The sequence below is a fragment of the Chryseobacterium oranimense genome (assembly GCF_900129755.1).
GTDB classification, from domain to species: domain Bacteria; phylum Bacteroidota; class Bacteroidia; order Flavobacteriales; family Weeksellaceae; genus Chryseobacterium; species Chryseobacterium oranimense.
On sequence record NZ_FQWT01000004.1, the window covers coordinates 1 to 57,671 of the forward strand.

General features: G+C 37.4%; 51 protein-coding genes and 2 pseudogenes (1 of these 53 running past the window's edge). 27 read left to right on the forward strand and 26 right to left on the reverse strand.

Annotated features, from left to right (window positions below):
- Positions 1-47 precede the first annotated feature (47 nt).
- Positions 48-653, reverse strand: coding sequence for a serine acetyltransferase (locus tag BUB03_RS13055; protein WP_052003811.1), 606 nt, complete (start codon positions 651-653; stop codon positions 48-50).
- A gap of 9 nt (positions 654-662) precedes the next feature.
- Positions 663-1,219: pseudogene (locus tag BUB03_RS21580) on the reverse strand (glycosyltransferase).
- Between the two features lie 70 nt (positions 1,220-1,289).
- On the opposite strand from BUB03_RS21580, the gene BUB03_RS13070 reads away from it, so the two are divergent.
- Entirely contained in the window at positions 1,290-1,613 is a 324-nt protein-coding gene (locus BUB03_RS13070) for a DUF4298 domain-containing protein (protein ID WP_139229435.1), read from the forward strand.
- Here BUB03_RS13070 and BUB03_RS13075 read toward each other — a convergent pair.
- On the reverse strand, positions 1,597-1,857 hold the full coding sequence (locus BUB03_RS13075) for a hypothetical protein (protein WP_052003810.1): 261 nt from the start codon (positions 1,855-1,857) through the stop codon (positions 1,597-1,599). The two genes, BUB03_RS13070 and BUB03_RS13075, sit on opposite strands and share 17 nt — an antisense overlap.
- Before the next feature lie 215 nt (positions 1,858-2,072).
- On the opposite strand from BUB03_RS13075, the gene BUB03_RS13080 reads away from it, so the two are divergent.
- The 3 genes from BUB03_RS13080 to BUB03_RS22115 all read left to right on the forward strand — a co-directional run bounded on the left by BUB03_RS13080 (position 2,073) and on the right by BUB03_RS22115 (position 5,972).
- Entirely contained in the window at positions 2,073-2,912 is an 840-nt protein-coding gene (locus tag BUB03_RS13080; RefSeq protein ID WP_034737333.1) for an RteC domain-containing protein, read from the forward strand.
- A gap of 262 nt (positions 2,913-3,174) precedes the next feature.
- Positions 3,175-4,725 carry a type I restriction-modification system subunit M gene (locus tag BUB03_RS13085; RefSeq protein WP_034737331.1) on the forward strand — a complete coding sequence of 517 codons (1,551 nt, stop codon included), beginning with the start codon at positions 3,175-3,177 and terminating at the stop codon, positions 4,723-4,725.
- Between the two features lie 47 nt (positions 4,726-4,772).
- Entirely contained in the window at positions 4,773-5,972 is a 1,200-nt protein-coding gene (locus BUB03_RS22115; RefSeq protein ID WP_083538921.1) for a restriction endonuclease subunit S, read from the forward strand.
- On the opposite strand, the gene BUB03_RS13100 is transcribed toward BUB03_RS22115, so the two are convergent.
- Positions 5,965-6,597 (reverse strand): restriction endonuclease subunit S, encoded by a 633-nt coding sequence (locus BUB03_RS13100; RefSeq protein ID WP_228417886.1) that lies wholly within the window; start codon positions 6,595-6,597, stop codon positions 5,965-5,967. The genes BUB03_RS22115 and BUB03_RS13100 overlap by 8 nt on opposite strands.
- A gap of 121 nt (positions 6,598-6,718) precedes the next feature.
- Here BUB03_RS13100 and BUB03_RS13105 point away from each other — a divergent pair, with 121 nt between their 5' ends.
- Positions 6,719-7,153 carry a restriction endonuclease subunit S gene (locus tag BUB03_RS13105; protein ID WP_228417892.1) on the forward strand — a complete coding sequence of 145 codons (435 nt, stop codon included), beginning with the start codon at positions 6,719-6,721 and terminating at the stop codon, positions 7,151-7,153.
- Here BUB03_RS13105 and BUB03_RS13110 read toward each other — a convergent pair.
- Entirely contained in the window at positions 7,146-8,267 is a 1,122-nt protein-coding gene (locus BUB03_RS13110; RefSeq protein ID WP_073063833.1) for a restriction endonuclease subunit S, read from the reverse strand. The two genes, BUB03_RS13105 and BUB03_RS13110, sit on opposite strands and share 8 nt — an antisense overlap.
- An 84-nt stretch (positions 8,268-8,351) precedes the next feature.
- On the opposite strand from BUB03_RS13110, the gene BUB03_RS13115 reads away from it, so the two are divergent.
- Positions 8,352-9,278, forward strand: coding sequence for a tyrosine-type recombinase/integrase (locus BUB03_RS13115; protein ID WP_034737319.1), 927 nt, complete (start codon positions 8,352-8,354; stop codon positions 9,276-9,278).
- Between the two features lie 90 nt (positions 9,279-9,368).
- Positions 9,369-12,236: a type I restriction endonuclease subunit R gene (locus BUB03_RS13120; protein WP_034737317.1), complete on the forward strand. Its 2,868-nt coding sequence runs from the start codon at positions 9,369-9,371 to the stop codon at positions 12,234-12,236.
- A gap of 410 nt (positions 12,237-12,646) precedes the next feature.
- Here the strand turns inward: BUB03_RS13120 and BUB03_RS13125 are convergent, their stop codons facing one another.
- From BUB03_RS13125 to tsaE, 8 genes are all read right to left on the reverse strand, one after another.
- A complete protein-coding gene (locus BUB03_RS13125) occupies positions 12,647-13,129 on the reverse strand; it encodes a hypothetical protein (RefSeq protein WP_073063836.1) in 483 nt (160 codons plus the stop codon).
- A gap of 59 nt (positions 13,130-13,188) precedes the next feature.
- Positions 13,189-13,719 (reverse strand): hypothetical protein, encoded by a 531-nt coding sequence (locus BUB03_RS13130; protein ID WP_073063839.1) that lies wholly within the window; start codon positions 13,717-13,719, stop codon positions 13,189-13,191.
- 70 nt (positions 13,720-13,789) lie between these two features.
- Positions 13,790-16,078 carry a cation:proton antiporter gene (locus tag BUB03_RS13135; RefSeq protein ID WP_073063842.1) on the reverse strand — a complete coding sequence of 763 codons (2,289 nt, stop codon included), beginning with the start codon at positions 16,076-16,078 and terminating at the stop codon, positions 13,790-13,792.
- Positions 16,079-16,277: 199 nt separating this feature from the next.
- Complete coding sequence (locus BUB03_RS13140) at positions 16,278-16,985, reverse strand: LytR/AlgR family response regulator transcription factor (protein ID WP_073063845.1); 708 nt, start codon at positions 16,983-16,985, stop codon at positions 16,278-16,280.
- Positions 16,963-17,733: a histidine kinase gene (locus BUB03_RS13145; protein WP_083538923.1), complete on the reverse strand. Its 771-nt coding sequence runs from the start codon at positions 17,731-17,733 to the stop codon at positions 16,963-16,965. Before BUB03_RS13145 ends, BUB03_RS13140 begins: the two co-directional genes overlap by 23 nt.
- Before the next feature lie 48 nt (positions 17,734-17,781).
- On the reverse strand, positions 17,782-18,153 hold the full coding sequence (locus BUB03_RS13150) for a hypothetical protein (RefSeq protein WP_040995765.1): 372 nt from the start codon (positions 18,151-18,153) through the stop codon (positions 17,782-17,784).
- Positions 18,153-19,346, reverse strand: a complete 1,194-nt coding sequence (locus BUB03_RS13155; RefSeq protein ID WP_040995767.1) for an alanine dehydrogenase — start codon at positions 19,344-19,346, stop codon at positions 18,153-18,155. Before BUB03_RS13155 ends, BUB03_RS13150 begins: the two co-directional genes overlap by 1 nt.
- 68 nt (positions 19,347-19,414) lie before the next feature.
- Positions 19,415-19,822: a tRNA (adenosine(37)-N6)-threonylcarbamoyltransferase complex ATPase subunit type 1 TsaE gene (gene tsaE / locus BUB03_RS13160; RefSeq protein ID WP_073063847.1), complete on the reverse strand. Its 408-nt coding sequence runs from the start codon at positions 19,820-19,822 to the stop codon at positions 19,415-19,417.
- A 103-nt stretch (positions 19,823-19,925) separates the two neighbouring features.
- Here tsaE and dnaG point away from each other — a divergent pair, with 103 nt between their 5' ends.
- The 3 genes from dnaG (at position 19,926) to BUB03_RS13175 (ending at position 24,309) form a co-directional block, all read left to right on the forward strand.
- On the forward strand, positions 19,926-21,908 hold the full coding sequence (gene dnaG, locus BUB03_RS13165; RefSeq protein WP_073063850.1) for a DNA primase: 1,983 nt from the start codon (positions 19,926-19,928) through the stop codon (positions 21,906-21,908).
- 121 nt (positions 21,909-22,029) lie between these two features.
- Positions 22,030-22,716 carry an ATP-dependent Clp endopeptidase proteolytic subunit ClpP gene (gene clpP / locus BUB03_RS13170; RefSeq protein ID WP_040995771.1) on the forward strand — a complete coding sequence of 229 codons (687 nt, stop codon included), beginning with the start codon at positions 22,030-22,032 and terminating at the stop codon, positions 22,714-22,716.
- A gap of 330 nt (positions 22,717-23,046) precedes the next feature.
- Positions 23,047-24,309, forward strand: a complete 1,263-nt coding sequence (locus BUB03_RS13175; RefSeq protein WP_073063853.1) for an esterase-like activity of phytase family protein — start codon at positions 23,047-23,049, stop codon at positions 24,307-24,309.
- A 136-nt stretch (positions 24,310-24,445) separates the two neighbouring features.
- Here the strand turns inward: BUB03_RS13175 and tpiA are convergent, their stop codons facing one another.
- From tpiA to BUB03_RS13195, 4 genes are all read right to left on the reverse strand, one after another.
- Positions 24,446-25,207: a triose-phosphate isomerase gene (gene tpiA / locus BUB03_RS13180; protein ID WP_073063856.1), complete on the reverse strand. Its 762-nt coding sequence runs from the start codon at positions 25,205-25,207 to the stop codon at positions 24,446-24,448.
- Between the two features lie 129 nt (positions 25,208-25,336).
- Positions 25,337-25,687, reverse strand: a complete 351-nt coding sequence (locus BUB03_RS13185; protein ID WP_073063859.1) for a hypothetical protein — start codon at positions 25,685-25,687, stop codon at positions 25,337-25,339.
- A 165-nt stretch (positions 25,688-25,852) separates the two neighbouring features.
- Entirely contained in the window at positions 25,853-26,962 is a 1,110-nt protein-coding gene (locus BUB03_RS13190; protein ID WP_073063862.1) for a BT_3928 family protein, read from the reverse strand.
- A 1-nt stretch (position 26,963) separates the two neighbouring features.
- A complete protein-coding gene (locus tag BUB03_RS13195) occupies positions 26,964-27,530 on the reverse strand; it encodes a DUF1599 domain-containing protein (RefSeq protein WP_040995779.1) in 567 nt (188 codons plus the stop codon).
- A 364-nt stretch (positions 27,531-27,894) separates the two neighbouring features.
- On the opposite strand from BUB03_RS13195, the gene folP reads away from it, so the two are divergent.
- From folP to ilvA, 7 genes are all read left to right on the forward strand, one after another.
- Positions 27,895-28,776 (forward strand): dihydropteroate synthase, encoded by an 882-nt coding sequence (gene folP / locus BUB03_RS13200; RefSeq protein ID WP_073063865.1) that lies wholly within the window; start codon positions 27,895-27,897, stop codon positions 28,774-28,776.
- Between the two features lie 341 nt (positions 28,777-29,117).
- Entirely contained in the window at positions 29,118-29,990 is an 873-nt protein-coding gene (gene ilvE, locus BUB03_RS13205; RefSeq protein ID WP_073063868.1) for a branched-chain-amino-acid transaminase, read from the forward strand.
- Positions 29,991-30,203: 213 nt separating this feature from the next.
- Entirely contained in the window at positions 30,204-31,883 is a 1,680-nt protein-coding gene (gene ilvD, locus BUB03_RS13210; protein WP_175547505.1) for a dihydroxy-acid dehydratase, read from the forward strand.
- 9 nt (positions 31,884-31,892) lie between these two features.
- Positions 31,893-33,620 (forward strand): biosynthetic-type acetolactate synthase large subunit, encoded by a 1,728-nt coding sequence (gene ilvB / locus BUB03_RS13215; protein WP_073063874.1) that lies wholly within the window; start codon positions 31,893-31,895, stop codon positions 33,618-33,620.
- Between the two features lie 18 nt (positions 33,621-33,638).
- Positions 33,639-33,920 carry an ACT domain-containing protein gene (locus BUB03_RS13220; protein WP_073063877.1) on the forward strand — a complete coding sequence of 94 codons (282 nt, stop codon included), beginning with the start codon at positions 33,639-33,641 and terminating at the stop codon, positions 33,918-33,920.
- A 50-nt stretch (positions 33,921-33,970) separates the two neighbouring features.
- Positions 33,971-35,017: a ketol-acid reductoisomerase gene (gene ilvC / locus BUB03_RS13225; protein WP_040995785.1), complete on the forward strand. Its 1,047-nt coding sequence runs from the start codon at positions 33,971-33,973 to the stop codon at positions 35,015-35,017.
- A 12-nt stretch (positions 35,018-35,029) separates the two neighbouring features.
- On the forward strand, positions 35,030-36,292 hold the full coding sequence (ilvA, locus tag BUB03_RS13230; RefSeq protein WP_073063879.1) for a threonine ammonia-lyase IlvA: 1,263 nt from the start codon (positions 35,030-35,032) through the stop codon (positions 36,290-36,292).
- A 719-nt stretch (positions 36,293-37,011) separates the two neighbouring features.
- On the opposite strand, the gene BUB03_RS13235 is transcribed toward ilvA, so the two are convergent.
- The 4 genes from BUB03_RS13235 to alaS form a co-directional block, all read right to left on the reverse strand.
- Positions 37,012-38,481, reverse strand: coding sequence for a M20/M25/M40 family metallo-hydrolase (locus tag BUB03_RS13235; protein WP_073063881.1), 1,470 nt, complete (start codon positions 38,479-38,481; stop codon positions 37,012-37,014).
- Between the two features lie 9 nt (positions 38,482-38,490).
- Complete coding sequence (locus BUB03_RS13240; RefSeq protein ID WP_073063884.1) at positions 38,491-38,727, reverse strand: hypothetical protein; 237 nt, start codon at positions 38,725-38,727, stop codon at positions 38,491-38,493.
- 79 nt (positions 38,728-38,806) lie between these two features.
- Positions 38,807-41,188 carry a hypothetical protein gene (locus BUB03_RS13245; RefSeq protein ID WP_228374843.1) on the reverse strand — a complete coding sequence of 794 codons (2,382 nt, stop codon included), beginning with the start codon at positions 41,186-41,188 and terminating at the stop codon, positions 38,807-38,809.
- A 186-nt stretch (positions 41,189-41,374) separates the two neighbouring features.
- On the reverse strand, positions 41,375-43,978 hold the full coding sequence (alaS, locus tag BUB03_RS13250; RefSeq protein ID WP_073063887.1) for an alanine--tRNA ligase: 2,604 nt from the start codon (positions 43,976-43,978) through the stop codon (positions 41,375-41,377).
- Between the two features lie 283 nt (positions 43,979-44,261).
- On the opposite strand from alaS, the gene BUB03_RS13255 reads away from it, so the two are divergent.
- The 4 genes from BUB03_RS13255 to msrB all read left to right on the forward strand — a co-directional run bounded on the left by BUB03_RS13255 (position 44,262) and on the right by msrB (position 46,745).
- Positions 44,262-44,816, forward strand: a complete 555-nt coding sequence (locus BUB03_RS13255) for a sigma-70 family RNA polymerase sigma factor (RefSeq protein ID WP_073063889.1) — start codon at positions 44,262-44,264, stop codon at positions 44,814-44,816.
- 12 nt (positions 44,817-44,828) lie between these two features.
- Complete coding sequence (locus BUB03_RS13260) at positions 44,829-45,101, forward strand: hypothetical protein (protein ID WP_073063892.1); 273 nt, start codon at positions 44,829-44,831, stop codon at positions 45,099-45,101.
- Positions 45,102-45,180: 79 nt separating this feature from the next.
- A complete protein-coding gene (locus BUB03_RS13265; protein WP_040995799.1) occupies positions 45,181-45,630 on the forward strand; it encodes a DUF417 family protein in 450 nt (149 codons plus the stop codon).
- Positions 45,631-45,647: 17 nt separating this feature from the next.
- Complete coding sequence (gene msrB / locus BUB03_RS13270; protein ID WP_083538945.1) at positions 45,648-46,745, forward strand: peptide-methionine (R)-S-oxide reductase MsrB; 1,098 nt, start codon at positions 45,648-45,650, stop codon at positions 46,743-46,745.
- A 186-nt stretch (positions 46,746-46,931) separates the two neighbouring features.
- Here the strand turns inward: msrB and BUB03_RS13275 are convergent, their stop codons facing one another.
- The 3 genes from BUB03_RS13275 to BUB03_RS13285 form a co-directional block, all read right to left on the reverse strand.
- Positions 46,932-47,555: a hypothetical protein gene (locus BUB03_RS13275; protein ID WP_073063897.1), complete on the reverse strand. Its 624-nt coding sequence runs from the start codon at positions 47,553-47,555 to the stop codon at positions 46,932-46,934.
- Positions 47,556-47,712: 157 nt separating this feature from the next.
- Entirely contained in the window at positions 47,713-48,558 is an 846-nt protein-coding gene (locus BUB03_RS13280; RefSeq protein WP_073063901.1) for an ABC transporter permease, read from the reverse strand.
- A complete protein-coding gene (locus BUB03_RS13285) occupies positions 48,551-49,462 on the reverse strand; it encodes an ABC transporter ATP-binding protein (protein ID WP_040995805.1) in 912 nt (303 codons plus the stop codon). Before BUB03_RS13285 ends, BUB03_RS13280 begins: the two co-directional genes overlap by 8 nt.
- 178 nt (positions 49,463-49,640) lie before the next feature.
- Here BUB03_RS13285 and BUB03_RS13290 point away from each other — a divergent pair, with 178 nt between their 5' ends.
- The 6 genes and pseudogenes from BUB03_RS13290 to BUB03_RS13315 all read left to right on the forward strand — a co-directional run bounded on the left by BUB03_RS13290 (position 49,641) and on the right by BUB03_RS13315 (position 55,950).
- Positions 49,641-50,636 carry an alpha/beta hydrolase gene (locus BUB03_RS13290; RefSeq protein ID WP_083538924.1) on the forward strand — a complete coding sequence of 332 codons (996 nt, stop codon included), beginning with the start codon at positions 49,641-49,643 and terminating at the stop codon, positions 50,634-50,636.
- A gap of 124 nt (positions 50,637-50,760) precedes the next feature.
- A complete protein-coding gene (locus tag BUB03_RS13295; protein ID WP_073063907.1) occupies positions 50,761-52,122 on the forward strand; it encodes an AAA family ATPase in 1,362 nt (453 codons plus the stop codon).
- A gap of 233 nt (positions 52,123-52,355) precedes the next feature.
- Positions 52,356-53,474 (forward strand): annotated as a pseudogene (locus tag BUB03_RS22120) (NAD(P)/FAD-dependent oxidoreductase).
- 5 nt (positions 53,475-53,479) lie between these two features.
- On the forward strand, positions 53,480-53,965 hold the full coding sequence (locus BUB03_RS13305; protein ID WP_073063910.1) for a hypothetical protein: 486 nt from the start codon (positions 53,480-53,482) through the stop codon (positions 53,963-53,965).
- An 89-nt stretch (positions 53,966-54,054) separates the two neighbouring features.
- Entirely contained in the window at positions 54,055-55,167 is a 1,113-nt protein-coding gene (gene prfB / locus BUB03_RS13310; RefSeq protein ID WP_040995814.1) for a peptide chain release factor 2, read from the forward strand.
- An 87-nt stretch (positions 55,168-55,254) separates the two neighbouring features.
- On the forward strand, positions 55,255-55,950 hold the full coding sequence (locus BUB03_RS13315) for a DedA family protein (protein ID WP_073063913.1): 696 nt from the start codon (positions 55,255-55,257) through the stop codon (positions 55,948-55,950).
- A gap of 41 nt (positions 55,951-55,991) precedes the next feature.
- Here BUB03_RS13315 and BUB03_RS13320 read toward each other — a convergent pair whose 3' ends face one another.
- Together BUB03_RS13320 and BUB03_RS13325 are read right to left on the reverse strand one after the other, a co-directional pair.
- Positions 55,992-56,861, reverse strand: a complete 870-nt coding sequence (locus BUB03_RS13320) for an alpha/beta hydrolase (protein ID WP_073063916.1) — start codon at positions 56,859-56,861, stop codon at positions 55,992-55,994.
- 73 nt (positions 56,862-56,934) lie between these two features.
- Positions 56,935-57,671: the 3' portion of a serine hydrolase gene (locus tag BUB03_RS13325; protein WP_073063918.1), read on the reverse strand. The gene runs 652 nt beyond the window's last position; only the last 737 of its 1,389 coding nucleotides appear in the window; its start codon lies off the right edge, out of view; it ends in the stop codon at positions 56,935-56,937.

Consider the following 57,671-nt stretch of genomic DNA (forward strand, 5'->3'; position numbering starts at 1 on the left):
GGCTCATATTTTTAGTGTGTAGTAAAACTAAAATATGAAAAAAGGAGCTACCTGAACAGATGGCTCCTTATATTTTTTTTGTCGGTTAGTAGTGATTTAATTTTATTATTAATGTATCCCATTGTAGCATTGGTATTGCTACTGATGCTTGCGGGATTGCCGATAACCACAGAATGATCAGGAATATCGAAATTCACATAAGCGTTCGGTGCGATCAGAACATTGTTGCCAATTGATATTTTTCCCACCAACACCGCGTTTGGACCAATCCACACTTCGTCACCAATCACAGGAACGCCCTCATTTTTTCTACGGTTGGCTTGGGCAATCGATACGCCTTGTGCGATGTTGCAGTTTTTTCCAATTTTCGCTTTTGGGTTGATCACCACGTTTCCCCAATGTCCCAAATAAAAACCCTCTCCAATTTGTGTTTCCGGATAGATTTGGAAGCCGTATTTAATTTGATGATGCCTTAAAACTAATCGCCAAAACATTCCTAATACAGAGTTTTTCCTATAATGCTGGGTTTTCCGTAAGATATAGATAAAATGCAAGTTGGGATTGATGCATTTTGCCCAAATTTGCAAAGGAGACAGCCAATTTCCGCTTTCCCTATAAAAATCCTTCTGGATACTAGTGTGATTACTTTGCATAAGACAAAATTAAAGATTATCGATGATTTTTTGAATGTGTTGCACAGATTTTTCGAGGGTAAATGGCATTTGGTAACCTTTCATATTTTCCAGGTATTTGTCGAAAGATTCTGGATTTTCAAGTGCTTTTTTCATTCCATCATAAATTCCCTGTTCGGAATTTTCTACAATAAGTCCTAATTTTCCGTTTTCCAGCATTTCGCTAACTCCCGAAACTTCGGTGGCGATAATTTTCTTTTTTAAAGTAATTGCTTCAAATAAAACCGTCGGAAAACCTTCATATCTCGAGCTCAGAACAAAGAAATCCGCATTCCGAAAGTGCGGATAAGGATTGCTTTTACCGGAATATCCTGAAGCCGGTTGGTGGTAATCATCTCGCCTTTGTTCAGGTAAATAACATTAATCCAATCTGGGATTTCACTCAGATATTTTCCGGAATACAAATTCAGTAGAAGATCAATTTCGTATTTATCGTCCGGAAGTTTTTTAAGAAAAGTCGCCAAAACTTTTTCTGCGCCGCCATGACGCAGAGAACCGATTCGGACGAGGATTTTCTTTTTTTTCATGCTAAGGAAACCGTCTTTGCAAACTTAATTTTCATCAAATATACGTTTAGTCTTTTTTAAATTTTTATTTTTGAAGCAAATTTTAATGGAAATGGAAATTGATCTTGAAAGAATCACCGAGATGGAAAATGCCTTGAACCAAACCGACCAGTTGATCAAGGAAATGGAAAATCTATTGAAAAAATGGGAAGAGAACCTACCCAATTACCAAAAACTTTATAATTATTACTACAGCGAAGAATGGAGCAAAGATTTCGAAGCGGCGAACGAAAATAAATTTCCAGTCGGTTTCCCACACGGTGTTTTGAGTGAAGATGCGGCTTACAATACGTTGGGAGATTTCCGCGAACTGTCGCTAAGAATGTTGAAAATTGGCGTTAAGGGCGTGGAGTAGAATTTTTCACAGGTTTGTAGGTGTGCGGAAGATTTTTTTGGAGATAATCTTCGAGTGCTTTTCGGTTTTGTTCCAATTCTCGCGGATACATCACATTGTTCGTCAGCAATCGTTCGCCATATTCATCAATAGTACAAATGAATTTCGCGGGACTTCCAACATAATCCGAATTATCTGGAACAGAAGAACTTACTACGCTTAAAGAACCGATAATACAGTTGTTTCCTATGGAAACTCCCGGCATGATAACACTTCATATTTTTAGTGTGTAGTAAAACTAAAATATGAAAAAAGAAGCTACCTGAACAGATGGCTCCTTATATTTTTTTGTCGGTTAGTAGTGATTTTTTTTATGTAAATAGTTTGGCTTGTTTGAGGATAGCTTCTATAAATACTTTTTAACTATTTGTATTTCAAAATACTTCATATGAAAAAAACTAACAAATAGTAGTTTACTAAATGACATCTTCACTAAATCATATCATATCGGAGATACAGCGAAAAGAAAATGCTATTTCGCTGTCTGCACCTAATACTATTGATGAAGCATATCAAATGACTATATACCTAAAAGAATATTTATGGTCAATAAGAGAAGACATTACAAAGCAAGGTTTTAAAAACCATTGGGAGGAGATCAATTTCTTTCGCAATATCAAGCCATATATTCTCTCCAAGCTTATTTACCACAATAAGATATTTCGCATACAGACAGCTTGCCCTGTTGATGGAGGGAAAATGTATGCGAGTTATTTTTTGGAACAGTTGAAGGAATTAAAACAGGAATACAGGGAGCATATCTACAATTCAGATTTTTACAGATATTACCGTTCAGGAAGAACCGACCGTGATGAAACCTACTTTAGATTAGGTAATATTAATTTCCACGATGGTTTGAATAGTTTTGTATTTGAAATTGACCCCCTGTTTTCAACTTATTATGATAACAAAGTGGCTCGGATAATAGCCAATGAACTACTCTATACCTACATTCTCCAAAAAATCAATGATGATGAAATGGCAGATTTTTCTGCGAGGGATATATCTGATAGCATCCTTTGGACGGATACCAAAAATGCCTTGATAGAACTGATTTATGCTCTTTACGCAAATAGCTCTCTTTCTGATGGTAAAATAGGAATACGCAAAATCAGTTTGGCTTTAGAAAGAATGTTTCAGATTTCTTTAGGAGATTTGCATCATTCTTTCCATCGAATGAAATATCGTGCAGGTTCCCGAACCGCATTTTTAGACCAACTGAAATCTTCTTTAGAAGAATATATGGATAAAGATTTGTAAACGAATACTTCTAAGATAGCCTTGTCAAAAACAGATGAATAAAATGAAAGAAAAAAAAGTTCTTTAAATTATTATAGAAAGAAATAGATGACTTCTCCTAGTATTACTTGTAATAAACGAATTTTTAAAATTTTCTAGACCAAATTTATCTATTCAAACAACCACCTTTTTTACAGCCTACATAATGTTTAGTAGCTAAAAGTTTACTATTTTAGTGGATTCTTAAGGATTAAAAATCCCTAATCAAATAACGCTTATTTCAATGTCAGAAGAACAGAAGAAAATATTAGAGCAACAGCTCTGGAATATAGCCAATACGTTACGTGGAAAAATGAATGCAGATGAATTCCGAGATTATATTTTGGGATTTATTTTTTATAAGTATTTGGCTGAAAAAATGGAAATCTATGCGAATTCCATTTTGGAAGAAGATCAAATCCAATTCAGAGATATCAAAGAAGATACGCCTAAAGGTTTAGAATATATTGGAGCTATTCGAGAAGAAGCTCTGGAAACATTGGGTTATTTTTTAAAGCCTTCTGAACTATTTAGCGAAATTACCAAAAGAGGTGATAACAATTTCATCCTTGAAGATTTACAAAAAATCCTGACCAATATCCAGCTCAGTACAATGGGAACACAAAGTGAAGAAGACTTTGAGGACTTGTTCTCTGATATGGATTTGAATAGTAATAATCTGGGTAGAACTGCTGATGCTAGAAATACACTTATTGTAAAAGTTCTAAAGCATCTCGATGAAATTGACTTCAAATTGAATGATACAGAATTGGATGTTTTAGGAGATGCTTATGAGTATTTGATCGGTCAGTTTGCCAGCGGTGCAGGAAAAAAAGCGGGAGAGTTTTATACGCCTCAAGAAGTATCCAAAATTCTTGCAAAAATTGTTACAACAGGTAAAAATCGTTTAAAATCGGTATATGACCCAACTTGTGGTTCAGGATCATTACTATTACGTGTTGCAAGAGAAGTAAAAGATGTCAATAATTTCTACGGACAAGAAATGAACCGTACAACGTACAATCTTGCTCGCATGAATATGATCTTGCATGGAGTGCATTATCGTCAGTTCGATATAAAACAAGAGGATACACTAGAACATCCACAGCATTTAAACGATATGCCATTTGAAGCAATTGTCGCAAATCCTCCTTTTTCAGCGAAATGGAGTGCCAATCCATTATTTTTAAATGATGACCGTTTTAGCCAATATGGAAAATTAGCTCCTTCAAGCAAAGCTGACTTTGCATTTGTGCAACACATGATTTATCATTTGGCAGAGAATGGAACAATGGCTATTGTTCTGCCTCATGGTGTGTTGTTCCGTGGAGCATCAGAACTGCATATTCGTAAATACCTGATTGAACAGAAAAATTATTTGGATGCGGTCATAGGCTTACCTGCCAATATTTTCTACGGAACAAGTATACCAACTTGTATTCTGGTATTTAAAAAGTGTAAGGAAGATCCTGACAATATCTTATTTATTGATGCCAGTAAAGAATTCGAGAAAGTTAAGAACCAAAATATGTTACGGGAAGAACATATCGATAAGATTGTTGAAACCTACCGTAACAGAACGACTATTGAAAAATACAGTCACTTAGCTACCCTAAAAGAAGTTGAAGAGAATGACTATAACCTCAACATTCCTCGCTACGTAGATACATTTGAAGCCGAAGAAGAAATCGATATTCAATCCGTAATGCAGGAAATCAAATCTTTAGAAGCAAAACGAGCGCAACTGGACAAAGAGATTGATGTGTACTTCAAAGAATTGGGACTTGTTTTTTAATTTTTTACATCCTTAATGTTTTTACTAACGAAAATTGAATCATCGAGATGATAAATAAAAAATTAAAAGTAGGTAACGTTCCTAATTTGAGATTTCCTGAATTTACTGAGGAATGGGAAACTAAGAAGTTGGGGGAAGTGATGCACTTTAAAGTAACCAACTCCTTTTCTCGTGAAAATTTAAATTACGAAGTCGGTACGGTAAAAAATATCCATTACGGAGATATTCACACTAAATTTCAAACCTTATTTGACACTACTAAGGAAGTAGTCCCTTTCATAAATGAAGAAATAAATCTTGACAGGATTTCTGATGAAAATTATTGCAAAGAAGGAGATGTAATTTTTGCTGATGCTTCAGAAGATTTGAATGATGTGGGAAAAAGTATCGAAATTATAAATGTCAATAGCGAAAAATTATTATCAGGTTTACACACCTTATTAGGAAGACCAAAATCAAGTATTTTCCACTTGGGCTTTAATGGTTATTTATTCAAATCCAATTCTGTCAGAACCCAAATTCAAAAAGAATCCCAAGGGTCGAAGGTTTTAAGTATCAATACTGGAAGGATTTCAAAAATAGAATTATCATTTCCCTCCGTAAATGAGCAAGAAAGAATCACTATTTTATTGAGTTTGATGGATGAACGTATTCAAACCCAAAACAAAATAATTGAGGAGCTGAAGTTATTAAAGATTACGCTTCGCAATCAACTATACGAACAAATTCTTAATCAAGAAAATGAATATGTTCAAGTTAAGGATACTTTAAACTATGAACAGCCAACTAAATATTTGGTTACAAATACAGATTATTCATCTGATATTTCGCTAATTCCAGTTCTAACTGCAAATAAAGCTTTTGTATTAGGATATACCGATGAAGAATTTGGTATTTATGACAAAGGTCAATGTATCATTTTCGATGATTTTACAATGGATATAAAGTTTGTTAATTTTATATTCAAAGTAAAATCTTCAGCAATTAAAATACTGACAGCGAAACCAAATGTTAACCTAAAATTTATATTTGAGTATTTGTCATTTTTAAATCTATCATCAAATGAACACAAACGGCATTATATATCAGAAATTGAGCCTATGGAAATGCAATTACCAAATTATGTTCAACAAACATATGTTGCAGATTTTCTATCAAGTATTGACGATAAAATAAAAACTGAATTTGAAATTCATACGCTATTACTTAAGCAGAAACAATACTTGTTAGCTAATTTATTTATATAAATAAATTAGCTAACAAGTATCTCTTTTGTTCTTCAAATTTATGCAATAGTTGGCTTTCAATATCAATCTTTGAATCTATAGATGAAAGGTAATCAGCAATCTTTTTTTGCTCTTCAATACAAGGTAAATCAAATTTAATTCTCGCAAAATTGTCATAGAAAAGATAATCTCTTACTCCTCCTTCAACATTTTTTAAAACTTCTCTATTAAAAAAATCTGTCTTTAGATATTGATATAGAAAGTTATCATTTACGATGTTATCTGTTTTAAAACAAACATACAATGAACTGATAATAATATTCTCTAAGTTTTCACTATAGCCAATAGATCCCACATTAATTCTTGCTGGATTATAGGCAAAGGTGTTCTTGTCAATTATTTTGTATAATTTAATATCGTAGCCTCTATCTTCGCTATCAACTCCCTCGAATTGCTCACTTTGCGGAACGAATCCTAATTTGTTATTTATAGAATAAACAGGAAGCTTTTCGTTATTTTTATTTCTCTTATTTATAAGAGTTGTAACCTCTCCCAACTTTTTAGTATTCCAATCTATATAATTTTTATTGTTTCCATTTTTAAATCTCAATTGACGTGAGAATAATTTCTTACTAATCGTAATCACATAGGAAATAAAATCCCTAATTAAAGGGCTTTGTCAGAAACTAATTCTAAATCAAGTACCAAATAAGAAAATAAATAATTGTGTTTCTTGCTATTCATCATCATTAACAGAATCTGATGTAATTGATAAAAATGGAATTTACCCAGTTTATGGAGCTACAGGTGTTATTGCATTTACGGAAAATTCTCAAATTAATGAAGATGCGATTTTAATAATAAAAGATGGTTCTGGAGTTGGAAAGGTTCAATACGCATCGGATAAGTTTTCGGTTATTGGTACTTTGAACTATCTAACTGTAAAACCAGATGTTAATTTGAAGTATATTTTTTTCTGTTTAAAATTCTTCAACTTTGAGAAATACAAAGTTGGCTCTGGGATTCCGCATATCTATTTCAAAGATTATGGAGAATCATTAATTTTTTGCCCATCACTTGATGAACAAGGTAATATTGAGAAATTACTATCATCACTTGATGAGAAAATAAATATTGAAAAGACGTTATTAAAAAAATATGAAATACAAAAAAAGAACCTTTTACAGAACTTGTTTATATAAATAGGCTCTGTAACAGATATTGTTTTTGACAATGGTATTTATCTAAAATATTTTTTTCTGTTTGAATTTTTGTTTCAATAACAGAAAGAAAATTGGCAATGGTAGTTTGCTCATCTAAACAAGGAGATTTGATAGGCATAGATTGAAACATTGGCAATCGTAATGACTTTACAGTAGAACCAACTGCTTTTGATTGTAAATATTTATCATCATTAAGTAAATGGTAATATAAATATTTTCCATTTATTCCTCTGAAATCAAAAATCGCATATGTTCGTTGATGAAGATCAAATTTTCCTATAAAATATTTAGGGATAAATTCTTGCCCTTCTCCTGGAACAATTACTGCTTCTTTATCAAACAAAAATCTACTACTTGTTCTAATATCTTGTGACCTGTCAAAAAACGTATATTCTCCATTTAAAATAGAATCTTCTCGATTAGAAGAACCAGTTGTAATGGTTGATATTTCGCCTAACTTCTTCACCTCCCATTTCTCTGTGAATTTCTTAAACCTAATTTTCTGCGAATATATTTTTTCACTTAGCCCTTTAATTAAGGTTTCTAATTGTTCAATTATTTTGTTTTGGGTTTGGATTCTTTCGTCAAGTAAAGCCAAAAATGAAGAAATTCTATTTTGCTCATTAAGCTTTGGTAGACTTAAAGAAAGAGAAGCTAGTTGACTTGAATATAAATGTACTACGGAAATACCTTGTGCTAAATTAGCTATTTCCATTTTCTTTTTACTGTTTAGATAATAAGACAAAAAGATTCCATTATTCTTAGTCTTAATGATATTCAAATCACCTCCTAGTGCAATCCCAGATTTCAAGACACAGGAAGCTGTTGCAATATCGATTGTTGTTTCGCCAGAAGCAGGAATTATGACGTCATTCATTTCACTTAAGACTAAAGTCGATGTATTTACATTAGTCTTGGATTTTATTTCATTGATAACTTCTCTGTAATGTGTATAGAGTTCGCCATATCTTATACATTCAATAATTCCATTTTCTTCTATATCACTTTTAGAAATTCCCTTTCCCTTTGAAAACGTAGCAATATCTCCCAACTTCTTAGTTTCCCATTCCTCAGTAAATTCAGGAAATCTCAAATTAGGAACCTTAGTTCCAAATCCATCTGGGGGATAAAGTGTCCTTAATTTCTTTCCTTTGAGATTTTAAAAAATTAAATTATAATGAATGAACAAAAACAACTCTCAGAAGTTATCGATCTATGGAAAATAGACAAAAAACAGTATGTAAAAAAGTCAAGTTTCTCAGCTTATACGCTATTGATTGAAAATCATCTACTGCCTAATTTCGGTAATAAAATTGCGATTGAAGAAGCTGATGTCCAAAGCTTTGTTTTTCAAAAGTTGGAAACAGGCTTAAGTCATAAAACAATTAAGGATATTTTAATTGTTCTGAAAATGATTTTGAAATTTGGAGCTAAAAACAAATGGTTGAAATATACCCCTTTTGATATTCAGTTTCCTACTGAACGAGAAAAGCACAATATTGAAGTGCTTACCAAGACTGATCAGAAAAAAATAATGAACTATATACAAGAGCATTTTACATTTAGGAATTTAGGTGTATATATATGTTTAAGTGCAGGAATGCGTATTGGGGAAGTATGTGCATTAACTTGGGAAGATATTGATACCGATAACGGAATTATCAGTGTTAACAGAACCATCCAGCGTATTTATATGATAGAAGATGGAACTCGTAGAACGGAATTGATTCTGGATACCCCTAAAACTAAAAATTCTATTCGTGAAATTCCGATAAGTAAGGATTTATTAAGAATATTGAAACCATTTAAAAAGATTGTGAATCCTTTATTTTTTGTATTGACAAACGATGCTAAACCAACTGAACCCAGAACCTACAGAAGCTATTACAAAAATTTAATGAAAGAATTAAAAATGCCTGAACTTAAATTTCACGGGTTAAGACATAGTTTCGCAACCCGATGTATTGAAAGTAATTGCGATTATAAAACGGTAAGTGTACTATTAGGGCATTCCAACATCAGCACTACGTTAAATCTTTATGTACATCCTAATATGGAACAAAAGAAGAAAGCTATTGAGCAGATGTTTAAGGCTCTTAGATAAGTTTTAGATTATGGATTAGGAGAACATTATATTTTGTTAAATTTGTACATAGGTAAAAAAAATAAGATAAACTCCTAATTCATAATTATTTTGAGCAAACAGTCCGAACAAATTCTAGAAGAGCAACTCATTGACCAATTACAGAAATTGGGATATAAATACGCTTTTATTGTTGATGAAATAGCTTTACTGGCAAACCTGAAAATACAATTAGAAAAGCATAATCATATACAATTTAGCGATAGTGAATTTGAAAAAGTATTGAATATACTTAATAAAGGTTCTGTATTCGAAAAAGCCAAAGTATTGCGTGAAAAAAAACATCACATTATTCGGGATAATGGTGATAACCTGTATTTTGAATTTCTCAATGTAGAACATTGGTGTCAGAACGAATATCAGGTAACCAATCAAATTACACAAGAAGGGAAATATGAAAATCGTTATGATGTTACCTTACTGGTGAATGGATTGCCTTTAGTGCAAATCGAGCTGAAACGAAGAGGTTTGGAAATGAAAGAAGCATTCAACCAAATCAACCGTTATCAAAAACATAGCTTTGGTGCTGGAAAGGGTTTGTTTCATTTTGTACAATTATTCGTTATAAGTAACGGTGTAAATACCAAATATTTCAGTAATTTTGGAACACATAAGCAGGAATATCTTCAGACGTTTCATTGGACAGACGAACAAAATAATCCATTAAATAATATTTTAAACGGCTTTACCGATTCTTTTTTAGAACCTTGTCATATCAGTAAAATGATCTGTAAGTATATCGTTCTGAATGAAACTGATAAACGTCTGATGGTACTTCGTCCATATCAGTATTATGCGGTAGAAAGTATTATCAAAAAGGTAAAAGAAAACGAAATTCTGAATGGCTATAACATCGAAAAAAATGGCTACATCTGGCATACAACTGGAAGTGGAAAAACCTTAACCAGTTTCAAAGCCAGTCAGATTCTATCCAAAATTCCAGCTATCAAAAAAGTGGTTTTTGTGGTAGATAGAAAAGATCTGGATTATCAAACCAACCAAGAGTATGATAAATTTAGTAAGGGCTCGGTAAGTTCTGCTACTAATACGGATGACCTCATTCGTAAATTAAACGACCCGAATGTTCGCATCATCGTTACCACCATTCAAAAGCTAAATAATGCAATTTCAGGAAGAAACTTATCAAAAATGAAATCCATTCAGCACGAAAGGATGGTTTTTATCTTTGACGAATGCCATCGTTCGCAATTTGGTGATACCCACAAAAACATCGTCAATTATTTTACCAATATTCAATTATTTGGCTTTACAGGCACTCCCATTTTGGCAGAGAATGCAGATGGAGAAAAAACAACCGCAAGCTTGTTTGGAAAATGTCTGCATAAATATGTAATTACAGATGCCATACGTGATGAGAATGTACTGAAGTTTTCTGTAGAATACATTCAGACTTTCAAACAGAAAGAACATATCATTGATTTAAAAGTAGAGCAAATCAATGAAACTGAAGTTTTTGAAGCTCCTGAACGAAAGGAAGCCATTGTAGATTACATCATTCAATACCACGATCAGAAAACCCAAAACAGGAAATTTTGTGCAATGATGTGTGTACAGGATATTGATTCGGTCATTCAATACTATGAAATTTTCAAGCGTAAAAAACAAGAGGAACAGCACGATTTAAAAATAGCGACTATTTTTAGCTTTGCTCAGAATGAAGAGGAAATGGAAGATGCTGTTTATTCCCAATTAGGAATGGTTGCTGAACCACAAGCAGTTTACGGCTACAAACCTCATCGTAGAGAATTATTAGAAACGTATGTACAAGACTTTAATGAATTATTTGGAGAGAAACAGAACGTAAAAGATACCGAAGGATTTTACAACTATTACAATGCGGTAGCCAAAAAATCAAAGCAAAACGAGACGGATATTTTGTTGGTAGCCAATATGTTTTTGACAGGATTTGATAGTAAGTATTTAAACACCTTATACGTTGATAAAAATCTGAAATATCATGGATTGATACAAGCATTTAGCCGTACCAATCGTATTCTGGATAAGAATAAAACACAGGGAAATATTGTATGTTTCCGAAACCTAAAAGACAAGACAGACGAAGCCATCGCTTTATTCAGCAACAAAGAAGCAATTGATGAGATTATTGTAGAACCATACGAAGCGTATGTAGAAAAGTTTAACGAAGCCACGCAGAAATTATTAGAAATCGTTCCACAAGTAGTATCTGTTGACGGTTTATATTCGGAAGAAGATCAGCTACAATTTATTTTGGCTTTCCGTGCCATGATGCGTTTGCACAAAAAAATGAGCCATTACACAGAATTTACTTGGGATGATTTACAGATGGAGGAACAACTTTTTGCCGATTATACCAGTAAATATCTGGATTTAAAGGAAAAACTCGATCCTACTGATCCGTCTAAAAAAGCGTCTATTCTTAATGATATAGATTTTGAATTGGAATTGATTAGGCGTGATACAATCAATGTAACTTACATACTTCAGTTATTGATTAAATTCAAGTCGAAACATAGTGCGAAAGACAAAGAAAGTATTGAAAAAGATATATTCAATTTACTGAACACCGAGGTCTCATTAAGAAGTAAAAGAGAATTGATTGAAAAATTTATTCAGGAAAGTTTACCACATATCGAAGATACGGATGCCATTCCAGAAGAGTTTGAAAAATTCTGGAATGTAGAGCAAGAAAAAGCACTTCAGGAACTAGTCAAAACAGAAAATCTTTCCGAAGAAAAAACAGAAAGACTGATAGAAAATTATTTGTTTACAGAACGTGAACCTTTGCGAAAAGAAATTTTAGATTTACGGAAAGAAGGAAGACCAAGTGTATTAAAATCTAAGGAAATCGGAGATCGTATTCTAAATAAAATCATTGGATTCGTAGATACTTTTGTTAATGGGATATCAGGAAATTAATGTTTTATTCTAGTAGGATTCATAAGAATCAAAAATATTTAAGAGCGATAAATAAAGGATAGGTTTTAATTTTCCTATCCTTCTATTTTTGTATATTTGCCTTGAGCTAACGGAAAGACGTTGAAAAGCAAAGCAGTAAGCACTGTTACCAAATCGTTACCTGACTATCTTTGATAATCTTTATAAAAGCTTAGTATTCAACCTATACAGCTTTTTCCTGAAAACTTTAAAATAAAAAACCCCGTCCTGGGACGAGGTTTAAGTTATGTTCATAAGAATCCTAGCCCAGATCTGAGTTAAAAATTCTGTAATAATATGTTGCGTTATTGAAATTCACAGAGCGAAGGTATAAAATATTTTTTAAACTCAGAATATTTTTGATTTTAATTCTCATCTTCATTCCGGTTTTATTAATCGGCACTGTGGATAATTATTCTTTTTACATCCTTATCAAGCTGTTCCAGACTTAAAGTTGTTACGCCGCCTTCAAACTGGAATTCAATGTCTGTCTTTTTAGGAGCAACGGTGTAGGTTATAGAGATAAGGCCGTCATTATTTATGTCTTTTGTAGCGCTTTTTTCCGGCAGATCGGCCAGTAGAAGCTCTGCCTTTTCAATGTCCTTATCTTTTATTGTTCTTTGATACACCTTGTCAATACTGATGTTTTTAAAGATACATTCCTGTTCAGTTTCGTATTCAATCTGTTTTTCTGTACATTCTTTCAGGACAGGAATTTCTTTGGTTTCAGCTGCAGGTCTATTTTCTGTAGTAGTGATTTGGACAGGAACACTGTCTTTTTTAGTAATTACAGTTTCATGCCCTGTTTTTTTTGATTCATTTTTACACGCCGTAAAAATGAAAAGACCAAGGCATACCAGACTTATTTTTTTCATATAAAATTAGATTCAATTACTTTTTTCCGGAAATAATGCTTAAAAGTAGTGAATATTCTTTATTGGGCAGCAATACGCAGGCGTTCTTCTATTTCATGGATTCTTTTGATCCAGTAATCTATTCCTTCAAGGTTGCTTACCCCTTCCTTTTTAGCCTTATTGCTGACAGCTGATAGTTTTTGCCAGTTTCTCTGATAATCTTTTTCGCGCTCTATCTTATTTTCGGGTTCTGTACGGTTTCTCCAGAATGTAAGAGATTCCTGGTAATCGGAGCGGACCTGTTCCAGATAAGAAATCAGAGTTTCTTTGTCCTCAGGAATATATCCGGGCCCGGAACATCCGCAGGAATGAAAGGTAATTCCCACACGGTACAGGCTTTTGATATGCTGCCACTGTTTGTCATCATTTTTTGCGGGAGATTTAAAATCAAGCCCCATATTGGCCATTAATTCTCCGCATTGCGGGCATTTGGCATCAACAGAAATGTCTGCATTCCTGTCAATATCTTTTAAAAGATAGCGCTTAAAGGTTTTTTGGCAGCTGAAACAGGCATAATGGGGCTTGTAAGCTACCATAGCATATCGGCACATACTGAATGTTTCTATAAATATACTGCTTTAGTGCTGTAATGTCCAAAATACAGTGGGAAAGGCCATGTCATCAGGGATTAGAGATAATTAAGGTTGAAGGAATATCAGACAGCCAGAGACTTTTGGTATCGATCAGGTTTTTCCAGCTTTTGCTGCTGACCAGCATCAGATCCTGGGAGTTAAGAAAGTCTTTTTCAATCTTTTTTTCGTTATATAAAGTAATATGATTGGGTGCTACCTGCTCAATACTTCTGATTAATTCTTTTACTTCGATATTGTTACGGATCTGTCCGGCTGCATCTAGAATGATAATCTGCGAATTGTTATTATTAATCAGTCTTTTGGCATACTCAAGAAGGTAAAAATCGCTCAGGTTAAAGATAGGAATAAACACCCTGTCCGCCGATTTGAAATCTTTTTCCACAAGAACCCCTACCGGAATATTGGTCTTGTCCAGAATCTGCAGAGTAAAGTCGTCAAAAGGAGAATTATTGAAAATATTTCCTTTCCCTTTTACTGTATTCAGGAGTTTCTCGGGGTTGATGATCTTTGTGGTGAATCCCAGGAGCCTGCCCAGTAAGCTTCCTTCGTACATCGATTTGCCAAGCATGATCAGCAGAAGATCGTAATTTCCTTTATTCGAAATGCTCGTAAGATCGTTTTCAATATCTGTGGAAGCTTTGAAAAGGGTGGTTATTTCCAGATTCAGATCACGGGATGTTTCAATGATATCTTTGAACTGCTCTTTTTCATAATGGTTGATATCAAAAGTGTGAAGTTCATCAACAGGGGCAATATGCATGGCGGTTACACTTTTATTCCCGTTCATTTTATGAGTGAGATTATCTGCAAGATGAATGAGGGTACTTCCTGATTTTGCCGTTTCAAAAGATAGAAGGACTCGGTATTTGGCATCATTTTCCTCTTCTTCATCCTCTTCTATCATTGATTTTTTACCTTTAAAAAGATAATTGATCAGATCAAGACAAGGCCCGGTCATAAAAGTGGTAAAAAGTGCCATAATCACAAGCATGGCAAACAGCTCAGGGCCTAAAACCCCCAGATCATACCCGATATTCAGAACAATCAGCTCTGTAAGTCCTCTGGTATTCATCAACGCGCCAATGGTGAGGCTGTCTTTCCAGCTCATATTCAGAAATTTTGCGGTCAGTGCACTTCCTACAAATTTACCGACTACCGCAGTGAGAATGATCAATCCTCCGATTTTCCATAAATGAGGATCATTCAGCAGTCCGATCTGGGTTCTCAATCCGGTAAATACAAAGAAAAGAGGGAGTAATAAAACCAAAGCAATATCTTCTACTTTCTCTATGAAAAGATTTCTGAATTTTACATTTTCGGGCATGATAGCGCCAGCCATGAATGCTCCAAAAAGTGCGTGGATACCAATAACTTCCGTTGCATAAGATGATATGATCAGTACCAGGAAAAAGATGGCAACCAGCCCTTTGCTGATGAAACCTTTTCCTTTCTGAGACTCTGCGATTCTGTTCAGGAACGGTCTTACCGCCTTGATCATGATGAAAACATACAGAATGGCCATCAGGATCACAAATACTGATCCTGAAAAAGATCCGGCTTTTACAATGGCAATAACGGCTGCCAGGATGCACCATGCCGTAATATCATCTGCCGCTGCACAGGTAATTACAACGGTTCCTATTTTTGTCTTGTGAAGGTTTCTTTCCTGTACAATCCTTGCCAGTACAGGAAAAGCTGTAATACTCATGGCAATAGCTATAAATAAGGCAAAGGAACTGAACTGGATACCTTCCGGAGCAAATTCCTTATAAATCAGGTAAGAGAGCCCGACTCCCAGCGCAAAAGGGATAATGATACTTGCATGGCTTATCACCACGGCATCATGCGCTTTTTTTCTAAGCACACTTAGATCAAGTTCCATTCCTACGATGTACATAAAAAGGATCAAACCGATCTGGCTTAGGAACTGTAGATTGGGTAATGATTCTTTTGGAAAAATAAAAGCTGAAAGTTCAGGGAAATAAAGTCCGAAAAGGGATGGACCGAGTACGATACCGGCAATCATTTCTCCGATTACTGAAGGCTGTTTTAACTTCACACAGATCCATCCGAAAAGTTTGGCTACCAGAATAATGGTAACGATCTGAGCTAGAAGCAGTGCGAGAGGATGATGAAGATTTGTCAGAAAAGAATCCGAGAAGTTTTCCCACATTGTAGTGCCAGTGGACTTACCGGGGGTAATGTTTTCTCCTATTTCCAACGTCTTACCTTCAATAAAAAACCAGTACATCAGGCATGAAAAGAATGCAATGGTACTGATGTAAAAGATAATGTTTCTGTATTTTCCCCAATTCATGATTCCGATATTTTAATGCAAAGTTGATAAGAATATATTGATGTTAACAACTTCTCTTTTTAAAATGTAATAAATGTTCTGAAAAATGTAATAAAATGGATTTTAATAAACACAGCTTTTTAAAATCATCCCGTTAAAAAGGGTGATATGAGAGAAATGAAGCCTGCAAATTATCAAATACTAATCATGCGAAGTGAAGTTACTTTCCAAACAGTTCCATTAATGAATGCTTATAAGCTTCGCCAATCTGTAACTTCAGGGAATTATTTTCTATCTGAACAGTGGTAATGATTTCGTTGGTAGAAAAAGCTTTGATGGAAGACAGGGCAATGATCTCTTTTTTATTTACCTGTGCAAAGTCTTTAGGAGGAAGCATTTCAAGAAGATTCTTAAAAGTCAGGTTTTTCAGGACGATGGTAGTGCCGTCGTTCAGGATTATGTCTTTGTCGCGGCTGTCGATCTCAGAGGTTTTAATATAAGTGATCTGTTCCGTGAAAATCACGGTTCTGCCGATATTGGTGTTCCACTCAATTAAATCTTTTTTATGAGGAACATCTACCAGCTCTTTTGCTTTTTCGAAGGCCTGGATCAGTCTTTCTTTTTTGATGGGTTTTCTCACGTAATCTACCACATTAAGGTCGAAAGCTTCTGCCGCATATTCTTTGTAGGCGGTGGTAAATATGATTTTTTTAGACCCGGAAATGCGCTCTGCTACCTGGAGGCCTGTCATACCCGGCATTTCAATGTCAAGGATGCAGAGATTGCAGTCGAGGCTGTCTATTTCATTCAGAAAAATTTTAGGATCATTAAATGCTTTTACCACTTCTACATTTTCGATCTGCTCACATAGAAGTTTTAAATAGCTGATGGCCAGTAATTCATCATCAAGAATAACGCATTTTATCATAGAATTCTCCTAAATTGATTTTTAATTCTGCTGTGAATATACCGTTTTTCGAACTTTTTTCCATATGGTAATGGTTGTTGTAGATCATTTTAAGCCTCTGGTCCAGAGACTGGCTTCCAAAACCGCTGTTTTCTTTTGCAAGACTGTTTTTTAACGAAGCCTTGTTGCTCACTTTCATCATAAAAATCCTGTTTTCAAGCTCCATATGGATTGAAATGAAAGAATCCTGGGCCAGAAAATCGGTATGCTTGAAGGCATTTTCAATAAGGTCAACGGATATCAGAGGAGCAAAAACCTTTTCTTCGTAGAGGGCATCAGATTTATCGATCCTGGATTTGATCCTGAAATCAAAAAGAGGATTGATCTTTATTTTATTGATTTCAATAAGGCTTAAGGCAAAATCCAGTTCCTCTTTGGGACTTACAAATTTGTTATTGCTCTCGTAGAGGATATAATCCAGGACGTTGGCGAGCTTATCCAGGGACATATACGTCTGGTAGGCATGCGACTGTACGGAGTTCAGGATATTTTTAAACAGGTGCGGATTCAGCTTTGTACCGATATGTTCCAGCTGAACTTCATTCAGCTTCTGTTCGATGAGTTTGTTGGTCTCGGAAAGACGGGTATTTCTCTGTTTGATCCTGTTGTTTTGACTGAACAGGTAAATACTGACGGTAAGCAGAAAGAAAATAGCAAAAACTCCAATGAATATCAGATAATCGTGGATCATGTAGTAATTGCCTTCCATAAAAATAGCTTTAATGATCTTTCAGCAAAATTAACTAAAAGATCAGGATTATTTAAGTTTTTTCAGGCTGTTTAAAGTCGCTGTTTCCTCACATTTTTCAAATGTAATTTCGTAAACAGGATTCTTTTCAGGATAGGTGAGAACGTAGTCGGGGCAAGGTTTTTTCTGTGCATGACTTCTGTCGAAATCCACTTTTCCTTTGGTAATGATACTGTCTTTTACAAATTTTTCATCAATTTTATACGTGCTCATTCCGTTTTTGAAATCTTCAGAATAGGTGAACTCTTTAGACAGGGTTTCTGCAATTACACGACTGTTGGGAAGGTATCCGCTGCAGCTTGCCCCTTTTTTGTTCAAAATAAAAAATACGAGGATCAGCCCCGGAATAAGACCTATTAAATAGAATTTAAGTTTTTTCATTAGAAAATTAAAAGATTGATATCATGATAGGTAAGCCCGAAACGGTCGCAGATCACTTTTTTGGTATGTCTTCCTTTGTACATATACAGGCTCTGCTTCATTTCGTTTTTGCGGATCAGCATGTTTTCAAAACCGCCTTCTTCATCATAGTTAAGAATATAGGAAAGGAAGAAATTAGAGATCGCTTTTGTTGTAGTTCTCGGCATTCTGGACGTAAGGTTCGGAAGTCCGCAGTGGATCACGCCGTGTTTGATGACGTAAGGATTATCCATCGTCGTAAGCTCGGAAGTTTCGATCACCTTGCCATTGTCTATCGTAATATCAATAATAACGCTGCCTTTTTTCATTCTTGTGACCATTTCTTCTGTAACGATCGGGGTCATATTCAATCTTGGAAGGGCACCGATAACAACATCTGCACGTCTTAATGCTTTGCTTAATTCTTTCGGATCGATAATGGAAGTCGGAACTCGGCTGTCTACAAGGGTATGAAGCCTTCTCAGCTTTGAAAGTGAATTGTCAAAAACCCTTACACTTGCTCCAAGTCCTATCGCTGCTTTTGTGGCGAATTCACCCACAATACCTGCTCCTAAAATAACAACTTCTGCAGGTCTTACTCCTGTGATGCCTCCCAGCATTAAACCATTTGACAAAGCAAGGAGCTCTGACGCATATAAAATAGAGACCGTTCCTGCAATTTCGCCAACCAGCCTTACCAAAGCAAGCTGCTTGTACTCGTCTACAATAAATTCAAATGCAATGGCGTTGATTTTTCTTTCCGCCAGCTTTAAAAAGTAATCTTTATCCCTGAGATTGATCTGAAGTGCTGAAACCAGATAAGTATTCGGCTTCATGTATTCAATTTCTTCTTCCGTAGGAGGATTGATCTTTAAGATAAGATCCTGCCCGAAAGCCTCTTTAGGATCATTGGTGATCTTTGCTCCGGATTCGGAATACTGAAGATCTGTAAAAAAAGAACCTTCCCCGGCACCTGCTTCTATAATAAGTTCATGGCCATGTTCTACCAGTACCTGTACAGCGTCGGGAGTAATGCACGTTCTCCTTTCGTTAAGACAGGTTTCCTTAGGAATCCCAATGCTGAATTGTTTTCCTTTCTTGATAACTTCCAACTTTTCTTCCTTCGGCATCAATTCTTCTTCAGTAAAAGGAGTAAAAATGTTTGTAGTACTCATTCTTTAATTAAATTAGATCTTACAGGTTGTTATTTTACTATGAATTAGTAAGCAAAGATACATAATATTTACTCGAATAAAACTTCTCTTTCATCACCCGTATTCACAATGCTCATAGTGTGGTAGTTAAGCCCGTAGAGCTCTTCTTCATACACTTCAGGCCATTCTATAATGCATAGAAAAGCATTGTCCAGGTACTCTTCAATACCGATGTCATACACCTCTTCGATATTTTTTAAACGGTAAAGATCAAAATGGTAAACCTTCCCCTTTGGGGTATTATATTCGTTGACAATGGAGTAAGTAGGAGAGTTCACTTCATCGCTGCTTTCCAGTTTTTTAAGAAGAAACTGGGTAAATGTGGTTTTGCCTGCCCCCAGATTCCCTTTTAAAAGGAGAATGTTATGTTTTAATTGCGGAATGATGCTGTCAACAACTTCCTGCCAGTCTTCAATTTTATTAATAGTGAACTGCATAGTATACCTAATTTGTTTTGCAAAAATAATGATAAAACCTACTAAATGTAATGCACATATATTATATAATTGTAAGGTTTTTTTTTATGTGTATTTTTGTATTATGATTTCCAAACAGACCATAGACAAAATTTTCTCAACGATACGGGTAGAAGAAATTGTAGGAGAGTACGTTCAGCTGAAAAGAGCGGGGTCTAATTTCAAAGGGCTCAGTCCTTTTCATGAGGAAAAATCACCAAGTTTTGTTGTTTCACCCAGCAAGCAGATCTGGAAGGATTTCTCAACAGGTAAAGGGGGAACTGCCATCTCTTTCCTGATGGAGATCGAAAACTTTACTTATCCCGAAGCTCTTCGCCATGCAGCTAAGAAATACGGGATCGAAGTTGAGGAAGATCAGCGCGAGTTTTCTGAAGAAGCAAAACATGCACAAACCGAGAAAGACCAGCTGTATAAAATTCATGAAGTGGCAAACAGCTATTATCAGGAAGTTCTTTGGGATTCTGAAGAAGGGAAAAGTATTGGTTTGGCCTACTTCAGAGAACGTGAGCTGAAAGACGATATCATTAAGAAATTCCAGCTTGGTTATTCACCCGAGAAGAAAAATGCTTTCACAGCGTATGCCGAAGAAAAAGGATATACAAAAGAAATCCTTGAAAAATCCGGACTGTCTATATTTCCTGAAAACACACCTTCAGGAATCGACCGTTTCCGGGAAAGGGTTATTTTCCCGATTCACAGTTTTTCGGGCCGGGTTTTAGGTTTCGGAGCGAGAATTCTTAAGAATAATGTAAAAACAGCCAAATATCTCAATTCTCCGGAGACAGAAATTTATCACAAATCCAATGTACTTTATGGATTAAACCAGAGTAAGCAGGCAATTTCAAGAAAAAACGTATGTCTTCTTGTAGAAGGATATATGGATGTCATTGCGCTTCATATGTCCGGGATAGAGAATGTTGTGGCCAGTTCGGGAACATCCCTGACAACAGAGCAGATCAAACTCATCAAAAGGCTTACAGAAAATGTGACTATTCTTTTTGACGGTGATAATGCAGGAATCAAGGCCAGTTTCAGGAGTATTGATATGCTTCTGACCGAAGGGATGAATATCCGTGTTCTCCTGTTCCCGGATGGGGACGATCCTGATTCCTTTTCCAGAAAACATTCGCAGGAATATGTAGAAAAATTCATCGAAAATGAGGCGATGGATTTTATTGATTTTAAAGCTGAAATTCTTTTAAAGGAAGTCGGAAATGATCCGATCAAAAAAGCTGAAGCCATCAGGGATATTGTAAAATCTGTCGGCTTTGTTCAGAACGCTTTGAAAAGAGAAGTTTATCTGAAAGAGGTTTCCAATAAATTCGGACTTTCCGAGCAGAGCCTTTTCAATGAGCTGGATGTCCAGAAGCAGATCACCCAGAACCAGAATCAGCATGTTCAGCAGCAGAAGGAAAAAGTTCAGCCCAAACTGGAAATTGTTCCTTTAGATGAAGAGAAGGAAGATCCCTATTTATATGATGTCCTGTTTATGGAAAGCAAACTGGTTGATCATATGCTGATGTTTGGAGATATTGTTTTGAAAAGAAGAAATGAAAAGAATGAAGAGTATCAGATTACGGTTATTGAAGAAATCCTGATGCATTTTGAAGAAGAACAGTATAATTTTCTGGTAAAAGGAAATGAAATTATCATCAACCAGGTAAAAGAAGGTATCCAGAAAGATGAACTGAGGAGCGGTAATTTTTTTGTGACATTTATGGATGAAGAAATTACTTCCAAGGTGGTTGATGCCTTAATGCCTCTGGATGAACTTGAAAACTGGGGCTCCAGAAATATCTACCCACCCAATTACGGAGACAAAATAGCCGAACAGGTACAAGGCGACGTCCTGCTGCATAAATACAGGTATATTGATTACCTGATCAAAGAAACAGCCCGCCAGCTGGATGAATACAGAGGCACGGATGAGGCAAAATATTACGAACTCATTAAAAAGATCACCCTGTTGAAACAAGCTTCAATCAGATTGAGCAATATTATCGAATATTCGCCCATCAAAGGCATCTACGTTGATAGGAAAAGATAGATTACAGACATTCTGCTGATCATCAGGCAGATATTCTGTGACAAAAAGTCCTATAAAATTTTAGGAATAAAAGTTGTAATTTAAACTTTGAAAAAAATAGTTAATAATACATAATAGAAATATGGACATTAAAAAAGACTTCAGAGATTTCTCTGTAAAGCATTTAGGAAACAGCGGTCTGGCTACCGATCAGTATATGGGAATGTACGGCCCAACGAACCTTACGCCGTATATCATGGAAGAAAGAAGATTAAACGTTGCACAGATGGACGTATTTTCACGTCTGATGATGGACAGAATCATCTTTTTAGGAACAGGAATCGACGACCAGGTTGCCAATATTGTAACCGCACAGCTTTTATTCTTGGAAAGTGCAGATCCATCGAAGGATATCCAGATCTACATCAACTCTCCGGGGGGTAGCGTGTATGCAGGTTTGGGAATTTATGACACTATGCAGATCATTAAGCCGGATGTAGCAACCATCTGTACAGGTATTGCAGCTTCAATGGGAGCGGTTTTACTTGTGGCAGGAGAAAAAGGAAAACGTTCAGCGCTTAAGCATTCAAGAGTAATGATTCACCAGCCTTCAGGAGGTGCTCAAGGGGTGGCTTCCGATATGGAGATCAACCTGAGAGAGATGTTAAAACTTAAAAAAGAGCTTTATGACATTATTGCTCAGCACTCAGGCCAAACATACGACTGGGTTGAAAAAGCTTCAGACAGAGATTACTGGATGACTTCCGAGGAAGCAAAAGGCTACGGAATGGTAGACGAAGTTTTACAGAGATCTACAGAGAAAAAATAATTCCTTTTTCAGGAATATTGAAAAACGCACCCGATGAGGTGCGTTTTTTTATTTTAACCATGAAAGATCCAAAAAACCTTTTTACACTTTAGTTATTTTGAAGTTTGAGCCTTTTGAAAAAGAAGATCACTTAAGTTCTATGAAATCTCGAATTTTCATAATGACAATGACACAATTCGTCGGATCAAAATTCCCCTCCCGTGGAGGGGTGGCAAAAATTCAAAGAAATTTTGACGGGTGGTTTTCAAAAACATATTCTTAAAATATAATTATCATTAAGTTCAGGCTGAGTTTACAATCAATGTATATTTTCGCGGCATAAAAGTAATTATGAAAAAACTGCTGTTATCTGCTATACTGTTCACAGCGCTCGTATCATGTAAAGATGACGACAAGATGAACAGCCAGGATATCAATTATGCCAAACTTCCCCAGGAATTTCCTTTTTCAAACCTGGTGACCGTTAATGGAGTAAACATCATTAACGGTGGATTCGGTTCCGGTGCAGCTGCACATCCAACTAGAAAAGGAGAATTTTACGCGATCACCGACCGGGGTCCGAATACAGACTATCTGAACGGAAAGAAATTTTCGGTTCCTGATTTTACCCCAACCATTATGCATTTTAAGATCAATGCAGAGGGTAATATTGAAGTCATTAAGTATATTAAACTGAAAAACCCTTCCGGAAAACCGATCACCGGCCTTCCAAACCCTGCAGGAATGGGAAGTACAGGAGAAACAGCCTATGATTCATCAGGAAATGTTTTAGGAACGGATAATTACGGACTGGACAGTGAGAGTATTGTAGCAGCGGCAGACGGAACTTTTTGGGTGTCTGATGAATACGGTCCGCACATCGTCCATTATAATGCAGATGGGGTAGAGCTGGAAAGAATAAGCCCGATAGGAGTGAATACCGGCCCAAGAAAACTGCCGGCTGTTCTGGCAAAAAGGAGAGCCAACAGAGGAATGGAAGGATTATGCATTACTCCTGACGGAAAAACATTGGTAGGAACCATGCAGTCTACTATGTATGTGCCGACTAAAGCCTTAGCCACAAACACAACCTTAACAAGAATCGTCACTTTCGATATTGCAACCGGACAAACCAAGCAGTATCTGTATAAGCAAAACGGAAATGGTTCAGATTCAGTATGTGACATTACAGCGATCAGCAATACGGAATTCCTGGTCATCGAAAGAGACGGAAACTTCGGATCGCAGGGCGGGACCAAAAAAGTATACAGGATCAATATAGCCGGTGCTTCGGATGTAACCGGAACCGATATTGCAGCTGTGGACGGAATGAAAATCAATAATAAAACGCTGGAACAATCCACCTGGGATGAAATTGCCAATGCAGGGATAAAACCGGTATCCAAAGTTTTAGCCGTAGATCTGGTTGCAAAATTAGGCTATGAGCATGATAAATTTGAAGGCATTGTTTATTTGGGAAATAATAAACTGGCAGTTTTCAATGATGACGATTTTGGGATTTTAGATGACGGCAACGGCAATCCGAAAGCCAAAATCCTTCCTAAAACTGGGAAAGTAGACAAAGGAACAATGTATGTAGTCGATATTCAATAATTAGATTTTTTTTAGAAAACGGCGGCATCTTCGATGCCGCCGTTTTTGATTTTATATAGTTTGTAAAAACATTCAATAGGAATGGGCTAAAGCCCATTGAATGAAAAATTATAATCCCATCGGCTTTAGCCGAAATCTACGAATTAAATCCCTCAATAATTTTAGAGAAATCCTCCAATTTTAAAGCAGCACCTCCGATCAGTCCACCATCGATATCAGGCTGGGAGAAAATTTCTTTAGCATTATCCGGCTTTACAGAACCTCCGTAAAGGATAGAAACTTCATCAGCTACTTCCTGACCATATTTTGCAGCAATAATGCTTCTGATGTGCGCATGAATCTCCTGAGCCTGCTCCGGAGTAGCTGTCTCACCGGTACCGATTGCCCAAACAGGTTCGTAAGCAATCACTACTTTTTTGATCTCTTCGGCAGTAAGGGTGAAAAGAGCAACTTCAGTCTGGTTTTTTACCACATCAAAATGCTGTCCCGCTTTTCTCTGTTCAAGCGTTTCACCGTTACAATATACAGGGATCAGTCCTTTATCAAGAGCTAATTTGATCTTTCTGTTGCAGTGAGAATCCGTTTCACCGTGATACTGTCTTCTTTCCGAATGTCCGATCAGTGAACCGGTTACATCGATAGATTCCAGCATATCTGCCGATATCTCGCCTGTGTAAGCACCACTTTCATGCTCGCTCATATCCTGAGAAAATACACCGATCTCGTCTTTTTCGAAGATATCTTTGGCCATCATTAAATATAAAGAAGGTGGCGCAATCCATACCTCGCAGTTCGTTGTATTATTATTTTTATAGCTCAGTAATTGAATCATTAACTGTTGGGCGTCAATGACATTTTTGTTCATTTTCCAGTTTCCTGCAACTATTTTTCTTCTCATAGTCTTATTAAAGTTATTTATTGGTATTGTTGGCAGATTCATTAAATGCTATGACGATCTGCTTGGATATTATTTGTTAATTTTTTCCAGGTGATCACACCTTCTCTGATTTTCTACGCTAAATTTTTTCTACGCTAAATTCCACAGATTTTTCAAAAGCTTGTAGAACGTATGCTCCTCATCAGTTACCTTATTGTCAGCTTTGATCAGTGTTTTGGCAAATTCGGCAAACTTTACACGCTCCTCTTCCGTAGAATCATCATGGAAGCATCTGGCATGGAATTCAAAGTGATCTTTCCATTCCTCAGGCTGTAGAAGAGCCAGTACTTCCAGTTCATTGTCAAGATTCATCCTGAATGGAAACTCTTCCGCCAGATACTGCTGAACCAGCATTCCTTCTTCAGGAGCAAACTCCCCGTCTACAGAAGAAAGGATCATTAAAAGGTGATAACCGGCGATTGATTTATTTGATTTTTGCATTGTTAAATGTATGTTTAAGTTTAGTGTTTAAATTTGATATTTGATGATCCAGATTTTATAGTCAAATGAAATTTTTGAATTAATAATTTACTCATTAGTCTTTCACTCCGAAACAGTCTGTTTTAAAATTCACTTATTGACGATTCACCATTCCCCGTCAACATCCTACTTCACGTAGTCTTTCGCAGGCTGCTTATCTACAATTTTCCCCTTTTCCAGTGTCAGGACGAATGGGTTGCTTCTCGCAATCGTTTTGATTGCAGTTCCGTCCATCATAGCATTTTTAATGGTTTTAAAAGTATTATGATCTGTGGAAATACCATAGATAACAGCTCCTTTCTGAGCATTCACTTTGGCTTCAACCTTTCGTAAAAGATCCGCAGAAACCTCTTTAGGGTGATAAGAAAACACAAGCACAGCTTTTGGAGCATTGATGATCTCATCCGTAAGCTCCATACCCGTAGGATCTTCTATTTTGAACTTACCGATTTCAGATTTATAGCCCTCTTTCGTCAGAACGGATTCGTTTTTCCCTTCTTCAATTTTCCATGGAGAACCTTCCGACCAGTATTTTGTTTCTTTGATATAGTCATCCTGATTTACCTTCAGAACCTCTCCGGTTTTTTGATTTTTAAGTGAATAAAAAGTTTTGTATTCAGAAGGATTCTTATTGATTTTTCCCTTTTCAGCTTTAATATCGGTGCCAACCTTATAATCACGGAAATCAATAACCGGCTCATGCATAATTCCCTGAGCCATAATATAAATCATGACCACTGAAAAAAGGCCTAAAAGAATATATTTGAACTTACCTGAAGATTCCTTTGCAGTACTTCCGTAGGCATCCTTTTTAGTAAAATCTTTTCTGTAAAGAATAAACAGAATAATAAGGCCTGCAAGAAGCACAATATCCTTAATAAAACTCTGCCATGGGGTAAACTTTATGGCATCGCCGAAACACCCGCAGTCCGTCACCACATTGAAATAGGCAGAATAGAATGTAAGAAATCCAAAGAAAATACAAAGCGCAATTAATGCTGAAAGAGTAAACTTAAGTTTCAGTTTCAGAAGCAGCATAAATCCTAACAATAGCTCCAGTACCACCATAATAACCGAAAACAGAAGTGCAAATTTTTCCAGGAACGGCATATTGAAAACCGGCGGTGCAAAGTATTCCTCCATCTTGAAAGAAAAACCTACCAGATCCACCGCTTTTACGAAGCCTGAAAGAATGAATATAACAGCAATAATAAAACGTAATAAACCTTTGATCATATTAATTATTTTTTGATTCGGAAATTTGCTCTTTTTCAGAGAACTTGATCAGGCAGAAAACGGCATAGTTCAGCATATCGAAATAGTTGGCATCCAGTCCCTCGGAAACGATAGTTTTCCCTTGGTTGTCCTCGATCTGCTTCGTTCTCAATACCTTCTGATAAATAAGATCGGTAATGGATGAAATTCTCATATCCCTCCATGCTTCACCGTAATCATGATTTTTTCTTTCCATTAAAGCCCGGGCTTCATCAGCATATTGATCATAGAGGTTTAAAATTTCCTCCTTATTTTCATTGAAATCATTGGAAAGCCCTTTTTCAAGTTGAATAAGTCCGATGATAGAATAATTCACAATCGCAATGAACTCATCCTCTTCGCTTTCATCCACCATTTTTTTATCCGTCATCTGCAGCGTACGGATCCTGTTCACTTTAATGTAAATCTGATCTGTAATGGAGCTGGGCCTCAAAACCCTCCATGCTGCCCCGTAATCCTGTAATTTTTTACTAAAAAGATCACGGCACTGACTGATAACTTTCCCGAACTGTACTGATGTTTCTGACATAAATTTTCTTAATCTCCCAAATATACGAATTAGGTTTTAGGTAGCAGGAATCATGGGTTGATTTTTGTCAGCGTTTGGTTTTTGGGTACGGGTTTCGGGGTGAGAGGGTTTGAGAGTTGCTGGTTTCTGGTTGTCAGTTTAAAGAAGTTGTATTTTCAGTTGTAATGTTCAAAATTTAAAGTTTGATGTTTAAGGTTTAAAATCTGACGTTTTAATTTTTCACAACTTTAAAGCATTTAAACGAAAAGCTTTTTAACAACTAATAACCAGCAACTAAAAAACCAGCAACAGCCAACATTCCCCAATAAGTAGTAATTTTGCAGAATACAGATCAATCATAAATCATCATTTATCACTCATAAACATGCTCCCAAACTCTCAAACCCTCAAACCCTCAAACTCTCCCACGCAATATCACTCCATCAACTGCAATGGAAGACTGGTAGAACTGGATACTCCAAAAATTATGGGAATCCTGAATCTGACACCGGATTCTTTCTCCGACGGCGGGAAGTTTAACAGTGAAAAAGCAGCATTGGAGCACACTGAAAAACTTTTGAAAGACGGGGCAGACATCATTGATATCGGGCCGCAATCTACACGTCCGCATGCTGAATTTCTGAGTAGCAAAGAAGAAATTGAGAGAATAGGAAATATCATTTCTCAGATTAAAAAAAATTTTCCACAAGCATTGATTTCACTTGATACCTTCTATTCAGAAACCGTAAAATTCGGTTTTAATGAAGGAATTGATATGATCAATGATATTTCCGGCGGACAGTTTGACCCTGAAATGTTTCATACAGCAGCTAAAACAAAACTTCCCTACATTCTGATGCATGTAAACCCTTCGTATGAAGCCATGCATGATAAAATAAAATTTGAAGATATTACCCTCGAGGTCAACCGCTATTTTTTTAAAAAAGCTAACGAACTTCTTGAAAAAGGAGTCAAGGATATTATCCTTGATCCGGGCTTTGGCTTTGGGAAAACGGTAGAAGATCAGATGAAAATGATCGGTGAAACTGAGTATCTGGGATTTGAAAAATTTTCTTTATTAATCGGTATTTCAAGAAAATCATTCATCTATAAACCGTTAGGGAAATCTCCTCTGGACATCAATGAAGAAACCCAGAAACTTCATATGAAAGTTTTGGAAAAGGGAGCCCGGATTTTAAGAGTTCATGATGTCGCCGAAGCTGCACTTACGATCAGGCAATTTTGTGAAAAAAATAAAAAGTGTTAAAAAAGCTTGCGTAATACTTAAAAGTTTATACATTTGCAGTATGAATTTTACGAATCAGAAAAATATTATGGTCATTTCTACTATTATTGTTGTAATTAGCAGCAGTAAAGAAACGGCCTTGTAAAATATTTTAATTTAAATTATATAGAAGCCGTTTCATATTGAAACGGCTTTTTTTATTTCAGAAATTATGAATCAGCTATTAGCAGTAATTATTATCGTCATTATTATTCCCTTGCGTATGTGAGAAGGATAGAATATGACTGTACATATCTGGGCCCTCTCACATCGTGAGAGGGCCTTTTTTATTCCCTTTTGTTAATTTTTTAAAACTCTATACAATGTATTACAGCGACAACACTATCGTGTATTTTAACGGAAACTTTCTCAAGGCAAGCGAAGCCGGAACGAATCTTTATGGGCAATCTCTGCATTACGGTTACTCCGTTTTTGAAGGTATAAAGTCCTACCGGACTGATCAGGGAACCAGGATCTTTAAGGCAGAAGAGCACTATGAAAGACTTAAAAGATCGGCAGAGCTCATGCATATTCCATTTCATTATTCAGTCTCTCAGCTTACAGACCTTACCTATGAACTTTTAGAACGCAACGGATTCAGTGATGCTTATATCCGTCCGCTTGTAACCTGTTCTCCCAATATGTCACTTTCGAAAGGAAAAGAATCTTACCTCTCCCTGCTTGCCTGGGAATGGAGCAACGGCTATCTCGCAGACAAAATGAAAATCATGACCTCAGGTTTTCAGCGCCCAAATCCTAAAGCCTTTAAGGTGGAGGCCAAAGTAGGAGGGCATTATGTTAATTCCATTCTGGCCTGCCAGGATGCCAAAGATAAAGGCTATGACGAAGCCCTGTTACTCGACGAAAACGGAAATGTCGCCGAAAGTTCTGGAGCCAATATATTCTACGAAAAAGATGGAACATTATTTACCCCTGCAAAAGGAAACATATTGCCTGGAATTACAAGACAGACGGTATTTGAAATATGCAGTGAACTTAATATCCCCGTGAAAGAAACCTTCTTTAAACCTGAAGAAATGAGAGGTGCAGATGCTGCTTTCTTCTGTGGTACGGCAGCTGAAATTGTAGCACTGGATTCTTTGGATGATGTCCCCTTTACCAAGAACTGGAAAGATACGGCAAGTGACAAAGTACAGCAGGCCTATATGAAACGGGTAAGACTTCTGTCATTGTAAATTTTTATATTATAAAATATTGATTATCAGTTAAATGTGTTCAGTTATTAAACCGTTGAATATTGTAATTTTCTTAAAAGTGAAAATGAAAAAAATATTACAAGCTATAGCTTTGGACCAAAATTAAGCAAAAAACTTCCTTTATGAATTCCGGAAAAATTAGAATTTTTCATTCTACACTCAGATATGATAAAACAGTAAATGCAGGATTATATGTTAAATAAATATTCAAAAACATTCACACAAAACAGCGAACAGCCTGCTGCAAAAGCCATGCTTTATGGAATAGGCTTTACAGAAGAAGATATGCATAAGGCCCAGATCGGGATTGCCAGTATGGGGTACGATGGGAACACCTGCAATATGCATCTCAATGATCTTGCCAAAGTAGTCAAAAAAGGGACCTGGGATCATGGCCTTGCCGGTTTGATCTTCAACACGATAGGGGTAAGCGATGGAATGAGCAATGGTACAGACGGCATGAGGTATTCACTGGTGAGCCGTGATGTTATTGCAGACAGTATTGAAGCGATCTGCGGGGCACAATACTACGACGGAATTATTGCATTACCGGGTTGTGACAAAAATATGCCGGGAACCATTATCGCAATGGGCAGGCTGGACAGACCTTCAATTATGGTGTACGGCGGAACGATCGCTCCGGGATGTTATAAAAACGAACCGCTTAATATTGTTTCTGCTTTTGAAGCCTTAGGAAAAAAAATAGCAGGGGAAATTTCAGAAGAAGATTTTAACGGAGTGATTAAAAATTCCTGTCCCGGGGCAGGAGCTTGCGGAGGAATGTATACCGCCAATACCATGTCTTCTGCCATTGAGGCATTGGGAATGAGCCTTCCTTATTCATCATCCAACCCTGCATTGAGCAAAGAAAAACAAAATGAGTGCCTTGAAGCAGGCAGGTATATCAAATTACTGCTGGAGAAAGACATCAAACCGTCAGATATAATGACCCGTAAGGCCTTTGAAAATGCACTTCGTCTTATTGTTATTTTAGGCGGAAGCACCAATGCCGTTCTTCATTTTATAGCTATGGCAAAAAGTGTCGGAGTTACAATAACCCAGGATGATTTCCAGAAAATGAGTGACTGTACTCCCGTACTCGCTGATCTTAAACCAAGTGGAAAATATCTGATGCAGGACCTTCATGAGCATGGCGGAACACCTGCCGTAATGAAATACCTGCTGGAAGAAGGGCTGTTACATGGCGACTGCCTGACAGTTACCGGAAAAACCATCGCTGAAAACCTTGAAAATGTTCCAGGTCTGGACTTTGCAAAGCAAAAAATTATCAGACCCTTATCAGATCCCATCAAAGAAACAGGACATCTCAGAATACTGTATGGAAACCTTGCAGAGAAAGGAAGTGTAGCAAAAATAACAGGAAAAGAAGGCGAAAAGTTTTCAGGTAAAGCCAGGGTATTTGACGGAGAAAAAGACCTGATCAAAGGAATTGAAAATGGAAGAGTACAGCACGGAGACGTCATTGTAATCCGGCATGAAGGTCCAAAAGGAGCGCCCGGAATGCCTGAAATGCTGAAACCTACAAGTGCCCTGATCGGAGCAGGTTTGGGTGGAAGTGTTGCTTTAATTACCGATGGACGGTTCAGCGGCGGGACCCATGGCTTTGTAGTGGGGCATATTACTCCCGAAGCATACGAAGGTGGCCTCATTGCTTTTGTAAAAGATGACGACCTGATTGAAATAGACGCCATAAACAATACCATACAGCTGAAAGTTTCCGAAGAAGAAATACTGGAGAGAAAAAAGGGATGGCAAAAACCTGAGCTCAAAGTAAAAAAAGGATTGCTTTACAAATATGCACTTACCGTATCATCAGCTGCTGAAGGCTGTGTAACAGACGAAATCACTTAATAAAATAGAATGAAGAATCTAAATGTATCCAGAGAAAAAGAAATCAGCGGAAGCCGGATCATCCTTGAAGCATTTCTTCAGGAAGGGGTAAAAACGATATTCGGATATCCGGGAGGAGCTATTATTCCAATTTATGATGCCCTTTACGATTATAAAGATCAGTTGGAACATATTCTGGTCCGCCACGAACAGGGAGCTGTACATGCAGCGCAGGGATTTGCAAGAGTTTCAGGAGAAGTGGGTGTGGTGCTGGCTACCAGCGGCCCTGGAGCAACCAATCTTGTGACAGGTCTGGCCGATGCTTTACTTGATAATACTCCTATAGTATGCATTACAGGGCAGGTTTTCGAACATCTTTTGGGAACCGATGCCTTCCAGGAAATTGATGTGATGAACGTTACCAGCCCTGTTACGAAATGGAGCTACCAGATTACCGATGCAGATGAACTTTCCGAAGTGTTGGCAAAAGCATTTTACATTGCAAGGTCAGGAAGACCAGGTCCGGTATTGATAGATATTACAAAAAACGCTCAGCTGCAAAAGGTTTTATATAGAGAGTATACACCTTGTCACGCTTTGCGGAGTTACAAACCTAATCCCGTTCCTCAGATAGAAAATATTGAAAAAGCCAGTATGCTGATCAATAATGCAGAAAAACCGTTCATTATTGCTGGTCAGGGAATTATGCTCGGAAATGCAGAAAAGGAATTCTTACAGTTTGCTGAAAAATCAGGGATTCCTGTAGCATGGACAGTTCTGGGAATGAGCGCTATTCCAACCGATCATCCACAGGCAGTAGGAATGGTAGGCATGCACGGAAATTACGGACCTAATATTCTTACCAATGAATGCGATGTTTTGGTTGCAGTAGGAATGCGTTTTGATGACCGCGTAACCGGGAAACTGGATCAGTATGCCAGGCAGGCCAGAATTATTCATTTAGATATTGACAAAGCGGAAATCAATAAAAATGTAAAAGTTGAAGTACCCGTTCTGGGAAATTGTAAAGAAACCTTACCCATTCTTACCCAGCTCATAAACCAAAGAGAGCATGCAGACTGGCATCAGAAATTTAAAGATTGCTATGAAATAGAGCATGACCAACTGATCAGTCACGAACTGCATCCTTCAGAAGGTGAAATTACAATGGGAGAAGTGATCCGTCACCTTAACGAGATGACAAAAGGCGAAGCTGTAATTGTCAGCGATGTTGGACAGCATCAGATGGCCACCTGCAGATATTCAAGTTTCAGGCATTCCAGAAGTAATATTACCAGCGGCGGATTGGGAACTATGGGATTTTGCCTTCCTGCTGCAATAGGAGCAGCTTATGGAGAAACCAAACGTCCGGTTATCGCAGTGATGGGAGACGGAGGAGCCCAGATGAATATTCAGGAGCTTGGAACGCTGATGCAGTACAAGCCTGATGTCAAGATCTTAATTCTTAATAACTGCTACCTGGGAATGGTAAGGCAATGGCAGGAATTGTTTCATGAAGAAAGATACTCTTCAGTAGATATTCAGAGCCCGGATTTTGTACAGGTGGCCAAAGGCTATCATATTCCAGGGAAAAGAGTTTCAGAAAGGGAAGAACTGGAAGCCGGCCTTAAGGAAATGCTTCAGCATGAAGGAGCTTTTCTTCTGGAAGTGATGACGGGAAAGGAGCATAATGTTTTCCCAATGATTCCTCAGGGAAAAAGTGTTTCGGAGATCGTACTGACCAACAATAAAGCATAACATTTAATATAGAAAAAGATGAAATCAGAAAACAAGGAATATACCATAACAGCCTACACAGAAGACTACCTTGGGCTGATCGGCAGGATCAATGCTATTTTTTCAAGGAGAAGAATCCCCATTGTGAATTTTAATGCAGGGCCTTCTGATATTGAAAAGGTTAAAAAATTTGTAATCGTTATCCGGGAAACAGAAGAATCTGTACAGAAGATCACCCGGCAGATGGAAAAACAGGTAGATGTACTGGAAGTGCATTACCATAAAAACCCATACCTGACAGCTATTGTACATGCAAGCTGATCAGAAAATTAAACTAAAAAATTATTAACAACAATAAAAAATTTAAAGAAATGGCAAAATTGAATTTTGGCGGAGTAGAAGAAAATGTAGTAACAAGAGAGGAATTTCCATTGCAGAAAGCCCAGGAAGTACTGAAAGATGAAGTAGTAGCTGTGATCGGTTACGGAGTACAGGGGCCGGGGCAGGCGCTTAATCAAAAAGACAATGGCATTAATGTAATTGTTGGCCAGAGGAAAAACTCAAAATCCTGGGATAAGGCATTGGCGGACGGATTTGTTCCCGGAGAAACATTATTCGAAATAGAAGAAGCTCTGCAAAAAGGAACCATTATCTGCTATCTCTTAAGTGATGCAGCCCAGATTGAATACTGGCCGAAAGTGAAGCAGCATCTTACCCCCGGAAAAGCTTTATATTTTTCCCACGGTTTCGGAATTACCTTTAATGAACGTACAGGAATTGTTCCTCCTGCTGAGGTTGATGTGTTTCTGGTTGCTCCAAAAGGATCAGGAACTTCATTAAGAAGAATGTTCTTACAAAATCGCGGACTGAACAGTAGTTTTGCCGTATATCAGGATGCTACAGGAAAGGCTAGGGAAAGGGTAACCGCATTAGGAATAGCCATAGGAAGCGGTTATTTATTTGAAACCGACTTTAAAAAAGAAGTATTCAGTGATCTCGCAGGAGAAAGGGGAACATTAATGGGAGCCGTACAGGGAATATTTGCAGCACAATATGATGTTTTAAGGAAAAATGGGCACAGCCCTTCTGAAGCCTTTAACGAAACAGTAGAGGAACTTACACAGTCATTAATGCCTTTGGTTGCAGAAAACGGAATGGACTGGATGTATGCCAACTGCAGTACCACAGCCCAAAGAGGAGCTCTGGACTGGTGGAAACGTTTTAGGGATGCTACCTCTCCGTTATTTGAAGAACTGTATGACAGTGTGGCAAAAGGTGACGAAGCCCAGCGATCTATCGACAGCAACAGTAAATCTGACTACAGGGAAAAACTTGAAGTTGAGCTTACAGAGCTTAGAGAAAGTGAAATGTGGAGAGCAGGGAAGACCGTCCGCAGTCTCAGACCTGAGAACAATTAATTATCACCAACTATGATAAAAGAAGAAACGTATCCTTCTGTGTTGGACAATGTTTATCAGGCAGCCCGGAGACTTAAAAATGTAGTGGTGAGGACGCCTTTGGTCATTAATAACAATCTGTCGGGTATTTATGGCGCAAAAATTAGCTTTAAAAGGGAAGATCTGCAGCAGGTGAGATCCTACAAAATCAGGGGAGCTTACAATAAAATGGCAGTGATGCCCTCTGAAGATCTTGCGAAAGGTGTGGTTTGCGCCAGTGCAGGAAACCATGCCCAGGGAGTGGCTTTTGCCTGCAATACCATGAAGGTGAAAGGAACTATTTTTATGCCTTTACCTACTCCGGGACAGAAGCTGGAACAGGTAAAAATGTTTGGAGGCGATTATATAGATGTTGTTCTTTTTGGAGATACTTTTGATGAGGCCAAAGATGCGGCACTGGAGTTTTGCTGTGATAAGCAGGGAATATTTATTCATCCGTTTGATGATCAGGATATTATTGACGGTCAGGCTACAGCTGCTTTGGAAATTCTTGAACAGTCGGGCGAACCTGTTGATTATCTTTTTGTTCCTGTAGGCGGCGGCGGTCTGGCTGCCGGAATTTGTACAGTGTTCCGGGAATTGTCTCCACAGACGAAAATTATCGGAGTTGAACCTTCTGCAGCGGCCAGCATGAAAAAAGCCCTGGAAAACGGAAAGCCGGTGCTTCTTGAAAAAATCAGCCGTTTTGTGGATGGGGCAGCGGTACAAAAAGTAGGTAATCTTAATTTTGAACATTGTAAAAATGTACTCCATGAAATGGCTGTTGTGGATGAAGGATTAGTATGTGAAACTATTCTCTCACTTTACAACAAGGATGCTGTGGTGGTAGAACCCGCCGGAGCTCTTTCTGTGGCTGCTTTGAAAAAATATCAGGATCAGATTAAAGGGAAAAATGTGGTGTGCATTATCAGTGGAAGCAATAATGATATCACCCGGATGGAAGAAATCAAAGAAAAGGCTCTGCTGTATGCGGGCTTGAAACATTATTTTCTGGTGAGGTTTGCCCAGCGCCCGGGAGCTCTGAAGAACTTTGTTCTGAATGTTCTGGGACCAAATGATGATATTACTTTCTTTGAATACACTCAAAAGAATTCAAAAGAAAAGGGAATTGCTGTAGTGGGAATCGGATTGAAACAAAGTGAAGATTTTACACCATTGCTCAATAATATGAAGAAGTATGACTTTTTTGTCAATTATCTGAATAATGATCCGTCTTTGATGAATCTGCTTATTTAAAAAATTGAATTGATTTAATTATTATTGCTCACAGATTTTGCAGATTACTTAGATTTTGAGCTAAAGATTTTAAGGATTGATAGAGATGTTTTTTAGGGTAGTCAATATCGACATTAGAAAATGGAGCGTTAAGAAAATGAATCCTGTGAACGTTAAGAAAATTCTACTGTCCGAAGCGCGGGACTTTATTTGATTCTTAACATAGATTGTTACCGCGCAAGTTTTAGAATTTTTAGAGAACAGGATTTATTTTTAGCGGAAGTTTCCCAGTCTTGAACTTTTGATTCTTTTGTTTCAAGACAAAAGAGTATAGGTCTCTCGCAGATTTTGCAGATTACGCAGATTTTTGAGCTATGGGTTTAAGGATTGATCCAGATATTTTGAGGATAATCTTTATAACAGCGGCAATCTCGACATAGGAAAATGGAGCGTTAAGAAAATGAATCCTGTGAACGTTAAGAAAATTCTACTGTCCGAAGCGCGGGACTTTATTTGATTCTTAACATAGATTGCTACCGCGCAAGTTTTAGAATTTTTAGAGAACAGGATTTATTTTTAGCGAAAGTTTCCCGGTCTTGAATTTTTGATTCTTTTGTTTCAATACAAAAGAATAATATTAAATCTCTACATCATTGTGAACCCGGAGGAGATTGCTTCGTCGCTATGCTCCTCGCAATGACAAAAATAAGCTTCGGCGGCCCATCCGGGCCGCCGAAGCTTTATCTCTCAAGCGTAAAATTTGAAATAACTTTTGGACGTTCCGCCTCATTGGCTACTTTCCAGGATGTTCTGTACATCCATTCCGTCATTTTATAAAGCTTTTTGTAGTTGATATTCTCAGATTCATCCTGCGGCGTATGATACTGATCGTGCAGCACGCTGGTGAAAAATATAGCAGGAATACCGTTTTTTGCGTAGGGTAAATGATCACTTCTGAAATAGAAATACTCTGCATGATTCGGAGAATCCCAATCTTTTAAGTATTTGAATTTTGTGCTTTCGTTGTTGGCTTCCTCTGCCATTTGTACCAGTTCTTCAGAATTTTTGTGTGGTGAATTTCCACCCAGAAGGGCAGCTTCATTATTGTCATTTCTTCCGATCATATCGCCGTTCAGCACTGCAACAATTTTTTCCTTCGGAACTACCGGATGGGCGGCATGCCATCTGGATCCCAGCAATCCTCTTTCTTCTGCACCATGGAAAACAAACAGAATACTTCTTTTTCCGGGCTGTTTTTTGTAGGCTCTGGCCATTGCCAGCATGGCAACACAAGTGCTGGCGTTATCATCTGCGCCGTTGTATATTGTATCATTTTTTACGGGATGTCTGATTCCGTCATGGTCCTGATGTCCGCTCAACAGAACATATTCCTCTTTAAGCTTGGGATCTGTGCCTTCAATTTTCCCGATGATGTTTACTGAAGGGTATTTATAGGTTTCTGTGATGAGGTTAAGAGAGATTTTAGGATTATTTTTTACCCAGTCTGCATGTTCTCTTTTAATCCATAAAACAGGGATGTTATTGGTGATTTTTTCTCTCAGGCCTTCTACGCCATAGGTTCCTCTTGTCATCTGTGGAAGGACTTCAACCCAGCTTTTTTCGGAAATATCATCGGTGATGAAAATAATTGCTTTAGCTCCCAGCTCATAGGCTTTATTGTAATATTTAGTCCGTACAAATCCGGGATATCTTCTTACAAAAAGAGTCATTTCCTTATCTATATTTTTATCGGAAGCATTTACAGCAAGGACTTTTCCTTTGATATTCAATTGGGAAAGGCCTTCAGGTTCTGTATTTCCGGCATAGACTATTTCAGAATCAACGGAGGAGTTTACAGGTTCTGCCACCAGAAAATCTTTCCATAGCTTAAGGCTGTTGTCTCCGATTTTTAAACTGCTTTGAGGAATCACCTGATGCCTGTACATATCAAAAAACTGGAAAAATGTACCATTATCGCCGGCTGGTTTCATCCCGGCTTCTTTAGCTTTATCAGCAAGCCACATGGATACTTTTAATTCATCTAAAGTTCCTGCCTCGCGTCCCCAGAACTGATCTGCAGCAAGCTCATACATGTCTTGTCGAAGATCAGCTTCTTTGATCGCGGAAACCAACGGCTTTTTATAATTCTGGGCATTTCCGAAACTAAAGAGAAGAAAACCCAGAATAGAGAATATATAATTTTTATTCATCTAAAATTTTTAATTGAAGTTAGCCAATTTATCTGAAAACTGTTTTGAAAATTCTTTTCTGTCTTCCTCCAGTTTTTCCTGTTCAGAAGGAAGGATATAGTTGAAAAGGATTTTGCTTTCATTGTCCAGAAATATAATTTCCTTTTCATTGCCGTCGATCATTTGTGAAAAAATTTCCCACATCGAGGTATCTTTTAATTTTAATAATTCAAAAAACTGTTCTGCTTTTATTTCTATTCTCTGCATATTTTGATTTATGTATTTATGTATTTATGTATTTATGATGTTGACTAAAGTCGAAGGAAATTTTAAAGTTTGGCAGGCTTTAAAATTCCAGAAGTTTCAGTTTAAACTGGATGGCAAAATTCTGTTTAAAATTGGGAGTGGTATAGTAACCGACCCTGTAAAATAATCCTAAATTGAAATAACTGGAAAGGAAATTGTTCCATTCGAGGCCGACTTCCTGGTAAAGGTGGTCCAGTTTTCTGAATTTAAAATCATGGTATTCCGGATGCTTCATATCTCCGATAGTTCCTCTTAATACGAAGTCAAAGCTGGAAATATTCTGCCCGAAACTTTTGAAATACAGAGGAAGCTTGTGGGTGAAATAATAGGCAATGAATTTATCATTATAATATTTTCCGCCTTCCAGCGTAGCAAAGCCCAGGTAAGAGGTAAGGTTGAAATTAAAATCCTTTTTCGGAGAAGCCAGCCCGTTCATGGTAAAATGCTTCCATATCGGTGCTTCACCAAATACTATTCCTCCATACAGCCTGAATCCTGTAGTTCCCAGCATGGTTTTGAAGTTATGGACGAACAGTGCATCAAAACGGGTATAATTGAAATCTCCACCCAACATTTTGTAACTCTGTTCATAATTGAAATACAGCTCAGGATATTTTTGATCAATGATCGATTTTCCCTGAGGCGTCATGATATTGGTAGAGTTCGGTGAATATTTTAAGGTGAACAGGGTATTGAAATTATCAAATTCTCCGCCTCTTCCTCTGAAGGCATAATCAAACTTAGCTTCTTCAATGTTTCTTTTTGCGGCAAAAACCAATGTCAGTCCATTGGTGACATCGTTCAGGTAGGATAGGGAAGCACCTCTGAAATGATAGTATTTATCATTATTAATGTTATTTCCGTAATTCATTGTCCTCATCTTGAAATTCCAGAGCCTTCTGTAGAACTCTCCCGATGCTGTTACATCGTTGTAATATTCAATCCTGAAAAATGAATTTTTGTCCAGGGTAGTTTTCATATCCAGCCCGATTCCGTACTTCCACTTATCATCCTTAAAACCATACGCAAAATAATAATCGGGTGAAAAATAGGGATTGAAAGTCTCATTCAGTTTAGCTTTTAAACCTACTCTGAAACCTTCATACAAGTTGTAGTTTACAATTTCGTCTACTGCAAAATCTACGATACCCATCCTGATCTGCCCGTTGATAAGGCCGGTCAGTACTTTAGCTTTGCTGTCGATATTATACTTTTTGCCCAGGCTGTCGATGGTGGTGTAGGTGTTTTTTTCCCTTTCCGTAAGGGGTTCGGTCCTGTACTGGTCCAGCAGACGTCCATCTGCATTTTTTACAGAAAAAGTATAGCCTTTAAAATCACTTTTGGTTTCTTCAATAGGTGACTTGAAATCAAAGTAAGTAGAGGTAAGGAAAGCATAGGTTCCGAAGCTGGTCTTGTCTTTCTTTTCAGGATGTTCCTCCGTTTTCTTTTTGCTATCCTCTTCCATAGCCACCCTGCTCATCCTGAGTTTTACCTTTTCCTGGGCCAGGAACCATTTGTTATTATAGAAAACCCAGGTACTGGTAATGATGCCGTCGTTTTTATTCTTGCTGAAATTTTCAATCTTCTGGATTCCGTAGGTTTCCGTATCTATATAAATGGCGCCGTTGTATTTTCTTTTTTTGTCCTGTTTTTTGTAATTCACTTCACGGAAGCGGATCACAAACGTTTTTCTTCCGTTCACTTCAATGGTATCGGAAAGGAAAAAGCGGTAAAGGCCTCTGTTTTCCTGCTTGATCTGGTTTGGAATTTTATCCCTGTTGCTTTGCTGCACAGCGATCATTTCATAAATAGGCTGCTTAAGGCCTGAAATTCTGTTGTCCAGAATATTGATTTTTTCACCATACTGTTTGGCATACAGAAACTCCTGGGCCCTTTCCCATAAGAAGAGCTTGCTCTTTGAAAAGATTTGTTTTGCCGAGATATTGCTTATAGAATCTTTCTCTCTCTTTTTCTTAAAAAAATCAGTATCGTTGAAGAATTTATTAAACTGGCTGATGCTGTCCTGATCTATATCCAGAGAGACTTTTTCGTAGGATTTAAAAGAATAGGAATCTAAACTTTTAGGTGAATTTTCCTTAAATAACCGGTTGACTTTTTTCAGGATTTCCAAAGCTCTTGGATCACTACGGTCTTCAATGACTACTGTTTCAATATCAGTAGTTTTTGATGTTTTTCTCAATAGGGAAACTTCCATATCAGCCTCTACGGAAGCCGTTTCTTTCTGGTAACGTTCCGCCTGGATTTCAATGGTGCCGCACGATGCCTTAAATTCCAATGAACCCTGGATGTCGGTAAATCCTAAAATTTTTCCGTCGCAGGATATTTTAGCATTGGATATTGGTTTCTGGTCAGTTTCGTCAATGACCCTGATCTTTGATTGGGAATAACCAAAGAAGGACATTAAAAAAAACAGTAAGAGTAAAAACCTTTTCATGCAAAAACTAGATCAAAAGTAATGATATTTCTTGTTGTGAGAAAGTTTTTATGATGAGTTAATAGATGATTTAATCTAAATTTTTAATAGAAAAAAAGAAAAACTCCCGGAGATTTTCCGGGAGTTTAGTATTTGTTATTAAAGAATATAATCCTAAACAGTTAAAGCCTTTTGGTAAGCATTTTCCAAACCGTCAATGTTTTTACCTCCAGCAGTTGCGAAGCCAGGATTTCCGCCGCCGCCGCCCTGGATCTCTTTTGCAAGATCTTTAACGATAGCTCCGGCCTGGTACTCTGCAGCAAGGTCATCAGACACCCCGACAGTAATCATTGGTTTTCCGTCGGCATTGGAAAGAATAATGGTTACGGATGAAGGAATCTCTTTTTTCAGCTGGAATACAATATCTTTTACAGAACCTGCATCAAGGGAAGTTTTCTTCACCAGCAGCTGTTTGTTTCCTTTCTGCTCGTAAGCATTCTTCCAGTCTCCGATTTCTCCTTTTGCCTTTTCCTTTTTGAAGGCTTCAACTTCAGCCTTTAATGAAGCATTTTCCTCCATCAGCTTTTCGATGGATTTTACAACATCTTTGGATTTCAATAATTGGGAAAGCTCAGTGATTTGTTTTTCCAGATTGCTGAAGTATTCCTCAGATTTATCTCCGGAAATGGCTTCAATTCTTCTGATTCCCGCAGCAGCTGAACTTTCAGAAACAATTTTGAAATGGCCGATCTCGATGGTATTTTTTACGTGGGTTCCCCCGCAAAGCTCTTTTGAGCTTCCGAACTGGATCATTCTCACATTGTCGCCGTACTTTTCACCGAACAAAGCCATAGCTCCTTTATCCAAAGCCTCCTGAATAGGGATGCTTCTGAATTCCTGTAAGGCAATACTTTCCTTGATCTTATGGTTTACTTTTTCTTCTACCAAAGCCAGTTCCTCTTCCGTCATTTTATTGAAATGGGAGAAGTCGAAACGAAGGTAATCCGGGCCTACGTAAGAACCTTTCTGTTCCACGTGAGTTCCCAGAACCTCTCTCAGAGCTTCATGTAAAAGGTGGGTTACAGAGTGGTTGGCCTGAGAATTTTTTCTGTCAGCAGCATTTACTTTGGCATAGAAAACAGCTCCTGCATCTTTCGGAAGACCGTTGATTAAAGAGATAATCAATCCGTTTTCTTTCTTAGTTTCTAAAACCTCAAAGCTTTCAACAGCATTTTCCAGAACTCCTTTATCGCCAACCTGGCCTCCGCCTTCCGGATAGAAAGGAGAATTGCTTAATACCACCTGGTAAAATTCCCCGTCTTTATTTTCTACTTTTCTGTATCTTGTAATATAGGTTTCAGCTTCAATCTGGTCGTAACCTACAAAGTTTTCACTTCTTTCCTCCAGTGTTACCCAATCGTACACTTTCTGGGCAGAATCAGCTTTTGAACGAAGTTTCTGTTTCTCCATTTCAGCTTTGAATCCGGCTTCATCAATCGTCAAACCTTTTTCTTCCGCAATAATTCTCGTTAGATCATCAGGAAATCCGTAAGTATCGTACAATTCAAAAACTTCTACACTTGGTAATACTTTTGAACTGTCTGCAATCGTTTGCTGAATTAATTTTTCAACTCTGATCAAACCGTTTTCAATCGTTTTTAAGAATGAATCTTCTTCACTTTTTATTACTTCAGCAACCAGTTTTCCCTGTTTTTCAATTTCAGGGAAGAAAGATCCCATCTGCTCCTGAAGCACGGCAACAAGTTTGTAAAGGAAAGGTTCTTTTATATCCAAAAACCGGTAAGAATAAGAAATTGCTCTTCTTAAAATTCTTCTGATCACATATCCGGCACCTCCGTTTGAAGGCAATTGTCCGTCTGCAATAGCAAAAGCAACAGCTCTGATGTGATCCACCACAACGCGGATGGCAATATCTTTTTCGTCCTCTAAAATTCCGGTGTATTTTTTACCTGAAAGTTCTTCCACTTTAGCAATAAGCGGTGTGAAAACATCGGTGTCATAGTTGGAAGATTTTCCCTGAAGTGCCATACAAAGACGTTCGAAGCCCATTCCTGTATCCACATGCTGTGCAGGAAGTTTTTCCAGAGATTTGTCTGCCTTTCTGTTGAATTCCATGAAAACCAGGTTCCATACTTCCACTACCTGAGGATGGTCATTATTAACTAATTCAAGTCCTGAAATTTTAGCTTTTTCTTCTTCACTTCTTAAATCAACATGGATTTCCGAGCATGGTCCGCAAGGTCCGCTTTCACCCATTTCCCAGAAATTATCTTTTTTGTTTCCGTTGATAATCCTGTCTTCAGAAATGTGTGATTTCCAGAAATCGTAAGCGTCCTGGTCTCTTTCAAGATTTTCGGAGGCATCCCCTTCGAAAATAGTTACATATAAATTCTCTTTTGGAATTCCGAATACTTCAGTCAGTAATTCCCAGGCAAAAGCAATAGCATCTTTTTTGAAATAATCACCGAAAGACCAGTTCCCCAGCATTTCGAACATGGTGTGGTGATACGTATCTCTACCTACATCATCCAGGTCGTTGTGTTTTCCGGAAACTCTTAGACATTTCTGTGTGTCGGCAATTCTTGGGGCGGTAGGTGTTTTGTAGCCTAAGAAAAAATCCTTGAACTGCGTCATTCCTGAGTTGGAAAACATAAGGGTAGGGTCGTCTTTCAGCACGATAGGAGCTGAAGGAACGATCAGGTGGTCTTTACTTTTAAAATAATCTAAAAATTTTTGACGTATCTCTTGTGATGTCATAGTATTGCTTTGCTTTTAAAACTATCAGATTTTTGATAAGATGCAAATTTAATGTTTTTAGGCGATTTGTAATAATTTTATGCTATGTTTTGAATGGTGTGGTGTATGGTTACTATTTAATGGATTTTAATGCATATGAAGAGTTTCATATTTAATAAACCCAATGATGCGGAATAAAATTTTGTATGGTATCATTTAACTTTTTATATTCGTTTTAATATTAAATAAAGACTTTTAAGATTCAGGTCTGCCGGGGTTATAAAATAATATCAAAGGATAAAAAATGACGAAAAACGAAGTGCTGAAAAGCTGGGTAGAACATTATTCCGGACCTCTCCTGAAAAGAGCGGTCTATTTACTTTCAAACAAAGAGGAAGCTGAAGATCTGGTACAGGAAGTTTTTTTGGCTGCATTTTCGTCTTACGGATCTTTTGAAGGGAAAAGCCAGCCGCTGACCTGGCTGAATGCTATTTTAAACAGGAAAGCTGCAGATTTTTACCGGAAAAAATATAAATCCGAACCTCAGATCAATCTGGATCATTTTTTTGATGAGACTGGTTCATGGAAAAGTGACAGTGTTTTAAATGACTGGAATGTCTCAGAAAAAGAAACCGAGCTGCTGGATAATGATGATTTTAATAAAACCCTGGAAGATTGCATTGAGGATTTGCCCGCCAGATGGAAGATTCCACTGAAAATGTATTACCTTCAGGAGAAAAAAGCACCCGAAGTAAGTCAGGAATTGCAGATTTCTGCGACTAACCTGTGGAAGGTTCTTCAGCGAAGCAGAATGCAGCTGAGGGAATGCCTTGATAATAACTGGTTTGCCAAACTATAACCATACCATAACATGTTGAGAAAATTAATTCATATTCTGTTCCTGCCATGCAGCAAAGCAACCTTACTGATGGAAAAGAGGAATGCACAGCTCATCTCCCGAAAGGAAGACCGGCAGCTTTCCATGCATTTAAAAATCTGCAAGTGGTGCCGGGCTTATGAAGAAAAGCTGAAAATCCTGGATGATATTTTAAAAAGAAAACGTTCTCACAAAGAAAATATTGAAATAAATGATTCTGATATTCAGTATTTTAAAAATAAAATTTTAAATAAACTGGATATTTAAATAAAATACTGTCAGGATTTTGAAATGGTTCCGACTATACTTTTGAAAATAATAAAGTATCATTCAAAATCTAAAAGACATGAACGGAACATCAACCATTAACGTTGAATCTGCAACGTACAAATCAGGGTATTATATTTCGCTTTTCGGGGCCGCTTTGATTCTGCTCTGGATCGGGATATTCAAATTTACACCCACAGAGGCTGCTGCCATCAAACCTTTGGTAGAAAACCATTTTCTTACTTTTTTCGTATATAAAATAGCAGGGATTCAAGCGGTGTCAAATGCTATCGGAGCGATAGAAATTATCATTGCATTACTACTGATATTTAGTGTGAAATTTGCATCTCTAAGGAAGTATGCCGCGATCGGGATGATAGTCACCTTTCTGGTAACGCTGAGCTATCTTTTTACAACCCCCGGAGTCTGGAAAGTTGTAGATGGAGTTCCTGTCACAGATTTCTTTATACTGAAGGATGTGATGCTGTTAGGATTTGGTTTAATGATCTTACAAAACAATAAAAAGTAATGGATAAAAAGAAAAAAATGAAAAATATATTTATCGTGCTCGGAATTATTCTGGGTGTCGCAGTTTTTGCTGCAGGATCGGGACTTTTTAAGAATTCTAAGTCCAAGGAATTAACAAAAGAAAAGGAAAATGAGGAAATTATGGATAATAAAAATGTAAGAGAAATTTATTTTGCAGGGGGATGTTTTTGGGGTACGGAACACTTTTTTCAGCAGATTCGAGGGGTTGTAGGAACTGAAGTAGGCTATGCCAACGGAAATACCCAGAATCCTACTTATGAACAGGTGGTGAGCCATACCACAGGTTTTGCGGAAACAGTGAAAGTAAAATATGATCCTGACCAGGTTGATCTGAAGTTGCTGATTGATCTTTATTTTAAAACAATTGATCCTACAAGTCTTAACAAACAAGGAAACGACAGGGGAGATCAGTACAGAACGGGAATTTATTTCACAAATAAAAGAGATGAAACCGTAGTGAAAAATGAAGTGTCGAAATTGTCTGCCAATTATTCCCAGCCTGTAGTGGTAGAGACTGTTGAACTGAAAAACTTCTATAAAGCAGAAGATTATCATCAGGATTACCTGGATAAAAATCCGGGAGGTTACTGCCATATTGAACCGGGACTTTTTGAAATGGCTAAAAATGCCAACCCGCTTCCTGAAACAAAATACAAGAAGCAGGACAAAAAAGTGTTAAAAGAAAAACTGACAGCAGAACAGTATAACGTGACTCAGGAAAACGCAACGGAAAGACCTTTCCAAAATGAATACTGGGATGAAACACGTGAAGGAATTTATGTAGATATCACAACAGGGGAACCTTTATTTATTTCTACCGATAAATTCGAATCTGGTTGCGGATGGCCAAGCTTCTCAAAACCGATCACCAAAAAACTGATCGAAGAGAAAATGGATAAATCTGCAGGAATGGTAAGAGTTGAAGTAAGAAGCAAAACCGGAGACGCCCACCTTGGACATGTTTTCACAGACGGTCCTGCTGATAAAGGAGGACTTAGATATTGTATCAACAGTGCATCGCTGAAGTTTATACCGAAAGCAGAAATGGAGAAAAAAGGCTACGGAGATTATATCTCTTTGCTGGATAAAAAGTAATATGAAGGAAGACCGCTGAAAAGCGGTCTTTGTTTTGCCTAGGATAAAATAAATATAAAACTCTCCCGCAGATTTGTAGATGAAGCAGTTGTTTGTGTTTTATTAATTAAACCTTATAGGTTTCTAAAACCTATAAGGTTTATTGTATAATTAATAACCAAGACAGGCTCCAAAATAAAAGACCTTTTAGTACTGAATTTGAAATCTTTCTTTTATACTGAGCATTGAAAAATTCAAAAGGAACAGAAATCCAAAGATAACATAAAATGACTGTTTGGGAAGGTTCTTTACAAGGTTTTCAAGATCAGAAAAATTGATGTGATCTCTTATTTCATGATATTCGCCTCCAACCGTACATCCAGCACTGGAATAAATATCTTTATTAGGATCTTTATAAAAATGAACGGCAAAAAAATGACCGGTTTTTCCTACATCAACACCAAAGGTTTCCTGTTGGGCAAGTTCCATAGTACTCATTAATGATATGAAATCCTGGTAACTGTTATGATCATTAATAATAAATTCAATTCCCGTCTCTTTTTCATTTCTAGCCTGGAGTTTTTTCAATTCTAAAACATAATATTGCTGGTTTTGAATAGCTGTATTAGGTTTTACTACAATTTTTTTGTAGTTCCAATTCCTGTAAGGCTCAAGCGTATTGTCTAAAGTATCATTGTATTTATGTTTTGCCGGAATTCCCAAATCCATCACCGTATATTGTGGATGAACTCTCTTATTTCCATAATACCAGAACAGCAGCGGAATGAGTACAGCGCTGATCAGTCCCGGCAAATAATAAATTTTTTTCATTTCTGTCCTTTTGATAAAATTAACGAAAAATCGAATACCTGAACAAGGAAGAATTCATTTTTAACATGATGTATCTGTTAAAAACAAAAAAGTGATCCTATGGACCACTTAATCTTTAAATTTTTTAATCTTTGAATATTTAAATTAAATTGTAAATCTACCAATCCCTTTTTCTCAATATCCAGTAAGAGCCCGCAATAAAGATCACAGACCAGATGATACAGGCGATCATACTTTCTGTAGGATAGTGAGCTTCATACTTTACGCCCATTACTTTAACAAGATTCAGACGCATTAAAGGATTGGGGATTAGATTAGACATGCTTTCCAAAGGTAAAAGGTTGGTAATGAAAAAATCATTTTCAAGGACTGCTTTTCTCTGCTCTCCCTGCATTCCGCTTAGTTTCTGGTAAGCCTCAATCCCTGTTAAAATCTTTTCAGCCACCCAATAAGCAAAGAAACCAAGGAATACAAACATGGATTTTCTCAGCAATACCGAAAGGAACATCAGAAAAGAGAAGAATGTAAATAGTTTCACAAAATAATTTACGATATAATAAACCTCCTCATACGTTTTTGCAGGATCGGTTACTTTGGAATATTGATGGCCCAAAAACATCGTGATGATAAACACAATCAGTGTAGAAACAGTCGTAAAAATGGTGATCGTTAAAAGTTTTGATCCTATAAATTCCTTCCTGCTCAGTCCGTCGATGGTGTTTTGCTTAAACATCCTGTTGGTGAATTCCTGGGAGATTGAAAAAACAATGATCAGCCCCAGGAAAATTTTCAGCAGGGCAACAATCCATGTGGTGAAGTTCCATATTTCAGGGAAATTATAAATTCCCTGTTCCTTCAGATTGATGGTTCCTCCGAAAACATCCAGATCTACCAGCCCGATAAACAAAAGAGCAATCAGAATAGCAAAATAAAGGATGGTGAAAATCTTGAACGGTCTGTAGTTCAGATTTTTATAATATTCTAGTTTGAGTAATTTAAGCATGGGTATTCGTGTTTTTTACAAGTTCAAGGAATTGGGTCTCTAAGGACAGCTTTTTCTTTGTTAAATGAGAAAGATAGATTCCCTTTTCGGCAAGTTTCTGGTTTAATGTCGAAGCAGATACCGAAGCATCCTCACGAATCTGGGCTTTAATGATCTCACCTTCGGTTTTCACGGCGCTGAACCACTGAAGTTCTTGCAGAGCATTTAAAAGCAGCGTGTTGTTATCGGCTTTTAATTCAAAATACCCGTTATTGGCAGTCATCTCATCCACTCTTCCGCTGTAGATGGCATTTCCTTCTTTCAAAACAATAACGTGGCTGCAGATCTTTTCAATTTCGTCCAGAAGGTGGCTGGCAATGATAATCGTAATGCCCTGTCTGGCAATATTGCTGATAATATCCCGGATCTGGATAATTCCTTCCGGATCCAGACCATTGGTAGGCTCATCAAGGATCATCACCTCCGGATTGTTCAGCATGGCAGATGCGATGGACAGACGTTGCTTCATTCCCAGAGAATAGGTTTTGAAAGCATCTTTTTTTCTTTCCAGCAGGCCGACTGTTTTTAGAACTTCGTCAATCCTTGTATAAGGAGTTCCTTTAATCTCAGCTACTATCTTAAGATTGGTTTCGGCATCCAGATAAGGATAAAAATTGGGCTGCTCAATAATAGCTCCTATTTTTTTCAGGGTTTCCGGATCCGTCCCTTTTTTACCAAACCAGTACCAGTCTCCGCTGGTTGGGTTGATCGTGGACAGCAGCATTCCGAATGTCGTTGACTTCCCGCTTCCGTTGGGACCTAATAAACCATACACATTTCCTCTTTCTACATCAAAGGAAATATTATTTACCACAGTCCTTTTGAATTTTTTGGTTAAATTCTTTACTGACAAAATTTTTTCCATGTAATTTGTTTTACATAGTAGTAGTCTGTATAACTGAAGAATTGTTACAACCCCTGTTTTATTCTGATTCATTAAAATACAGTGGAATGTAATAATGATCAGCCTGTTATTGTCTTAAGGGTGTAACTATTTCCCCGGAACAGAGACCCATTAAAAAACAATTACTTAAAAAATAACTATGAATACCCTTAAATGGATAAAAAGAATACTGATGGCCTTGCTATTAATCATCTTCCTTTTGTTGATGGCCGGATTTGTTTTTGAAAGAATATCCCGTTCAATAGCTGAAAAAATAAAGCCTGACGGACAGTTCGCAGAAGTTGAAAACCATAAGATGCATTACCTGCAACAAGGGAAAGGAGGTCCTACAGTAGTTTTTGAAACCGCTTTCGATCCTGCGGGGCATTTACAGTGGTATCATATTCAGCAGAATCTTCCGAAATCCTATACCACATTTTCCTATGACAGGTCAGGAATTTTATGGAGTGAAAGAGGAGCAAATCCCAAAACAGGCGAGAAAATGGCCGAAGAACTTCATACACTTCTGGAAAAATCCAAAGCTCCCAAACCTTACATCCTGGTTGGGCATTCTTTCGGAGGAATGCTTACCCGTTTTTTTGTTCAGAAATATCCAAAAGACGTTGCTGGAGTGATCCTGGTAGACAGCCAGTATCCTGCTGATGAAAAATACCTGTCCCCGCAATTATATAAAATGGTGAATCAGGGCCTGCCGGGCGGGTTTTTAAAATTTGCCAATACATTCGGGGCAGCAAGGCTGATGTTTAAAAATATGTTTCCCGAAAATAATCAATATCAATATCAGAATTCTGTGATGCCGGCCCTGCTTTACAAAAGTGCCGATGCTACCCTGGAAGAGCAGGATCACATGAAATCTGTTAAAACAGAGGCAGCGGCCATCAATACCTTTGGCTCTGTTCCTTTGTATGTTATTACGGCAGGAGATAAAACAAAATATGACAGTTTCATTAAAGATCAGAAAATAAAAAATGAAATGCTGGGGGCATGGGACAAAATGCAGAAAGATTTGCTGAATTTATCCACCGACAGCAAACAGATTATAGCTGAAAAAAGTGGTCATTACATCAATCAGGACCAGCCGGAAGTGATAGAAAAAGCGGTAAATGATATGGTTGAAAAAGTTTCCGTTCAATAAAGAACTCCCGGCATAGACTTCTGTTTTTTGACAGCTTTGGTGGAATATGAATATTTATTTTACCATATTTTCAATAGATTTATAAGATTAAAATATTAAATTTGATTGAATTAATCGGTAGTTTATGAAGTTAATTGAGTTAGCCAAAGAGCTGAATGTTTCCGCAGAAGCCATCAAGCAGTTTATCCAGGATTTTGACCTTGAGCTTGGTGAGTGTATCAGTACCAATTTTGAAGTAAAAGAAGATTTTGAAAAATTTGCCCGCGAGAATATGGATTTTTTAAAGCTTTATGAAGAGGATCTGGACAAAAATAAAACCGTGGAGCAGATTGCAGAAGTGATCAATCAGCCTAAGGATAAAGTGGAAAAAGCCATCAAGGAAACCAATCCCAATATTTTTGATAACGGATTTTTCCGCTCATCGATCTCAAGCTATGGTATCGATAATAAACTAGGTGGAAATTATCAGTTTGTCTATGATTATTTCGGACAGAAAACCAGCCTGAAGTATAGAGACTTTATTGGCTACAGGGATTTGTTCTTTTACATATCAGGCGTTTTGGAGCCCTTCCTGAACCCTCAGCAGATCAAAGACTGGGGAATTCACAAACCTGCGGGAATTGTCCTGTATGGACCTCCGGGAAGCGGGAAAATCTTCTGGGCAACAAAAATTGCAGAGATTATCGGGTATCAATTTAAAGAAGTCAAAAAACATTATCTGGGAACCTCTTTCATAGACGGCAATAAAACCAATTTCAATGATTTTCTGCTTACTATGATGAAAGAAGAGAAAGTGCTGCTTTTCCTTGATGATTTTGATGAGATCATGATGGAAAGAAGGGCAGAAACAGACCTTGCTTCCTGCAATCTGGAAACCCAGGAACTGATTCTTCATTACATCGGCAAATTTGAAAAAGAAGAATTGCTGATGGTAGGTTCCGCCAATTCTGTTTCGGAGATAGATGAAGAAATTCTTGCTCCGGGAAGATTTGATGTGATGATCCCGATATTCCCACCCAATGCAGCAGAACGTTCTGAAATTATTCTGTACGCGATGACCAAAGAGCTTGAAGAAGATTCCCTGCTTTATAAAATTCTTAAAAAGAACAAAGCTGATAAGGTTCCGTTCTGGCATGAAGTATCGTCTAAAATGAAGGCATTCAGCAATACAATGCTGATTGATTTTACACAGAGCCTTAAAAAACGTCTTAAAAATCAGTACCAGCGAACCCGAAATGAAAATATTAAGATTGATCAGCAACTTTTAGATGCAGCGTTAAGAGACGCAGCCGGAAAACTTACCGAAGAATACCTGGATCAGGTTGCAAGATTCCTGGCAGATACAATCATCAATAATTTCGATGAATTTAAATTCAGAATCCAGGCCCTGAAAAAAGAACTGGATACTTACAAAGCCGTTGAAGAGCCGCGAAGAGCAATCGGATTCCAGCATAATGAGGAAGAGGACGGTAAGTCACAAGGGTAACGTAGTGGCTGGTTACGAGATTCGAGATGCGGGGTTTGTATGGAGAGTTAGAGTATTTTAATGTATGAATGAAACTTTGTAACACTATAAATAACTTTTATAATGACCAAGTTTAAACTTGTACCTGCATCTTACATCTACTATCTAAAAACCTCCAGTCTGAAATCTGATATCTAGCATCTGACATCTACATCATCATCAATACATCAATACCTTTTACATTTTACAAAAAAATGAACAGCATTTGGGAACTGGAAACCTTTTACAGGAAAAGAGATATTGTTATTATCGGTGCCGGATTTTCCGGGCTTTGGACAGCCATATCCATTAAAGAAAAATATCCGCAAAAGACTGTTCTGATCATTGAAAGAAATACCATTCCGTTAGGCGCTTCAACCAGGAATGCGGGTTTTGCATGTTTTGGAAGCCTGACAGAAGTAATTGCTGATTCCCAGAAAATGGGATGGGAAAAGACACTCGAATTGGTTAAAATGAGATTCGAAGGACTTCAAAAAATCAGAACCTGTTTCAAGAGTAACGAAATAGATTTTGAATTAAGTGGCGGATACGAAATTTTAAATAACAGTGAACCCCTGCAACATTTAGATGCTGTAAATGAAAAGCTGAGAACCATAACAGGCCTTGAGCGAACCTATGTCCTTAACCAGAAAAAAATAACAGAATTCGGTCTCGGAAAATCTGAATTTTTGATTGAAAATCCCTGTGAGGGAAGTCTGCATTCAGGGAAACTGCTTCAGAAACTCCTTGAAAAATGCCATTAGCTGAAAATCGAATTTCTTTTTGGAACCGATGTGAAAACGATTGATGAAAATCCGGATGAAATAAAGATCCATATTTCAGAAAATCTTGCTGTGGAGGCTGATAAAATAATTTACTGCACGAACGCATTCAGTTCAAAATTTCTTGAAAAAGAGGAAATTATTCCTGCACGCGGACAGATTCTCCTGACAGAACCTATTGACGGACTGAAACTCAGAGGAACCTTCCATTATGATGAAGGATTTTATTATTTCAGGAATCTGGACAACAGAGTTCTCCTGGGTGGCGGACGAAATCAGGATTTTAAAACTGAAGAAACAACGGATTTCGAAACCACAGAATTTCTGCAGAAACATTTGGAAAATTTTTTACGGGAAGTCATTTTGCCCGGACAGGACTTTAAGATTGCGCTTCGCTGGTCAGGAATAATGGCAATAGGTTCAGAAAAAACGCCGATTGTAAAACAAATTTCGGAAAGACAGTTTTGTGCCGTAAGACTTTCAGGAATGGGCGTTGCTTTAGCTCCGAAGATTGGTGAAATGATGGCTGAAATGATATCGATACTTATCTAATACCCATGAAATACTTGCCATTTGAGCGTATTACGTACAAAACGAACTTATCTGAACAGGAAGTTTTAACAAGACTTTCCGGCTTTGTTGAACCTAAAAAATTTGGTTTAGGAAGGAATCCAATAAAGGAATATGAAGGATCTGTGAATAGTAACAGTTTTGAAATAAGCAGAGTTATTCAATACAGAAATTCCTTTCTCCCTAAAATAAATGGAATCATTCAAAAAAATAACTATGAGACAGAAATACAGGTAACCATGAAGTTGGATTTGTTTGTATTAATTTTTCTAATATTTTGGTGTTCAATCACAGCTAGTGTTTTTATCATGATAAGTTTAACGGAGAAAAAAATATCGATAGAATTTTTCATGTCTTTGTTAATGCTGGTATTTGTTTATATCATGACAATGCTCTGCTTCAAATTTGAAAGTAAAAAATCTAAAGAATTTCTGAAGAAAAGCTTTGAAGCTGAGATAATAAAAAATAGTTAGATTTTTCATTAAACCCGAAACCTGAAAACTCGAAACTCAAAACACTTCACTCTAAAAGAATTCCGTATTTTTGTATAAAATAAAAATTCGTGATCAACAACGACCAGATAAAAGAAGTACAGGCCAGAATCGGCGACTTATATAAATACCTTCAGATCGAAAAAAAGAAGATAGAAATAGCCAATGATGATGAAAAAACCGCTGCTCCGGAATTTTGGGATAATCCAAAAGAAGCAGAGGTATTTCTGAAGCAGCTCCGTTCCAAAAAGAAATGGGTAGAAGATTATGAAGAAATCAGTACCCAGTTTGAAGATCTGCAGGTGCTGGCAGAATTTGCCAAAGAAGATCCCGACTCTGAAAAAGAGCTGGATGAAACATTCCCACAGCTTGTAGAGAAAATAGAAGACCTTGAATTTAAAAACATGCTTTCCAATGAGGGCGACGAACTTTCTGCGGTGCTTCAGATCACTGCGGGAGCAGGAGGTACGGAAAGCTGCGACTGGGCATCCATGTTAATGAGAATGTATACCATGTGGGCGGAAAAACAAGGGTATAAAATTCGTGAGCTCAACTATCAGGAGGGCGATGTAGCCGGAGTAAAAACCGTTACCCTGGAAATTGATGGTGAATATGCTTTCGGATATCTGAAAGGAGAGAACGGAGTACACAGGCTGGTGAGAATTTCACCTTTTGACAGTAATGCCAAACGACATACCAGCTTCGTTTCAGTATATGTTTATCCGTTGGTGGATGATACTATTGAAATCAACATCAATCCTGCCGACATTTCATTTGAAACCATGAGATCTTCCGGAGCCGGTGGACAGAACGTTAACAAGGTAGAAACCGCCGTACGTCTTCGCCACGCACCGACCGGAATTATCATTGAAAACTCCGAATCCCGTTCTCAGCTTCAAAATAAAGAGAAAGCCATGCAGCTTCTTCGTTCAAGACTCTATGAAATGGAGCTTGAAGCCCGTATGAAAGCCAGAAACGAGATAGAAGCCAACAAAATGAAAATAGAGTGGGGAAGCCAGATCAGAAACTATGTGATGCATCCTTATAAACTGGTAAAAGACGTCCGCTCTGCTTACGAAACTTCAGATGTGGATTCTGTGATGAACGGAAATATCACACCATTCCTGAAAGCCTTTCTGATGGCCGATGGAACTGCAGTTTCAGACGATGATATGGACTTGTAAAATATCATGCCCGGATTTTAGTTAAAAACTTATAATTAATTTTTGTTTCAGACTTTTTACGCTTATTTTTGTTGTTAATCGTTATATATGGAAGATTTCAATAGCTGGAAGGATTTACTGAATCCCGAGTTTTATATTAAAATGGGTGGGTTCTGGCTTATTTTATTTATTATTTTTGCAGAAACAGGCCTTTTTGTAGGATTTTTCCTGCCGGGTGACTCATTATTGTTTGTGTCGGGTATTTACGCCGTTGAAATCATCAAAGAGACTTTTGGCTCCACCGGGAGCGATTTCTTAGATACCACTATTCTTGCTTCGTGTGTAGCGCTTGCTGCCATTATAGGAAACGAAATAGGTTATTATTTTGGAGTGAAAACAGGTCCTGCTTTATACAAGAAGCAAGACACAATGCTTTTCAAGAAAAAATATCTTTATCAGGCTCATGATTTTTTTGAAAAACATGGGGCGTTGGCCATCATTATGGCCAGATTTTTACCGGTGGTAAGAACATTTACTCCTATTGTTGCCGGGATTGTAAAAATGGATAAAAAAGAGTTTTTAAGAGATAACATTATCGGAGCAGTGCTTTGGTCATTTATCCTGATCTTTGCAGGGCATTATCTGGACAAACTTTTCCAGGAGCAGTTCGGCATCAATTTAAAAGAAAAGCTGGAACTGATTATCATTGTAATTGTTCTGATCACAACACTTCCTGTAATTATCAAATTTGTTTTTGGTAAAAAAGAAGATTTTTCAAAATACGAGGACAAAGATTCTGAATAAGAAAAATACTGAAAAATATAGATAACCTGCTTTCCTGCAGGTTATTTTTTTACCCATTCAAGAATATTCGGGTAGATGATGCTGTCTCTTTTTTTCTTGCTGAAAAACCGTGGAGCATGACCCGTTCTTTTCATAAACACGAGTTTGTGAGGTACATTCTGCTTTGTAAGTGCAGAATCCATAGAAAGGCCCTGATGCTGGTTGACAAGAAAATCATTATTTCCCTGAAACAGTAACGTGGGAACATTGGATATATTGGCGATCGGACTTGCTTCTTTAAAGGCTTCAGATACATTTTTACGGTTAAATTTCGTTCCTACCACTTTCTGGAATGTTGGAGAAGTATATTTTGAATAAAATGAATTCAGGTATTCCGGGCTGTAAAAATCTGTAGGGCCGCTCATGGAAACAATCTTTTTGATCTGTTCGGGATGTTTGTAGCCGTAGAGCAGGGCTAAATGCCCGCCTGCACTTTCTCCCAGAAGAATATAATTGTCCGGCTGAAGTTCTGCTTTTTCGGCCAGAGAATTAAATTTATTAATTGCCAATCCGATATCTTCCAGCTGCTGTTTATAAGTGATGCCTTTCCGTTTAGATACCAGTCTGTAATTCATATTGATACTGGGAATCTTATTTTCAAACAGCATTTTCTGGACCTTGATCATATGTTCCTTTTTTCCGAGAGTCCAGGCGCCTCCGTGTACGATAAGAACTACAGGAGCGTCTTGTGCATAATCCAGCGGAAGAAAAACATCCATTTTCTGTCTTTTATGTTCCCCGTATTTTAAATTGTATATTTTCTGCTGGCCGCCGGTACCTACCCAGACCCTGAACTTTGTATTGCATGACTGCATCAGGAAACTGAGGCATCCTACAACAAAAAAATGGTATCTGAGAATTAGCTTTTTCATTAATTAAATGTAAATAAAAATTACAGCATAAAAGATTTTTGAAGAATGATGTTTGACAGTTTCAAGGTCTTTATTACAGCTTTTCAGCTGTTTGGGATGAAAGTCCTTTTTTTATCGTAACGATATTTTTTTCTCCTTTTTTCAGAGTAAAAGTGATCTCAGCATCATCATCGGCAACGAAAAAGACATCCTCCTTTTCAGCCAGCATCCTCACTTTAGGATCATTATTATTCTGAATAAAAAGTTGTCCGTTTTCATATAGAATATGGATGATTTTATTTTCCGGCAGGGCATAGTCGCCTGCGTACCTTTTAAGCAATGAAGCGTCAAGCGTTACTTCTTTTTTAGGCTTTGGAAGATCGAAAGGCTGATCTAAAAGTGCGGCTAAAATTGTATTGCCGGCCTTCTCAAGCTTTTTGCTGGTAATATTGTTGAGTAATATAATGCAGATGTCATCTTCTGGAAGCATTGCCAGGTAACTTGTTGCTCCTTCAATATTCCCTCCGTGATTGATCACTTTTTTTCCGTAAAGATCATCAATAAACCAGCCGTAACCATAACCGCTCAGAAAAGGTGTGGTCATTTTTCTGAATGATTCTTTCGAAACAATTTTATAGTTTTTGAGCCCCTGATAATATTTGTACAGGTCTTCAGCAGTAGTGTAGATCTGTCCGGCCGGGCCGGTTAATTCAGGATTCCATATCTCCGTTTTTTCATGCTTTGTTTTTGACAGGTATGAATAAGGAACTGTTTTATATGGACTTTTCAGTGCTAAATAATCAAAGCCTGTATGACTCATTTTTAACGGAT

Excerpts from the sequence above, each read along its gene's own strand:
- BUB03_RS13055 (WP_052003811.1), bottom strand. The coding sequence starts at position 653 with ATGCAAAGTAATCACACTAGTATCCAGAAGGATTTTTATAGGGAAAGC.
- BUB03_RS13075 (WP_052003810.1), bottom strand. The coding sequence starts at position 1,857 with ATGCCGGGAGTTTCCATAGGAAACAACTGTATTATCGGTTCTTTAAGC.
- BUB03_RS13080 (WP_034737333.1), top strand. The coding sequence starts at position 2,073 with ATGACATCTTCACTAAATCATATCATATCGGAGATACAGCGAAAAGAA.
- BUB03_RS13085 (WP_034737331.1), top strand. The coding sequence starts at position 3,175 with ATGTCAGAAGAACAGAAGAAAATATTAGAGCAACAGCTCTGGAATATA.
- BUB03_RS22115 (WP_083538921.1), top strand. The coding sequence starts at position 4,773 with ATGATAAATAAAAAATTAAAAGTAGGTAACGTTCCTAATTTGAGATTT.
- BUB03_RS13115 (WP_034737319.1), top strand. The coding sequence starts at position 8,352 with ATGAATGAACAAAAACAACTCTCAGAAGTTATCGATCTATGGAAAATA.
- BUB03_RS13125 (WP_073063836.1), bottom strand. The coding sequence starts at position 13,129 with ATGAAAAAAATAAGTCTGGTATGCCTTGGTCTTTTCATTTTTACGGCG.
- BUB03_RS13130 (WP_073063839.1), bottom strand. The coding sequence starts at position 13,719 with ATGTGCCGATATGCTATGGTAGCTTACAAGCCCCATTATGCCTGTTTC.
- BUB03_RS13135 (WP_073063842.1), bottom strand. The coding sequence starts at position 16,078 with ATGAATTGGGGAAAATACAGAAACATTATCTTTTACATCAGTACCATT.
- BUB03_RS13140 (WP_073063845.1), bottom strand. The coding sequence starts at position 16,985 with ATGATAAAATGCGTTATTCTTGATGATGAATTACTGGCCATCAGCTAT.
- BUB03_RS13145 (WP_083538923.1), bottom strand. The coding sequence starts at position 17,733 with ATGGAAGGCAATTACTACATGATCCACGATTATCTGATATTCATTGGA.
- BUB03_RS13150 (WP_040995765.1), bottom strand. The coding sequence starts at position 18,153 with ATGAAAAAACTTAAATTCTATTTAATAGGTCTTATTCCGGGGCTGATC.
- BUB03_RS13155 (WP_040995767.1), bottom strand. The coding sequence starts at position 19,346 with ATGAGTACTACAAACATTTTTACTCCTTTTACTGAAGAAGAATTGATG.
- tsaE (WP_073063847.1), bottom strand. The coding sequence starts at position 19,822 with ATGCAGTTCACTATTAATAAAATTGAAGACTGGCAGGAAGTTGTTGAC.
- dnaG (WP_073063850.1), top strand. The coding sequence starts at position 19,926 with ATGATTTCCAAACAGACCATAGACAAAATTTTCTCAACGATACGGGTA.
- clpP (WP_040995771.1), top strand. The coding sequence starts at position 22,030 with ATGGACATTAAAAAAGACTTCAGAGATTTCTCTGTAAAGCATTTAGGA.
- BUB03_RS13175 (WP_073063853.1), top strand. The coding sequence starts at position 23,047 with ATGAAAAAACTGCTGTTATCTGCTATACTGTTCACAGCGCTCGTATCA.
- tpiA (WP_073063856.1), bottom strand. The coding sequence starts at position 25,207 with ATGAGAAGAAAAATAGTTGCAGGAAACTGGAAAATGAACAAAAATGTC.
- BUB03_RS13185 (WP_073063859.1), bottom strand. The coding sequence starts at position 25,687 with ATGCAAAAATCAAATAAATCAATCGCCGGTTATCACCTTTTAATGATC.
- BUB03_RS13190 (WP_073063862.1), bottom strand. The coding sequence starts at position 26,962 with ATGATCAAAGGTTTATTACGTTTTATTATTGCTGTTATATTCATTCTT.
- BUB03_RS13195 (WP_040995779.1), bottom strand. The coding sequence starts at position 27,530 with ATGTCAGAAACATCAGTACAGTTCGGGAAAGTTATCAGTCAGTGCCGT.
- folP (WP_073063865.1), top strand. The coding sequence starts at position 27,895 with ATGCTCCCAAACTCTCAAACCCTCAAACCCTCAAACTCTCCCACGCAA.
- ilvE (WP_073063868.1), top strand. The coding sequence starts at position 29,118 with ATGTATTACAGCGACAACACTATCGTGTATTTTAACGGAAACTTTCTC.
- ilvD (WP_175547505.1), top strand. The coding sequence starts at position 30,204 with ATGTTAAATAAATATTCAAAAACATTCACACAAAACAGCGAACAGCCT.
- ilvB (WP_073063874.1), top strand. The coding sequence starts at position 31,893 with ATGAAGAATCTAAATGTATCCAGAGAAAAAGAAATCAGCGGAAGCCGG.
- BUB03_RS13220 (WP_073063877.1), top strand. The coding sequence starts at position 33,639 with ATGAAATCAGAAAACAAGGAATATACCATAACAGCCTACACAGAAGAC.
- ilvC (WP_040995785.1), top strand. The coding sequence starts at position 33,971 with ATGGCAAAATTGAATTTTGGCGGAGTAGAAGAAAATGTAGTAACAAGA.
- ilvA (WP_073063879.1), top strand. The coding sequence starts at position 35,030 with ATGATAAAAGAAGAAACGTATCCTTCTGTGTTGGACAATGTTTATCAG.
- BUB03_RS13235 (WP_073063881.1), bottom strand. The coding sequence starts at position 38,481 with ATGAATAAAAATTATATATTCTCTATTCTGGGTTTTCTTCTCTTTAGT.
- BUB03_RS13240 (WP_073063884.1), bottom strand. The coding sequence starts at position 38,727 with ATGCAGAGAATAGAAATAAAAGCAGAACAGTTTTTTGAATTATTAAAA.
- BUB03_RS13245 (WP_228374843.1), bottom strand. The coding sequence starts at position 41,188 with ATGTCCTTCTTTGGTTATTCCCAATCAAAGATCAGGGTCATTGACGAA.
- alaS (WP_073063887.1), bottom strand. The coding sequence starts at position 43,978 with ATGACATCACAAGAGATACGTCAAAAATTTTTAGATTATTTTAAAAGT.
- BUB03_RS13255 (WP_073063889.1), top strand. The coding sequence starts at position 44,262 with ATGACGAAAAACGAAGTGCTGAAAAGCTGGGTAGAACATTATTCCGGA.
- BUB03_RS13260 (WP_073063892.1), top strand. The coding sequence starts at position 44,829 with ATGTTGAGAAAATTAATTCATATTCTGTTCCTGCCATGCAGCAAAGCA.
- BUB03_RS13265 (WP_040995799.1), top strand. The coding sequence starts at position 45,181 with ATGAACGGAACATCAACCATTAACGTTGAATCTGCAACGTACAAATCA.
- msrB (WP_083538945.1), top strand. The coding sequence starts at position 45,648 with ATGAAAAATATATTTATCGTGCTCGGAATTATTCTGGGTGTCGCAGTT.
- BUB03_RS13275 (WP_073063897.1), bottom strand. The coding sequence starts at position 47,555 with ATGAAAAAAATTTATTATTTGCCGGGACTGATCAGCGCTGTACTCATT.
- BUB03_RS13280 (WP_073063901.1), bottom strand. The coding sequence starts at position 48,558 with ATGCTTAAATTACTCAAACTAGAATATTATAAAAATCTGAACTACAGA.
- BUB03_RS13285 (WP_040995805.1), bottom strand. The coding sequence starts at position 49,462 with ATGGAAAAAATTTTGTCAGTAAAGAATTTAACCAAAAAATTCAAAAGG.
- BUB03_RS13290 (WP_083538924.1), top strand. The coding sequence starts at position 49,641 with ATGAATACCCTTAAATGGATAAAAAGAATACTGATGGCCTTGCTATTA.
- BUB03_RS13295 (WP_073063907.1), top strand. The coding sequence starts at position 50,761 with ATGAAGTTAATTGAGTTAGCCAAAGAGCTGAATGTTTCCGCAGAAGCC.
- BUB03_RS13305 (WP_073063910.1), top strand. The coding sequence starts at position 53,480 with ATGAAATACTTGCCATTTGAGCGTATTACGTACAAAACGAACTTATCT.
- BUB03_RS13315 (WP_073063913.1), top strand. The coding sequence starts at position 55,255 with ATGGAAGATTTCAATAGCTGGAAGGATTTACTGAATCCCGAGTTTTAT.
- BUB03_RS13320 (WP_073063916.1), bottom strand. The coding sequence starts at position 56,861 with ATGAAAAAGCTAATTCTCAGATACCATTTTTTTGTTGTAGGATGCCTC.